Origin of the sequence: Variovorax sp. VRV01 (assembly GCF_014852545.1) — a bacterium.
Lineage (GTDB): Bacteria > Pseudomonadota > Gammaproteobacteria > Burkholderiales > Burkholderiaceae_C > Variovorax > Variovorax beijingensis_A.
On sequence record NZ_JACVBS010000002.1, the window covers coordinates 395,771 to 449,979 of the forward strand.

A 54,209-nucleotide genomic window follows, 5' to 3' on the forward strand; every position below is an offset into this window, starting at 1 on the left:
GGGCTACTGCCGCGGCGGCTTCTTTCCGGCGGCCGATGCAGCGGGCCTCCAGGCCGCGCTCGACGACAACCGCCGCGCCATCGACGAGGCCAGGACGCTCGATGCGCCCTGCCTCGTGCTGGTGGTCGGTGCCCTGCCCGGCGCGCTCGAGGGCAAGGCCGCCTACAAGGACATTGCCCGCGCCCGCGGCGAGGTGCGCGACGGCATTGCCGCATCGCTCGAATACGCGCGCGAAGTCGGCATGCCGCTGGGCATCGAGCCCTTGCACCCCATGCAGGCGGCCGACCGCGCCTGCATCAACACGCTCGAACATGCGCTGGACATCTGCGACGAACTCGACGCGGGCAGGAGCGGCATGCTGGGCGTGGCGCTGGACATCTATCACGTCTGGTGGGATCCGAAACTGCAGCAGCAGATCGCCCGCGCCGGCCGCGAGCGGCTGCTGGCGTATCACGTCTGCGACTGGCTCACGCCCACGCGCGACCTGCTCTCCGACCGCGGGATGATGGGCGACGGCGTGGTCGAACTGAAGAAGATCCGCGGCTGGGTCGAGGACGCGGGCTTCGCGGGGTTCAGCGAAGTCGAGATCTTCTCGAACCTCGACTGGTGGCAGCGGCCTGGCAGCGAAACGCTCGACGCGTGTATTGAACGGCACAAGCAAGCTGTCTAGCGAAGACATTCGGGGTTGTGCTGCAATTCGCCCATGGCCACCCCGACCCTCGACGACCTGCGCCGCTACGCCATAGCGCGCACCCTCTTCAAGCCGACGACGCTGCCGGGCGCGATCCGGCGACTCGGCTTCGTCCAGGCCGACCCGATCCGCGCACCGGCGCGCGCGCAGGACCTGACCTTGCGCCACCGCGTGAAGGACTACCGCGCCGGCGATCTCGAGAGCCGCTACACCCGCCTGGCCATCGAGGAAGACTGCCTCGTCAACTACGGCTTTTTGCCGCGCGAGCACCTGGCGCTGATGCATCCGCGCGAAGCCCGGCGCGCCTGGGATGCCGATACGCAGCGCAAGGCCGCCGACGTGCTGGCCTTCGTGCGCGAGCACGGGCCGGTGCATCCGCGTGAAGTCGAACAGCACTTTGCGCATGGCAGCGTCAAGAACTACTGGGGCGGCTCGAGCAATGCGACGACGCGCCTGCTCGACGGCCTGCACTACCGCGGCATGCTGCGCGTGGTGCGGCGCGACAGCGGCACGCGCGTCTACGAGGCCGTGACGCATGTGCCGGCCGACGACAGCCCCGCCGGCCGCGCACAACGCGCCGCCGCGCTGATCGACCTGGTGGTGCGCAAATACGCGCCGCTTCCGGCCGCGAGCCTCACGTACCTCGTGCGGCTGCTCGGCTACGGCGCGCCGCATCTGTCGGCCCAGACGCAGGCCGCGCTGCGCCTGGCGCGCGACGAACGGCTCGCGAGCTGCCGCATCGATGGCACCACCTGGTACTGGCCCGTCGATGAAAACCCGGCTTCGCGGCGCCATGCGCCCGACGAGGAAGTGCGCCTGCTCGCGCCCTTCGATCCCGTGGTGTGGGACCGCCGCCGCTTCGAGCTGCTGTGGGGCTGGACGTACAAGTTCGAAGCCTACATGCCGGCGCCGAAGCGGCAGTTCGGCTACTACGCGCTGCCGATGCTCTGGCACGAGCGCGTGATCGGCTGGGCCAACGTCACGGCGCCCGAAGGCGGGCTGCAGCCCGCCTTCGGCTACGCCGACCGCAGACCGCGCGATGCACTGTTCCGCGCGGCGCTCGACGACGAGCTGCACCGCATGACGCAATTCCTCGCGAAGCGCTGAGCCGTACCGCGCGTGCAGAGAAAATCCCCGCGCCGCCGAAGGTCTGGCGCACGGGCGACAACCCGGGCGGCCGACCGCTCCTAGAATCGCACCGTCGTCCGGCATGCCGGACGGCAAGCGTTCTCAGGGCGGGGCGAAACTCCCCACCGGCGGTCATGGCGGTTTCTTCGAGAGAAGGGCCGCACGAGCCCGCGAGCGCCCAAGGCCTGCAACAGGCGGCGGGGTCAGCAGATTTCGGTGCGATTCCGAAGCCGACGGTCACAGTCCGGATGAAAGAGAGCGCGAAATGCGGGCCGGCCCGCGCGCCTTGCAATTCCTTTTTGCAACGGCACGTGTGCTGCCCTGCGGTTTCGTGCGCCCTGATTCAGGAAACCTGCTTTCAAGAGGCACACCATGAGTCAGATCAACGACCTTCCCCTTTCCGCCGTCGACGCGACGGCCACGCCGCGCGGCGAGCGCATTGCCTTTGTCGAGGCGCAATGGCATTCCGACATCGTCCACCAGGCGCGCGACGCCTTCCTTGCCGAGATGGAGCGGCTCGGCGTGGCGCGCGAGCTGATCGACATCTTCGACGTGCCCGGCGCCTTCGAGATTCCGCTGCATGCCAAGCGGCTCGCCAACTCGGGCAAGTACGCGGCCATCGTGGGCTGCGCGCTGGTGGTCGACGGCGGCATCTACCGCCACGAGTTCGTGGCCGGCACCGTGGTCAGCACGCTGATGTCGCTGCAGCTCGAGACCGACGTGCCGATCTTCTCGGCCGTGCTCACGCCGCACCACTTCCACGAGCATGTGGAGCACCGCAAGTACTTCCACCGCCACTTCGCCGTCAAGGGCACCGAGGTGGCCGAGGCCTGCGTGAAGACGCTCGAGGGCCTGAAGAAGGTCGACGCCGTGCTGGCCGCGTGACAACCGGCACGCAGCTGAAGTAATCTGGGCGGATGGCTTCTTCATCCGCTTCGAACGACCGCTACACCCTCTACGGCGCGCCCGGCTCGGGCGCCACGCCGGTCCATGCCGCGCTGACGCTGATCGGCGCGCAGGTCGACACCGTCGATGTCTCACCCTGGGAGAACGACTCCGAGCGCGAGCGCATGTCGGGCATCAACCCGATGCAGCAGGTGCCCGCGCTCGTGCTGCCGTCGGGCGAGGTGATGACCGAGAGCGCCGCCATGCTGATCTGGCTTGGCGACCGCTATCCGGAGGCCGGGCTCTGCCCCGCGCCCGGCGATCCGCTGCGTGCGCGCTACCTGCGATGGATGGTCTACCTGCCGGCGGCCATCTACTCGCTGTTCTGGGTGCGCGACGAACCCACGCGCCTCACGCCCGACCCGGCCGCGCAGGCCGTGATGCTCGAACGCACGGCCGAGCGCATCGCGCACTGCTGGCACCTGATGGACACGCAGATCGACGAGCCCGCGCCCTACCTGCTCGGCGAGAAGATCAGCATGCTCGACCTCTACGTGACCGTGCTGTCGCGCTGGACGCCGCGGCGCAGGCGCTTCTACCGCGTGGCGCCGCGCATGGCGCAGGTGGTGCGGCGCGTGGATGCCGATCCGCGCCTGGCCGATTTCTGGGCGGCGCGCTTTCCGTTCTCGATGGACCAGGAAACACAGAAAGACTGACGACGACACCATGGCCGCACGCACCCCGACCACCGATTACCCGATGACCATTTTCCACAAGCCCAACTGCAGCACTTCGCGCAACGTGCTGGGCCTGATCCGCGAGAGCGGCGTGGAACCCGAGATCGTCCTGTACCTGGAAACGCCGCCTTCGAAGAAGAAGCTGCGCGAGCTGGCCAAGGCCATGGGCCTGGGCGCGCGCGACCTGCTGCGCACGAAGGAAGCGCCCTACGAAGCGCTGGGGCTGGCCGATCCGAAGTGGAGCGACGACCAGCTGTTCGACTTCATCATCGCGAACCCGATCCTGCTGCAGCGGCCCATCGTCGTCTCGCCGCGCGGCACGCTGATGTGCCGCCCCTGGGAGCGGGTGCGCGAGATCCTGTCCACGGCTTGAGCCGAAATCCGCGGGAGATCAGGCCGAGGCCGGCATCAGCGCCGTGCGGCGCACCCGCGTCACGTTGAAGGCGCTGGCAATGAGCACCGCCTGCACCAGCGCCAGGCCGGCGATCACGCTGGTGTACTGGCCATGGTCCATCAAGCGGCCGAACACCAGCGGCGCCAGCGCCTGGCCGATGTCCAGGCCCGCATACACCACGCCGTAGACGCGGCCGGTGGCGTTGGGCGGCGTCGAGCGCTTGACCAGCAGGTCGCGCGAGGGCCCCGCGACACCCGACACGAATCCCATGGCACCGAACAGCACCGGCACCATCACCGGCGGAAACTGCGCAAAGGCCAGCACCAGCGCCAGTGCGGCCGCCACCCCGAAGCCGATGCCCACGATGCGTTCGCAGCGCGACGGGTCCGAGGCCAGGAAGCCGCCCGCCACCATGCCGGCCGCGCTCGCCACCATGTAGACCGTGAGGCACACCGCCACCAGCGCCACCGGCACCGCATGCAGGTGGCCTGCCGCAGCCGGCGCGAAGGTCTGCACCACGCTGATCACGACGGCGTAGAAGAAAAAGAAGCCGAAGCACATCCACACGGCCGGAATGCGCAAAAAGTCGAACTCGCCGCCGATGGGCGCCGGTTCGCCGTGCCCGGTGGCCTTGTGCACCGCCTTCACGTCCAGCGCCAGCACGCTGCGGTAGGCCCAGAGCACCAGCAGCACCACGATGGCCAGCGCACCGGCCGAGGCCAGCGCCACGCGCCATGAGAAGGCAATGGCGATCGGCACCACGAAGGCCGGCGCCAGCGCCCAGCCCAGGCTGCCGGTGATGCCGTGCACGCTGTAGGCGTGGCCCAGGCGCGTCGGTGCCACCTTGCGGTTGAAGAGCGTGTAGTCGACCGGGTGGAACACGCCATTGCCGATGCCGCCCACGATGGCGCACAGCAGCAGCATCCAGTAGCTCTGGGCCAGCGCATAGCCGAAGGCCGCCAGGCCCAGCGCGCCCAGCCCGACGAACAGCACCGGCCGCGGCCCCAGCTTGTCGACGATGAAGCCCGAGGCCGCCTGCACGATGCACGAGACCACGAAGAACACCGTCAGCACCGCGCCCAGCTCGGTGTAGCTCACGTTGAACGCGTCCTTGAGCCAGGGAAACAGCGGCGCCAGAATCAGCTGGCTGAAATGGCTGATGGCATGGGCCAGGCCGACCAGGCCGATGAGCTGGGCGTCGCCGCGCAAGCTGGTGGAAGAAGAGGCTGTCGGGGAGGGAGAGGAAGACATGGATTGCTACAAAAAACCGCGCAGGCACCGATGCTATGCCCGCTGGCCGCGGCAGAATGGCGATACAGCGACAACATTTGTCGAAACCATGCCAAGCGCCGTTTCACCCCCTTCCCCGGTCACCAGCGTCGCGTCGCTCACGCCGCATCTCTACGCACCCGACGCGGTCAGGCCGCTGCGCGCCAAGGAACACTTCCTGAGCGCGGACACCTTCGTCGAGCTGCACCAGCACCCCTGGCCGCAGCTCACTTTCTCGACCCGCGGCGTGATCCGGCTCAGCACGCAGGACGGCAGTTACATCGTGCCGCCCTCGCGCGCGGTCTGGGTGCCGGCCAACATGCCGCACAGCATCATGCTGATCGAGGACGCCGAGCTGCGCACCGTGTACCTGCATGCCTGGCTCGGCCCGCCCTGGGAAAAATGCGAGGTGCTCGAGATCAGCCCGCTGCTGCGCGCGCTGATGCTCGCGCTCGACACCACGCCCGACGGCTTGCCGCCGGCCGACCCGCACGCGCCGCAGCGCGAACGCATGATCGCCCCGCTGCTGGTGGACGAGCTCGAACGCGCCACGCAGATCCGCATCGACGTGCCGCTGCCGTCGGACAAGCGGCTGCGCCAGCTGTGCGAAACGCTGCTGCGCAACCCGGCCGACCGCGCGACGCTGGCCGAACGCGCCGCCGCCATCGGCGCCAGCGAGCGCACCGTGGCGCGGCTCTTCCGGGACCAGCTCGGCATGAGCTGGCAGCAGTGGCGCCAGCAAGCCGTGATGGCGCATGCACTGCCGCTGCTGGCGCGCGGCATGGCCGTGAGCCAGGTGGCGGCGGCCAGCGGCTACGCCACCGACAGCGCGTTCTGCGCCATGTTCAAGGCCGCCACCGGACGTTCGCCCACGTCCTTCCAGCACAAGAAGCGATCCGCCGCGCTGGCCTGAATGGCGCCATGCCGTCACGGCGCTCTGGCAAGATCGGCCGGCCGACAAAACCACGGACCACCCGACCTCCTGCCCATGGCGCCCCTTCCGCGAACGCACAGCCCCCAGACCTGGACCGCAGACATCGGCGCGCGCATTCGCCGCCTCTTCTGGCTCAAGGCGATCGGCACCACGGTCTTCACCTGGCTGTTCTTCATCGGCTACTTCCACATGCTGCGCAACCCGGCCTACCCGGTCGTGGTGATGCCGCTCACGGCGCTGGACCATCTGATTCCGTTCCAGCCCTACACGCTGGGCGCCTACCTCTCGCTGTGGGTCTACGTGGGCGTCGCGCCCGGCCTGCAGCCCAACTTTCGCGAGCTGGTGGTCTACGGCCTGTGGATCGGCGCGCTGTGCCTGACGGGCCTGGGCCTCTTCTACTTCTGGCCGACGCAGATACCGCCGCTGGCCATCGACGTGTCGGGCTATCCCGGCTTCGCGATGCTGCAGGGCGTGGATGCCGCGGGCAACGCCTGCCCCTCGATGCACGTGGCGGTGGCCATCTTCACGGCCATCCGGCTGGACCACGTGCTGCGCGAGGCGCGCACGCCGGTCTTGCTGCGCCTTGCCAACTGGCTGTGGTTTGCCGCCATCGCGTATTCGACATTGGCCGTCAAGCAGCACGTGGTGCTCGACGCGCTGGCCGGCGCGCTGCTGGGAATGGCCTTCGCACTTCCTTCGCTGCGCTGGCGGCCGAAGGGCGCAAGCCGAAGCAATACCCTGGTGGGAGCGGATATCATTGGCCATCACTGACCCACAAGCCGAGCGAGGAAGGGGTCGATCCCACGCAGCGCCCCCAGGGCGGCGATCGATCAGCGGCTGGCACACGACAACAGGCATCGCACGATGAGTTCGCTGAAGGAATTGCAGGACCTGATCCACGAGAAGTACGGTATCGAACCGTCCAAGCTCGACCCCAACGCATCGATGCGCGAAACCGGCGGGCTCGACTCGCTGGCATTGGCCGAGTTCCTGTTTGCCATCGAGGACCACTTCGGCATCACCATGCCCGATGAAGACGCCAACATCGACACCCTGAACGAACTCGCGGTGCTGGTCGACAAGGTCAGGGCCGCGAAGACAGCGTGAAGCACGAGGTCTGCGTCACCGGACTGGGCGTCGTGGCGCCGCACGGCGACGAGCCCGGCGCGCTGTTCCAGGCCCTGCTCGACGGCCAGTCGGCCATCCAGCCGATCTTCCCCGAACTGCCCAAGCCCGCCGCCGCGGCCACGGTGGCCTTCGACGAAACACGCTGGTTCACCAAGCTGCAGCTCGCCGGGGTCGACCGCGTAAGCCAGCTCGCGGTGGCCGCCGCCGACCTCGCGCTGCGCGATGCCGGCCTTGCACCGAACAACGACGCCGATCCCGAACGCGTCGGCATCTATGCCGGCTGCGGCATGGGCGGCGCCGCGGCACTCGAGGCCGCCTACCGCGGCAACGGGCGGGTGTCTCCGCTCACCATTCCGGCCTTCATGCCCAACGCGCCCGCGGCCCACGTGGCCATGCGCCAGGGCGTGCAGGGACCGGTGCTGACCTATTCGGTCGCCTGCGCCTCGTCGTCGGTGGCGATTGCCGAAGCGGCCAAGGCCATCGAACGCGGCGAAGTCGACATGGCCATTGCCGGCGGCAGCGAAGCGCTGATCGTGCCGGGTGTGGTGCTGGCCTGGCAGGCGATGCAGACCTTGGCCAGCTTCCAGCCCGGCGAAGCGGCCGGCGCGGTACGGCCCTTCGCGAGCGACCGCAGCGGCTTCGCACTGGGCGAAGGCGCGGCCTTCCTGGTGCTCGAATCGGCCGAACGCGCGCGCGGCCGCGGCGCCCGCAGCTATGCCACGCTGGCCGGCTGGGGCCTCGGCAGCGACGCCACCCATCTCACCAAGCCCGACGCGCCCGGCCAGGCGCGCGCGCTGCGCCAGGCGCTGCGCCAGGCCGGCCTCCAGCCGCGCGACGTGGGCTACTGCAATGCGCACGGCACGGCCACGCGCATCGGCGACGTGGTCGAGCGCAACGCGCTGGCCGATGTGTGGGGCGATGACCTGGGCAACCTGCGCGTCAGCTCCACCAAGGCGCTGCACGGCCACATGCTCGGCGCCGCGGGCGCCATCGAGGCGCTCGTCACGGTGCTGGCGCTGCACCGCCGCCAGTTGCCGCCGAATGCGAACTGCAGCGAGGTCGATCCGGCCTGCAGCCTGAACCTCGTCACGCCGCACGACACCAGCGCGCCCAACATCGAGGCGGCCATGAGCAACTCCTTCGCATTCGGCGGCACGAATTCCGTGCTGCTCTTCCGCCGCCCGTGAAACCGGGGTTCCGTCGGGGGTATGCTGACGATGGAATCTTCAATCAATCGATCACCTCGACAAACGGGAGTTCATCATCATGCGTTTTCGCACCGCAATGATTTCCATCGCGCTGGTTGCGGCCAGTGTTTCAGCCTCGGCCCAGTCGGACCTGCTCGGCAGGCTCAAGGACCAGATGGGCTCCTCGGGCGGCGGCGCTGCCCTCGGCGAGAACCTCGGCTTCAAGATGCCCGCGATCGGCTCCAGCACCATGGGCAATGCGGCCGGCGTGCTGCAGTACTGCGTCAAGAACAACTACCTGGGCGGCGATGCGGCCTCGGTGAAGGACAAGCTGCTGGCCAGGATCACCGGTCAGAAGCAGCAGGAAACCGGCTTCGCGAGCGGCGCCAAGGGGCTGCTCAAGGGCGGCGACGGCAAGACGCTGAACTTCAAGATGCTCTCGTCGAAGGTGAAGGAAAAAGCCTGCGACTACGTGCTCAAGAACGCGAGCTCGCTGGTCTAGCCACTCTCCCACGCGCGCGGCCCGAGCGGCCGCCCCAGTTTCCGCCTGCGGTGGCGCAGGACAATCGCCAGCAAGCCACCCACCATCCATGAATCCGGCAGCCACCCCCTCCTCCGCTTCTTCCTCCCTGCGCCAGCGCATCGCGCGCTGGGCTCCCTGCCTGGCCTGGCCCCGTCCTTCCGCGGCGCTGCTGCGCAACGAGGCCATGGCGGGCATCACGGTGGCGCTGATGGTGCTTCCCCAGGGCGTGGCCTATGCCGCGCTGGCGGGCATGCCGCTGGTCACCGGCGTGTATGCGGCGCTGTTCCCGGCGCTCATCGCGGTGATCTTCAGTTCGTCGCAGCGGCTGTCGGTCGGGCCCACGGCGCTCACCAGCCTGCTGGTGGGCGCATCGCTCGCGCCGCTGGCGGTACCCGGCAGCGCCGAATGGGTGGAAATGGCGGTGTGGCTCACGCTGATGTCGGGCGCGATCCAGATCGTGCTGGGCATCGGGCGCTTCGGCTGGCTGCTGCGGCTGGTCAACTCGCCGGTGCTGATCGGCTTCACGCAGGGCGCGGCGGTGCTGATCGCCATTTCGCAGCTGCCGGCGTTGCTCGGATTCACCGGGCGCACCCTTCCCCAGGTGCTGCAGGGCGGGCCGCCGCCCGACCTGGTCGCCATTGCCTTCGGGCTCGGCAGCATCGCCGTGCTGTGGCTCGGCAAGCGGCTTGCGCCGCGCTTCCCGACCACCATGGCGTTGGTGGCGGGCGCCGCGGCCATCAGCTGGAGCATCGGCTACGCACTGCGGGGCGGCGCCGTGGTGGGCAGCCTGCCTTCGGGCCTGCCTTCCTTCTACTGGCCGGGCCTGCTGCCGCTGAACACGCTCAGCGCGCTGGTGCTGCCTGCGTTGATGATCACGCTCGTGAGCTTTCTCGAAACCGCGTCGAGCGCCAAGGTCGACAACGCGCGCGCCGGCACGCTCTGGAACGAGAACCAGGACCTGATCGGCCAGGGCCTGGCCAAGCTGGCCTCTGGCTTCACGGGCGCCTTTCCCACCAGTTCGTCGTTCTCGCGCTCGGCCATCACGCTGTATGCAGGCGCCCAGACCGGCTGGGCCACGCTGTTCAGCGTGGTGGTGGTGGCCGGTGCGCTGCTGTGGCTGATGCCGCTGCTCTATCACGTACCGCAGGCGGTGCTGGCGGCGGTGGTGGTCACGGCCATCCTGGGGCTGGTCAAGCCGGCGAGCTTCGTCGCGCTCTGGCGCGTGTCGCGCATCGAGGCGGGCATTTCGTTCGGCACCTTCGTGCTGACCATCGCCACGGCGCCGAGCATCTACTGGGGCGTGCTGGGCGGCCTGCTCGCGAGCCTGGCGCACTACATGTACCGCCACCTGCACCCGCGCATCATCGAGGTGGGCCTGCATCCCGACGGCAGCCTGCGCGACCGCAAGCTCTGGAAACTGCCGCCGCTGGCGCCGCAGCTCTATGCGCTGCGCATGGATGCCGAGCTCGACTTCGCCTCGGCCTCCACGCTCGAGCGCGCACTCACGACCGCGCTGGCCGAGCGCCCCGAACTCACCGACGTGTGCCTCTTTGCGCAGCCCATCAACCGCATCGACATCACCGGCGCCGAAGTGTTCGGTTCGATCCGCCGGATGATGGAGGCCAAGGGCGTGCGCCTGCACCTGAGCGGCCTGAAGCTGCCGGCCATGCAGGTGCTGGAGCGCGCCGGCCTGCTCGCGCCGGGGCCGATGCTGTTCAGCTACCGCACCGACGGCGAGGCGCTGGCGGCGCTGACCCAGCAGCGGGCCGACGTTCCGCCGCTGCCGGTGCCGGAGGACGACGACGGCCGCTGAACGAAGGGCCCGGCGGCCGCGCCATGAAGACCACGTCAGCGCGCCGCGACGAAAGGCTCCACCGAGGCCGACTTGATCTCGTAGCCGCTCACGCCCATGTCCACGGAGGAATAGCGCGCCGCCTTCAGCAGGCCGCTCACGCGCACCGTGTCCATGGCATGCAGGCCCTTCACGGTGTCGGCCGCGACCACGTGCACGATCTGGTTGGCCGGCGGCGGCGGCGTGTGGATGCAGGCACCGAAGTACGGCACCAGCAGGAACTCGCGGATGCCGGCCTGCGTGTTGTCCAGCGGGACGACGAAGCCCGACAGCCGCGCCGCCGTGCCGTCGAGCGCCACGTTGACCGGCGCGTTGTCCCAGACGGCGCGCATCTCGTCGAGCATCTGAATCGCGCGCGGGTCGTTGTCGCGCAGCGACTCCAGGCTGAGGTTGCGGTAGCGCTTGGTCGGGTCCCAGTTCTTGGGAACGAGCTCTTCCCATTTGAGTTCCTGCGCGGCAGCCGCCGGCACCGCGCCGGTGCCGGCGGCCGGCCCGCAGCCCGCCAGGGCAGCGGCGCCCAGCGCCAGCAGGAAGGCCGGCAAAGTGCGGCGGAAGAAGGCTCTCATGGCGCCTATTGTGCTTGCGGCCCGTGTCCGCCAGCTTAGCGGGGGCTTAACGGTGAGGACAAATTGCCCGCGCCCGGCCAGAATCGCGCCACCACGACTCCGAGGAGATCCGCATGGCTGCAACAGGATGGCTGGGACTCACGTCCCTTGGCATTGTTCACACCGCGATCAGCCTGATCGCCGTGATCGCGGGGCTGGTCGCCCTGTTCCGCTACAGGGAAATCACGCTGCGCACCGGCTGGGGCCGGGTCTTCGTGTGGACCACCGTGCTGACCTGCCTGACCGGCTTCGGCATCTTCCAGCACGGCGGCTTCGGCAAGCCGCATGCGCTGGGGATCCTGACGCTCGCGGCACTGGCCGTGGGTGCAGCCGCCGGCCGCGGCGCCCTCTTCGGCCAGGCCTCGCGCTACGTCGAAGCCGCGGCCTTCTCGGCCAGCTTCCTGTTCCACTGGATTCCGGCCTTCACCGAAACCCTGACCCGCCTGCCGCTGGGCGCGCCGCTGCTGCCCAATGCCGATGCGCCCGAACTCAAGGCGATCACCGCGGGGCTCGGCGTGCTGTACCTGGTCGGCGTGACGCTGCAGATCAAGCGGCTGCGCGGCGGCAAGCCGGTCAGTCCCGCACCGGTCCGCGCAGGTTCTTGATCTGCGAGCGCTGGCTCTTGCCTTCGAGCCGCCGCTGCTTCGAACCGTAGGTAGGCTTGGTGGCGCGCCGCACGCGCGGCGGCGTGGCCACGCTGTCGACCACCTCCTGCAGGCGCACGAGCGCGTCGGCGCGGTTCATTTCCTGCGTGCGGTGCTGCTGTGCCTTGAGAACGAAAACGCCTTCCTGCGTGATGCGGCTGTCGCGCAGGGCGAGCATCCGCTCCTTCACGTCGGCAGGCAGCGAGCTCGCGTGGATGTCGTAGCGCAGGTGCACCGCGCTCGACACCTTGTTGACGTTCTGGCCACCCGCGCCCTGCGCGCGGATGGCGCTGAACTCGACCTCGTCGGGGTCGATCAGGATGGGTGGGCGGAGCATGTCCGCAAGTGTGCCTTCAAACGCGTTCGAACACGGCCGCAATGCCCTGCCCGCCGCCGATGCACATCGTGACCAGCGCATAGCGCCCGCCGGTGCGGTGCAGCTCTGCGATCGCCTTCGTCGTGATGATCGCGCCGGTCGCGCCTACCGGATGGCCGAGCGAAATGCCCGAACCGTTCGGGTTCACCTTGGCCGGATCGAAGCCCAGCTCCTTGATCACCGCGCAGGCCTGCGCCGCGAAGGCTTCGTTCGATTCGATCACGTCGAAGTCGGCGACCTTCAGGCCCGTGCGCTCCAGCACCTTGCGCGTGGCCGGCACCGGGCCGATGCCCATGTACGCGGGCTCCACGCCGGCATGCGCATAGCCGACCAGGCGCGCCAGCGGCTTCAGGCCCAGCGCCTTGGCGCGCCCGCCCTCGGCCAGCACCACGGCGGCCGCGCCGTCGTTGATGCCCGAGGCATTGCCGGCGGTCACGAGGCCGTCCTTCTTGAACGCGGGTTTCATCTTCGAGAGCGTCTCCGCGGTGGTGTCGGCACGCACATGCTCGTCGGTGTCGAACAGCACGACGCCCTTGCGCGTCTTCACCTCGACCGGAACGATCTGTTCCTTGAAGCGCCCGGCAGCGATGGCCGCCGCCGCACGCTGCTGGCTGGCCACGGCCAGTTCGTCCATCTGCTCGCGCGTGATGCCGTAGCGCGCCGCCACGTTCTCGGCCGTGATGCCCATGTGGATCTTCTCCCACGGGTCGTGCAGGATGCCAAGCATATAGTCGACCAGCACCGCATCGCCCATGCGTGCGCCGTAGCGCGCCGAGGTGTCGAAGTAAGGCCCGCGGCTCATCGATTCCGAGCCGCCGCCGATGGCGATGTCGCAGTCGCCCAGCGCAATGGCCTGGGCCGCCGACACGATCGCCTGCAGGCCCGAACCGCAGAGGCGGTTGACGTTGAAGGCCGGCGTCTCGATCGGGCAGCCCGCGTCGATGGCGGCCACGCGGCTCAGGTACGCGTCCTTCACGTCGGTGGGAATCACGTTGCCCATGACCACGTGGCCGATGGCATCGGCGGCCACGCCGCTGCGCTCGATGGCGGCCTTGACGGCGGTGGTGGCCAGTTGCGTGTTGGGCACGTCCTTCAGCGCGCCGCCGAAGGTGCCGATGGCGGTGCGGGCGGTGCCGACCACGAAGATGTCGCGCGTTGTCATGGTGTGGTTCTCCTGGATTGAAAAATGGATTCGATGGCCGCTCATCTGGCCTTCGCCGCCGCGGGCTTGCGGCGCGCCGCGGCGGGGCGATGCAGCACGCCATTCAACAGCAGATCGATGCCCTGGTCGGCAATCTGGTCGGGCGTGAGCTCGCCATCGGGGCGGTACCAGCGGCCGATCCAGCTCAGCGCGCCGGCCAGCATGAAGGCGGCCATCTTGGGATCGCAGGGCGCGATCGAGCCTTCGGCGACGCCGTTTTCGATGAGCCGGCGAAACTGCCCGTCAATGCCGGCCTTGAGGCGACGCAGTTCCTTCTTGAGCGGAGCGGGCAGTGGGTCTTCGCCAATGCGGATCACGCACATGCCGAAGTCCTGCGTGACCACGCCCGAATAGATGCGCATGCAGGCCTTGAGCTGGTCGATGGCGCTGCCCCCCGCGGCACGCACCTCGCCGATGCCGGCCTGCATCAGGTCGAGCGCGGTCTTCACGCACTCCAGCAGGATCTGGTCCTTGCTCTCGACGTAGTAGTAGAGCGTGGGCTTGCTGACGTTGAGCCGCTCGGCGATGTCGTCGAGCGACGTGGCATGGAAGCCGCGCTCGTTGAAAAGCTGGGCCGCCGTCTGCAGCACGGCGTTGCGCTTGACCTCGCGCTGCTGCGCGCGCTTGCCGGCGGGCGCCCAGGGAGAAAGCGCTGCGGGGGACGCGGAGGGAGAGGATGCGACGAGGGCAGGACGGGCCATGGGGTTTGTGCGGGCGGGGAAAGTCCTGATGCCGCGGCCTGCGGCGAACCGTGACATTACCCACCAGTAGTAATTTTACGGGCCAGTAGCTTTTTTGGTCCTGGACACAAACCCTGACGCTAGCGCCTCCTCCTTAGCCATGCCTGACGAGCCCCACCGGGACGACTTCTGCGCCCCTGCCGCATCCGTGCTCCAGGTCGACGCGCTGACGCTCGCGTTCGGTGGCGTCAAGGCGCTGACGAACGTGGGTTTCGGCGTGGCGCCCGGCTCGATCACCGCGGTGATCGGCCCCAATGGTGCGGGCAAGACATCACTGTTCAACACGATCTCGGGCTTCTACAAGCCCGCGCAGGGCCGCGTGCTGTTCGAGGGCGAGGACATCACGCGCCTGCCCGCGCCGAAGCGCGCCGCGCTGGGCCTGGCGCGCAGCTTCCAGAACATCGCGCTGTTCCGCGGCATGACGGTGCTCGACAACATCAAGCTCGGCCGCCACACGCATCTGAAGACCAATGTGTTCGACGCGCTGTTCTACCTGGGCCGTGCGCGCCGCGAAGAAGCCGAGCTGCGGCGCGACGTGGAAGAACGCATCATCGATTTCCTCGAGATCGACCACATCCGCCACGCCTCGGTGGCCGCCCTGCCCTACGGCCTGCAGAAGCGCGTGGAAATGGCGCGCGCGCTGGCCATGCAGCCCAAGGTGCTGATGCTCGACGAACCCGTGGCCGGCATGAACCGCGAGGAGACCGAGGACATGGCGCGTTTCATTCTCGATGTGCGGCGCGAATGGGGCATCACGGTGCTGATGGTGGAGCACGACATGGGCATGGTGATGGAGCTGTCGGACCACGTCGTGGTGCTCAACTTCGGCCAGGTGATCGCGCAGGGCACGCCGGCGCAGGTGCAGGCCGACCCCGAGGTAGTCCGCGCCTACCTCGGCGCGGGCGACGTCGGCGAGCTGCGGCGGCGGCTGCGCGGCGAACCCATGGCAGGAGCAGCCTGATGGATTGGGCCTACCTGTTCGAGATTGCGCTCACCGGCATTGCCGGCGGCGGGATCTATGCATTGGCCGCGCTGGCATTCGTGCTGGTCTACAAGGCCACGCGCGTGGTCAACATCGCCATCGGCGAGATGCTGATGGCCGGTGCCTACCTGTTCTTCACCTTTGCTGCGAGCTTTTCGCTGCCGATCTGGCTTGCGGCGCTGGGCTCGGTGATCGGCACCGGCCTGCTGGGCGCGGTGATCGAGCGCACGATGATCCGGCCATTGCTGGGCGAGCCGCCGATCTCGGTGTTCATGGTGACGGTCGGCCTTGCATCGATCCTCGTCGGGCTGGTCGAGATCATCTGGACCGCAGACCAGCGCCGGCTGCCCGAATTCCTGCCGAACGCGCCGGTGATGATCGGCGACGCATTCCTCGCGCCGAAGATCGCCTACGGCGCGTCGATTGCGGTCGTGCTGATCGGCATGGTGCTGCTGCTGTTCCGATTTTGGCGTGGCGGCGTGGCGCTGCGGGCCACCGCCTCCGACCAGGCGGCGGCCTATTCGATGGGCATCAACGTGCCGCGCGTGTTCTCGCTCGCGTGGGTGGCCTCGGCCATGATCGCGGCGGTGGCCGGCGTCATCGTCGGCGCCATCGGCGGCATCTCGTCGTCGATGGGGGTATTCGGGCTGTCGGTGCTGGTGGTGGTGATCGTCGGCGGGCTCGACAGCGTTCTGGGTGCGCTGGTCGGCGGCCTCTTCATCGGGCTGGTCGAGGCCCTCGCGGGGGCCTATCTCGGCGGCGAGTACAAGCTGCTTGCGACCTTCATCGTGCTGGTGCTCGTGCTGATGGTGCGGCCATACGGCCTCTTCGGCACACACGAAATCGAGAGGCTCTAGCCATGCGCATCGGCACCCTCAAGCAAAGCTACACAGCCGACGCAGCGCTGTTCGACTCGCGCACCCAGAAGGTGTGGCTTGTGGTCGGCGCCGCGCTGCTCGTGCTGTTCCCATTCATCGCCAGCGACTACTGGCTCTACCTGGCGTGCCTGGTCGCCATCAACGTGGCGAGCGCGACGGGCCTCAACATCCTTACCGGCTACACGGGTCTGGTGAGCCTGGGGCAGGCAGCGTTCATGGGACTGGGCGCATACACCGTCGCGATCATGCAGACGCGGCTCGGCACGCCCTTCCTGCTCAACATCGCCGCGGGCGGCATCGTCGCCATGCTCGGCGGACTGGTCGTCGGCATCCCCTCGCTGCGCGTGAAGGGCCTGTACCTCGCCATCGCCACCATCGCCGCGTCGTTCATCGCGCACTTCCTGTTCGCCAACCTCAAGCTCACGGGCGGCACTTCGGGCCTCTCGCTGCCGCCGGCGCAGTTCTTCGGACTGCCGCTGGATACCTCGTTCCGGCTCTACTGGGTGATCGTGCCCGTGATGCTGCTGATGGTGCTCGGCGCGGCCAACCTGTTCCGAACGCGTGTGGGCCGGGCCTTCATCGCGATCCGCGACCGCGACATCTCGGCCGAGGTGCTGGGCATTCCGCTGCTGCGCTACAAGCTGCTGTCGTTCGGGCTCTCGTCGTTCTATGCGGGCGTGGCGGGTGGCCTCTGGGCCTACTTCTTCCGCGTGGTCACGCCGGAGAGCTTTCCGCTCCTGATGTCGATCTTCTTCCTGGCCGCGATCATCGTCGGCGGCATGGGCACGATCCTCGGCGGCATCTTCGGCGCGGTGTTCATGACCATGGTGCCCGAGCTGCTCAAGCTGGTGGTCGACCTGCTGCCAGGCGGCGTCGAGATGACCGTATTCCTGTCGCCCGTGCGCACCGTCGTGTTCGGGCTGCTGATCGTCGGATTTCTGGTGTTCGAGCCGCACGGGCTCGCAGAAGTGTGGCGGCGCATCCGCCGCTTCTTCCATCTATGGCCGTTTCGCAACTAGAACCAGGAGACAAGCATGCCCAAGACACCGAAGCTTTCCCACCATCGCCGCGCTTTGCTGATCGCGGCCGGCCTTGCAGTCACTGCCGTGCCGCTCGCGAACGCACAGGGCAACGAGGACATCGTCATCGGCGGCTCGATCCCGATGACCGGCGTGTTCGCCTTCGCAGGCGTCGGCATCAACGCCGGCATCGCCGACTACGTGAAGATCGTCAACGACGCGGGCGGCATCAAGGGGCGCAAGCTGCGCTATGTGCCGGAAGACACGGGCTACAAGGTCGATGTGTCGGTGGCTGCCTTCAAGAAGATCACGAGCCAGAACAAGGTCAACCTCTACTACGGCGACTCGACCGGCTTCTCCAAGACCATCAACCCCGAGCTCGAACGCAACGGCCAGATCCTCATGGCCGGCGCTTCGTTTGCCACCGAACTCAACGACTCGGCCAAGTACCCGAACCAGTTCCTGGTCGGTCCCGACTACACCGAGCAGATCGGCATCCTGCTGCGCCACATCGCCAAGGAAAAGCCGGGTGCAAAGGTGGCCTTCGTGTATTCCGATTCCGAATTCGGCCGCGATCCGATCGAAGCCAGCGAAGCCGCCGCCAAGAAGCTGGGCCTCACCGTGCCGGTCAAGCTCATGACGCCGCCGGGCAGCGTGGACGTGTCGACCGAAGTCATCAAGCTGCGCCGCGCTGCGCCCGACTACACCATCTTCCACGGCTACATCCTCGCGCCCATTCCGGAGTTCGTGCAGCAGGGCAAGCAGATGGGCATGACCAGCAAGTGGATGGGCACCTTCTGGACCATGGACAGCTCCACCGTCATGAAGATGGGCGAAGGCGCCGACGGCTTCATGGGCGTGATGCCCTACCGCTACTACTACGACACCTCGGCCAAGGCGCCGATGCTCGACAAGATCCGTGCGCTGCGTCCCGAGTACCAGAGCACGGCCTACACGCAGGGCTTTCTCACCGCGATGCTGTTCACCGAAGCGGTCAGGCGCACGCTGGATGCGGGCAAGCCGCTGGACGGCAAGAACCTGAAGGCCTCGCTCAACACCATCAAGGATTTCGACACGGGCGGGCTCATTGGCATGCCGATCACGGTCAAGGGCAACTCGATTCCGGTGGGCCGCGTCTACAAGGCCGACATGAAGGCGCAGAAGATGGTGCCGGCATCGGACTGGATCTCGCTGAACTGATGGACGCGCGCACGGCACCCGACCTCGTGCTCGAGGTCAACAACCTCGAGGTGGTCTACAACAAGGTCGTGCAGGTGCTGCGCGGCCTGTCGCTGGCCGTGCCGCGCGGGCAGATCGTGGCGCTGCTCGGCAGCAACGGGGCGGGCAAGTCGACCACGCTGAAGGCAGTGTCGGGCCTGCTCGCGCTGGAAGACGGCGAGGTGGAGGCGGGCCGCATCGTGTTCGACGGCGCGCCGACCGCTCAGCTGGCGCCGCAGCAACTCGTGCGGCGCGGCCTGAGCCATGTGATGGAAGGCCGGCGCGTGTTCGAGGACCTGACGGTCGAGGAGAATCTGATCGCCGCGACCTACGCGCTCACTGGGCGCGACGGCCCCGCGCCGCCGCGCAACTTCGACGACGTCTACGCGTACTTCCCGCGCCTGCACGAACGCCGCAAGGGCCTCGCGGGCTATCTCTCGGGCGGCGAGCAGCAGATGCTGGCCATCGGCCGCGCGCTGGTCGCGCAGCCCAAGCTCATCCTGCTCGACGAACCCTCCCTGGGCCTCTCGCCCAGGCTGGTGGAAGACATCTTCACGATCATCGCGCGCATCAACGCCGAGCGCGGGACCTCGATGCTGCTGGTGGAGCAGAACGCGAGCGTGGCACTGGCCATTGCCCATACCGGCTACATCATGGAAAGCGGCAAGGTCGTGATCGACGGCAGCGCCGAGCGGCTCGCGGCCGACCCCGACGTGCGCGAGTTCTACCTGGGCGTGGGCGGCAGCGGCGAGTCGCGCAGCTTTCGCGCGCTCAAGCACTACAAGCGCCGCAAGCGCTGGCTCTCATGACCGATGCTGCGCTTCCCTCGCTGACATTGCCGCAGATGCTGCGCGAGCAGGCGCGCTTGCGGCCCCAACGCATCGCGATCCGCCAGAAGGACTTCGGCATCTGGCATCCGCTGGACTGGGCCGGCTACCTGCGCCGCGCATCCCGCTTCGGCCTCGGCCTGCGTGCGATGGGCCTGGCGCCGGGCGGGCATCTCGGCGTGGTCTCCGAGAACCGCGTCGAGTGGTTGCTCGCGCAGATGGGCGCCGGCCTGATCGGCGCCGTGACCGTCGGCGTCTACCCGACCAGCCCGAGCAACGAAGTGGCCTACGTGGTCGGCCATGCAGACATCGAGGTGATCGTCTGCGAAGACCAGGAGCAGACCGACAAGGTGCTCGAGGCCATCGGCCAGCTGCCGCGCCTGCGCAAGATCGTCGTGATCGAGACCAAGGGCCTGGCGAGCTATCCGCCCGAAGTGCGCGGACTCATCGCAACCTTTGCCGAAGTGGAACAGGCCGGCGCCGAGGTGCACGCACGCGAGGGCGACGCGCTGATCGAAGCCGCCCTGCAACGCCAGACGCTCGCCGACATCGGCCTGATGATCTACACCTCGGGTTCCACCGGCAAGCCCAAGGGCGCGATGATCTCGTACCGCAACATCCGCGGCGTGGTGCCCGGCATCGTCGAGCGGCTGTCGCTCGACGGCGACACCACGCATCTTTCGTACCTGCCGCTGTGCCACGTGGCCGAGCAGATGCTCACGGCCTTCGTGCCGGTCTACCTGGGCTCGCAGGTGAACTTCGGCGAATCGATCCGCACCGTGCAGGAAGACCTGCGCGAAGTGGCGCCCACCATGTTCCTTGGCGTGCCGCGCATCTGGGAGAAGCTGCATGCGGGCATCAGCATCAAGATGCAGGAGGCGGGCCGGCTGCAGCGCGCGCTGTTCCACCGCGCGCTCGCGGCTTGCGCGCCGCTGGCCGAGAAGCCGCGCAGCGCCTGGACACTGGCCGAGCGCGGCCGTTTCTCCCTGTACTACTGGACGGTGCTGCGCGCGCTGCAGAACTTCATCGGCCTGCGGCGCGCGCGCGTCGCACTCACCGGCGCGGCGCCGATTCCGGCCGACGTGGTGCGCTTCTTCCGCACGCTGGGCGTGCCGCTGGTGGAGGTGTACGGCCTCACCGAATCGACCGGCATGATCGCCGGCCACCGCAGCGATGCCGTGAGGATCGGCACGGTCGGCCCGCCGACGCTGGGCACCGAGCACCGCATCGGCGAAGCGGGCGAACTGCTGGTGCGCGGCGAGATGGTGTTCGAGGGGTACTACAAGAACCCCGAGGCCACGGCCGCGTCGATCCGCGAAGGCTGGCTCTACACCGGCGACGTGGTGCGCGAAGAGGATGGCCAGCTGCGCATCATCGACCGCCTGAAGGACATCATGATCACGGCCGGCGGCAAGAACCTCACGCCCTCGGAGATCGAGAACACCATGAAGGGCAGTCCCTTCATCAAGGAATGCATCGTGGTGGCGGACGGACGCAAGTTCGTCGGCGCGCTGCTGCAGATCGACTACGAAACGGTGGGCAAGTGGGCTGAGGCCGAGCGCATTCCGTTCACGCACTTCCGCTCTCTGGTGGAAGAGCCGCGGGTGCGCGCGCTGATCGAATCGGAAATTTCACGCGGCAACGACAGGCTCGCGCAGGTGTCGCAGATCCGGCGTTTTCACCTGCTCACAAAAGAGTTGGACCACGACGACGGCGAAGTCACCGCAACCATGAAGGTGCGGCGCTCCAGCATCTACAAGGCTTACGCCGAAGAGATCGAGGCGCTGTACCGCGCCTGACCCGCAGCGCGTTTTACTCGCCGCGCGCAGGCCGGGCCCGCACGTCGGTCACGTCGCCTGCGGTGCGCAGCGACAGCGGGCTGCGCACCGACTCGCCGCGCGCACGCGCATTGGCCACATCGGCGGCGCTCGGCCCGGCCGGCTGTGCCGCATTGCGAAAACGCTCGAAGCCCGAACGCGGGTTGAAGCGCCCGCCCATCGAGGCCATCCAGGGCGTCACGGGCTTGCCCGTGATCCGCCCCCAGGCGTAGCGAACGCCCCACACGGCCGCCAGCAACATGACCGCCACCGCCAGGCTGGCCGCGAAGACCAGCCCCAGGAGCAGAAGAATGACGCGAAAAATGAAGTTCATCATCCGACTTTAGGCCGCAACGGCCTCCGATGGTTCCCCGGCCCTGGTGAACGAGAACTGGCCGGGGGTCCGGATCGGGTCGGTATTCACCTCGATGGTGTCCTTCGGCCCGAAGCTGCCGTCGAGCAGCAGCTTCGAGAGCGGATTCTCGATGCGCTGCTGGATCGCGCGCTTGAGCGGCCGCGCGCCGAACACCGGGTCGAAGCCGACCTTGGCAATCTCGGCCAGCGCCGCGGGCGACACTTCCAGGCCCAGGTCCATCTTCGCGAGCCGCGCCTGCAGCACCTTGAGCTGGATCGCGGCGATCGATTCGATGTTCTTCGCGTCGAGCGCATGGAACACCACGGTCTCGTCGATGCGGTTCAGGAACTCGGGGCGGAAGTAGTTCTTGAGCTCGTCCCACACCGCTTCCTTGATCTCCTCGGCGGGCCGGCCCACCATCGACTGGATGATCGGCGAGCCGATGTTGCTGGTCATCACGATCACGGTGTTCTTGAAGTCCACGGTGCGGCCCTGGCCGTCCGTGAGGCGGCCATCGTCGAGCACCTGCAGCAGCACGTTGAACACGTCGTGGTGGGCCTTCTCGACCTCGTCGAGCAGCACCACGCTGTAGGGCTTGCGGCGCACGGCTTCGGTCAGGTAGCCGCCCTCCTCGTAGCCCACGTAGCCCGGCGGCGCGCCGATCAGGCGGGCGACCGAGTGCTTCTCCATGAACTCGCTCATGTCGATGCGGATCAGGTGGTCTTCGCTGTCGAACAGGAAGCCCGCGAGCGCCTTGCACAGCTCGGTCTTGCCCACGCCCGTCGGGCCGAGGAACAGGAACGAGCCGGTCGGGCGGTTCGGATCACTCAGGCCCGAGCGCGAGCGGCGGATCGCATTGGCGACCGCACCGATGGCCTCGTCCTGGCCCACGACGCGCTCGTGCAGCTTGTCTTCCATCACCAGCAGCTTGTCGCGCTCGCCCTGCATCAGCTTGGCGACCGGAATGCCGGTGGCGCGCGCCACGACCTCGGCAATTTCCTCGGAGCCCACTTGCGTGCGCAGCAGCGTGGGCGCGCTGGACTTGCCCTTGCTCGCCTCGCTTTCCTCGGCCTCGCGCAGGCGCTTCTCCAGCGCCGGCAGCTGGCCGTACTGCAGCTCGGCGAGCTTGTTGAAGTCGCCCTTGCGCTTCCATTCCTCGATCTCGAACTTGATCTTGTCGATGTCCTCGCGGATCTTCGCGCTGCCCTGCGCCTGCGCCTTCTCGGCCTGCCAGATTTCGTCGTAGTCGGCGATCTCCTTCTGCAGGCGCCCGATCTCGTCCTCGATCAGGCCGAAGCGCTTCTGCGAGGCTTCGTCCTTTTCGCGGCGCACGGCTTCGCGCTCGATCTGCAGCTGGATCAGGCGGCGGTCGAGCCGGTCCATGACCTCGGGCTTGGAGTCCATCTCGATCTTGATCTTGGCCGCGGCCTCGTCGATCAGGTCGATGGCCTTGTCGGGCAGGAAGCGGTCGGTGATGTAGCGGTCGCTCAGTTCGGCCGCGGCCACGATGGCCGGGTCGGTGATCTGCACGCCGTGGTGCACCTCGTACTTCTCCTGCAGGCCGCGCAGGATGGCGATGGTGGCCTCCACGCTGGGCTCGCCCACGAGGATCTTCTGGAAGCGGCGCTCCAGCGCGGCGTCCTTCTCGATGTACTTGCGGTATTCGTCGAGCGTGGTGGCGCCCACGCAGTGCAGCTCGCCGCGCGCGAGCGCGGGCTTGAGCATGTTGCCCGCGTCCATGGCGCCCTCGGCCTTGCCGGCGCCCACCATGGTGTGAAGCTCGTCGATGAAGACGATGGTCTGGCCTTCGTCCTTGGCCAGTTCGTTCAGCACGGTCTTCAGGCGCTCTTCGAACTCGCCGCGGTACTTGGCGCCCGCCAGCAGCGCGGCCATGTCGAGCGACAGCACCCGCTTGCCCTTGAGCGAGTCGGGCACTTCGCCCGCGACGATGCGCTGCGCCAGGCCCTCGACGATGGCGGTCTTGCCCACGCCGGGTTCGCCGATGAGCACCGGGTTGTTCTTGGTGCGGCGCTGCAGCACCTGGATGGCGCGGCGGATTTCCTCGTCGCGGCCGATGACGGGGTCGAGCTTGCCGAGGCGGGCCCGCTCGGTGAGGTCGATGCAGTATTTCTTGAGGGCTTCGCGCTGGCCCTCGGCGTCGGCGCTGTTCACGCCCTGACCGCCGCGCACGGCGTCGATGGCAGCTTCGAGCGACTTGCGGCCGAGGCCGTTTTCCTTGGCGATCCTGCCGATGTCCGACTTGCTGTCGGCCACGGCCAGCAGGAAGAGTTCGCCCGCAATGAACTGGTCGTTGCGCTTGATGGCTTCTTTTTCCGTGGCCTGCAGCAGCTTGCCGAGTTCGGGGCCGACCTGGACGATGTCGTGCCCCTGTACCTGCGGCAGCTTCTTGATGGCCGCCTCGGCCGCCTTCGCGAGGCCCGGCACGTTGACGCCGGCGCGCTCCAGCAGGGCGCGCGGGCCGTCCTCCTGGCGCAGCATCGCGGCCAGCAGGTGGGCCGGCTCGATGTAGGCGTTGTCGTTGCCGAGCGCGAGCGTCTGGGCGTCGCTCAGTGCTTCCTGGAACTTGGTGGTGAGTTTGTCTTGTCGCATGGTGGTATTCCTGCACTCAAAATAGGACTGTTCGGGCGCGATTCAAGGCGTCCGGCGCTTCGGGCACGGCTATTGCACCGTGCCCGCTCATTTTTCGAATGGAGTCGATCATGGTTTTTTCAATGCAGCGCGCCCATCCGGTTCGCCGGGCGCTCGGCGTCGGTCTCTTTTTAGCGGCCATGGGCCTCTCGGGTCTTGCGCAGGCGCAAGGCACGCCCATCCGCCTGCTGGTCGGTTTTCCGGCCGGTGCCGGCACGGACGCCATTGCACGCACATTGGGCGAAAAACTCAAGGACGTGCTGGGCGTGCCGGTGGTGGTGGAAAACCGCGCCGGCGCCGGCGGACAGATCGCGGCGCAGGCGCTCAAGGCGGCCCCGGCCGACGGCCATACGCTGTTCATCTCCCATGACCATTCGATCTCCATCCTGCCGCAGGTGGTGAAGAACCCGGGCTTCAACCCCGCGACCGACTTCGTGCCCGTGGCCGGATTCGCCACCTTTGCCAACGTGCTGGCGGTCTCGGGCGGCACGCCGGCCAAGAGCATCGACGAATACGTGAAGTGGGTTCGCACCCAGCGCGGCGGCAAGGAAACCATCGGCATTCCAGCGCCCGCCTCTATCCCTGAGTTCCTGGTGAAGATGATCTCGGAAAAATACAAGATCGACGTGCAGCCCGCGCCCTACCGCGGCAGCGCGCCGATGACGGCGGACATGCTGGGCAACCAGATCACGGCCGGCATCGCCTCGGTGCCCGACTTCATCGAGAACCACAAGGCCGGCAAGGTGCGCATCGTCGCCTCCATCGGCGCCAAGCGCCAGGCCGTGCTGCCGAACGTGCCCACCTTCACCGAGCTGGGCTTCTCGAACCTGGAAGACCTGCCCTACTACGGCATCTTCGCGCCCGTGGGCACACCGCAGCCGATCATCGACAAGTACGGCGAGGCGCTGCAAAAGGTGCTGGCCATGCCCGACGTGAAGCAGAAGCTCACGACCATGGGACTGACGGTCGGCTACGAGCCGCAGGGCCAGTTCGCAGGCCGCGTGCGCAGCTATACGCAGACCTGGGAACGCATCATCCAGTCGAGCGGCTTCAAGCCCCTCTGATCAGGCGTTGGGGGCGGTGATGCCCCAGCGCGCCAGTGCGGCGTCGTCGCTGACGCGCGCATCCACCCAGCGGGCGCCTTCGGGCGTCTGTTCCTTTTTCCAGAATGGCGCCTGGGTCTTGAGGTAGTCCATCAGGAACTCACAGGCCTCGAAGCTCTGGCCGCGGTGGGCAGAGACCACCGCCACCATCATGATCTGGTCGAGCGGCTGCAGCAGGCCCACGCGGTGGATCACGCGCGCACCCAGGATGTCGAAGCGCTTGTGCGCCTCGTCGATCATGGCCTCGATGGCCTTCTCGGTCATGCCGGGGTAGTGCTCGAGCTCCATCGAGGCGATGGTGCTGCCGTCGTTGCGATCCCTCACGGTGCCGACGAAGCTGCAGACTGCGCCCACGCGCTTGTCGCCGGCACGCAACGCGGCGACCTCCTGTCCCAGGTCGAAATCGGCTGTCTGGATCGAAACGCGTGAACCACTCATGCCGGGATTGTGGCATCGCGCTAGACTTCGGCAATGCCCCGCCCCGCCATGCTCTTCACAGTGCCCTCGCACACCGAAGGCACCCGTGCGCGCCAGGGCAGCAAAGCCAAAAAACCAAAGCTCGTCTGACCGGAGCTGCGGTTCCGTCGTCGGATGAGCGACGGAACCTGCCAAGGCCTTGGCCCCCACTGGGTTGCGCGCGCATCGGACGATGGTTCTTTTCCATCGGTCGATTCCCGCAAGGAAGCCTGCGTGCCGCAACCATCCATCCCCTCCTCTTCCAGCCCTGATTTCTCGGGCCTCTGGATTCCCCTTGTCACGCCGTTCCGGGGCGGCGCGGTCGACCATGCCGCACTCTCGGCGCTGACCCGCCGGCTCGCCGGCGACGGCGTGGCCGGCTTCGTGGTCTGCGGCTCGACCGGCGAGGCCGCCGCGCTCGACGAAACCGAACAGCTCGCCGCGTTCGATACGGTTCAGGCCACCGCCGAAGGGCGGCCGATCGTCATGGGCCTGTCCGGTTACCACCTGGGCAAGACCACGGCCTGGGTGCGCCGGCTCGCCGAACGGCCGCTGGCGGGGCTGCTGGTGCCCGCGCCGCACTACATCCGGCCCTCGCAGGCCGGCTTGCTCGAATGGTTCCGCGCCATTGCCGACGCCAGCGCCGCACCGGTGCTGGTCTACGACATTCCCTACCGCACCGGCGCAACGCTCACGCGCGAAACGCTGCTGGCGCTGGCCGAACACCCGCGCATCCGCGGCATCAAGGACTGCGGCGGCGACATGACCAAGACGCGCGCCGTGATTGCCGACGGCCGGCTCCAGGTGCTCTCGGGCGAAGACCACCAGATCTTCGGCACGGTGGCCGAGGGCGGCGTGGGCGCCATCGCGGCGAGCGGGCATGTGCAGACGCGGCGCTTCGTGCAGGTGCTGCGCCTCCTGGCCGAGAACCGGCTGGCACAGGCGCGCGCCGAATGGCAGCCGCTGCAGCCGCTGATCGAAATGCTGTTTGCCGAACCGAACCCCGGGCCGCTCAAGGCGCTGCTGGCGCACGATGGATCGATGCGCGACGAGTTGCGCTCGCCGATGACCCGCGCGTCCGACGCCTTGCGCGAGCGCCTGGTGGCGCTGGACGCGCGGCTCAGCCGCCCGTAACGGGGGGGAAGAAGGCGACCTCGCAGCCTTCGCGCAGCGCGGCCGCCTCGTCGCTCATGGCCTGGTCGAGCGCCATGCGCACGGCCTTGCCGCGCGCCAGCGCCGTGGCATATGCACCGCCGCGTGCGATGAGTTCGTCGCGCAGCGCGGCCAGCGTGGCGGCACCGGTGTCGACGGTTTCGCCGCCGGTGTCGAGTGCCTCGCGCACGGAGGCGAAGTAACGGATCTGGACCTTCATGGGCAGCTTCGGTCAGGCCAGCAGCGAGGCCAGAGGGATGAAATTCACCATATCGCCGGCCTGGATGATCTGGCTGGGCGGGTTGTCGACGACGCCGTCGCCCCAGACCATCGAGGTCAGCACCCCCGAGCTCTGGTTGGCGAACAGGTCGAGCCCGCCGGCGGCGTTGCGGCGCGCGCGCAGGAACTCGCGGCGGCGGTCGGCGCGCGGCCAGTCGAAATCGGCGCGCATCTGCACGGGCTCGGGCGCCACGCGCGTGGCACCCTGCAGCGTCAGCAGGAACGGTCGCACGAGCAACAGAAAGGTCAGAAAGCTGGACACGGGGTTGCCGGGCAGTCCCGTGATGTGGCAGCGCCCTTGCGCTTCGCCTCCGGACCTTGGGATCGACCCGTAGGCAAAGGGCTTGCCGGGCTTCATCGAGAGCGACCACAGCTGCAGCTCGCCGAGCGCCTGCACCGCGGCCTTGATGTGGTCTTCCTCGCCCACCGACACGCCGCCGGTGGTGATGATCAGGTCGCTGGTCTCGGCCGCACCGCGCAGCGCCTCGATGGTGGCTTCGCGCCTGTCGGGCACGATGCCCAGGTCGTTCACCTCGCAGCCGAGCCGGTGCAGCAAGGCGCGCATGAAGAAGCGGTTGGAGTTGTAGATCGCGCCGGGCTTCATGGCTTCGGGCGCAACCTCGCCGGGCATCACCAGTTCGTCGCCGGTGGACAGCAGTGCGACGCGCGGCCGCCGGGCCACCTGGAGCCGGTCGAAACCCACGCTGGCGGCGAGCCCGAGCGCGGCGGGCGTCAGGCGCTCGCCCTGGCGCAGCACCACGTCGCCGGCGGCCACGTCTTCTCCGGCCCGGCGAATCCATTGGCCGGCCGCGGGAACGATGCCGATGCGCACCGCGCCGAGCGTGCCCTCCTGCGGCACGGCCTGGGTGTCTTCCTGCATCACGATGGCGTCGGCGCCCTCGGGAATCTGGGCGCCGGTGAAGATGCGCGCCGCGGTGCCGGCCGCCAGCGGCGTGCCCACGGTGCCCGCGGGAATGCGCTGCGCGACCTGCAGCACGGCGCCCGGCGCGGCGCAGTCGGCCACGCGCACCGCATAGCCGTCCATCGAGCTGTTGTCGCGCGGCGGCACGGTGAGCGCGGAGACGATGTCCTGCGCGAGCACGCGGCCGTCCGCATCGAAGGTCGCAATGCTTTCGGCGGGCAGCTTCGGCAGCGCCTTGGCGAGCAGGCTCGCAAGGGCTTCGTCGAGCGCCATCAGCGGCGGGCGCGAGGAGGGCACGGAATCAGCCATGGTGTTCGGGGTTGTATTCGAAGCGGCTTGCGCTGTCGATCAACCACTGCGCGATGCCCTCGATGTCGTCGAGGTCGAACAGCGGCAGGCTGGTGGGCACCGGCAGGCTCGCGGGCGCGTCGGTGGCAATGGCGGTCACGAAGGCGTCCTCGATGTACTGCGAGGGCCGGGGCGGCTTGCCGTCCTCGGGGGCGCGCCAGACCTCGATCTTGAGCAGGTCGCTGTGCTTGAAGCCCTCGACCAGCACCCAGTCGACGCCGTCATGTAGCTCGGCGATGAGGTCGTGCACCGACAGCTGTGCGGGCTGCTCGAATTCGCGGATCAGTGCGAGCCGCTTGTCCGACGCCACCACCACCTCGAAGGCCCCCGCTTCGCGATGGCGGTAGGTGTCCTTGCCCGGATGGTCGATGTCGAACTTGTGGTGCGCATGCTTGACCACCGACACGCGCTGGCCATGGAGCTTGAGCACGGGAATCAGGCGCTCGACCAGCGTGGTCTTGCCCGAACCCGAATACCCGGAAAAGCCGATCACCTTCATGTCGAGTTCCTGTGGCGCCCGTCTATGCGGCCGCCGAATGCATGTGCGGGGCAGCCGCTGCAGGGCGCGGCATGCGGCAAGGGTCGTCAGTCACAGTTCTGCGCGATGTAGGCCTTCACGGCCTCGGCATCGGCCGGCAGCTTGACGACCCGCTTGGGCAGCGCCTCGATGCCTTCGAACCTGGCCGGGCGCGCGGGCTCGTGGCCCAGCGCTTCCACCAGCGTGGCGGCAAACTTGATCGGCAGCGCGGTCTCGAGCACCACCATCGGCACGCCGGGCGCGAGGTGTTCGCGCGCGGCCTTGAGGCCGTCGGCCGTGTGCGGATCGACCAGCGTGGCAAAGCGCTTGTCGGTGTCGCGGATGGTGGCCAGGCGGTCGGCGTGCGTGCTGCGGCTGCTCTTGAAGCCGAAGCGCTCCGCGGCCTGCCGGAACGCGGGATCGGCGCTCAGGTCGAAACGGCCGTGGCGCCCCAGTTCGTCCACGAACAGCGAGCGCAGCTTGCCGGCATCGCGACCCACCAGGTCGAACACGAAGCGCTCGAAGTTGCTGGCCTTGCTGATGTCCATCGAGGGGCTCGAGGTCTCGTGCGTATCGGCCGCCGCGCGCACGCGGTAGATGCCGGTGCGAAAGAACTCGTCGAGCACGTCGTTCTCGTTGGTGGCGACCACCAGCGTCTGGATCGGCAGGCCCATCATGCGCGCCACATGGCCCGCGCAGACGTTGCCGAAGTTGCCCGACGGGACGGTGAAGCTCACGGGCTTGTCGTTGCTGGCCGTGGCCTGGAAGTAGCCGGCGAAGTAGTAGACGACTTGCGCGAGCAGCCGCGCCCAGTTGATCGAGTTGACCGTGCCGATGCGGTACTTGCGCTTGAAGCCCAGGTCGTTCGACACCGCCTTGACGATGTCCTGGCAGTCGTCGAACACGCCGCTGATGGCGATGTTGTGGATGTTCTGGTCCTGCAGGCTGAACATCTGCGCCTGCTGGAAAGGGCTCATGCGGCCATCGGGCGAGGTCATGAAGACGCGCACGCCCTTCTTGCCGCGCATGGCGTACTCGGCCGCGCTGCCGGTGTCGCCGCTGGTGGCGCCCAGGATGTTGAGCTCGGCGCCGCGGCGGGCCAGTTCGTACTCGAACAGGTTGCCCAGCAGCTGCATCGCCATGTCCTTGAAGGCCAGCGTGGGCCCGTTGGACAGGGCCTCGAGGTACACGCCGTCTTCCAGCTCGCGCAGCGGCACGATCTCGTCGCTGCCGAACACTTCGGCCGTGTAGGTCTTGGCGCAGATCGCCTTCAGGTCGGCCGGCGGAATGTCGTCGATGTAGAGCGAGAGGATCTCGAACGCCAGTTCCGCATACGGCAGCTCGCGCCATCTGGCGAGCGTGGCGGTGTCGATCTGCGGATAGTGCTCGGGCAGGTACAGGCCACCATCGGGCGCGAGGCCTTCAAGCAGGATTTCGCAGAAACGCTTGCGGTCGGGGTGGCCGCGGGTGCTCAGGTAGTTCACGTTGTGTCTCTTGCGCCGTCTCAGGACAGCTCTTCCTTGCGGATGCGCACGATCGGCTGCAGCACCGTGGGCAGTGCCTGCAGTTCGGCGAGCACGTCATTCACCGTGCCCTCGCGAGCATCGTGCGTGAGGATGATCAGGTCGGTCTGGGTCGAGCCTTCCCCGCCCACTTCGTCGGCTTCGCGCTGCAGCACGGCGTCGATGCTGATGCCCGCGGTGGCCAGCAGGCCTGTGACCTTGGCGAGCACGCCGGCCTGGTCGGCCACGCGCAGGCGCAGGTAGTAGCTGGTGACCACCTCGGCCATCGGCAGCACCTTCAGGTCGCTCATGGCATCAGGGTGGAAGGCCAGGTGCGGCACGCGGTGCGCAGCGTCGGCCGTGTGCAGGCGCGTGATGTCGACGAGGTCGGCAATCACCGCGCTGGCGGTCGGCTCGCTGCCCGCGCCCTTGCCGTAGTACAGCGTGGTGCCCACGGCATCGCCATGCACCACGACGGCGTTCATGGCGCCTTCGACGTTCGCAAGCAGCCGCTTCGACGGCACGAGCGAGGGGTGCACGCGCAGCTCGATGCCCTGCGCAGTGCGCTTGGTGATGCCGAGCAGCTTGATGCGGTAGCCGAGCTGTTCGGCGTACTTGATGTCCTGCGCCGCCAGCTTGGTGATGCCCTCGATGTGCGCCTTGTCGAACTGCACCGGAATGCCGAAGGCAATGGCGCTCATCAGCGTGACCTTGTGACCGGCATCGACGCCCTCGATGTCGAAGGTGGGGTCGGCCTCGGCATAGCCCAGGCGCTGGGCCTCCTTGAGCACGGTGGCGAAGTCGAGCCCCTTGTCGCGCATCTCGGACAGGATGAAATTGGTGGTGCCGTTGATGATGCCGGCCAGCCACTGGATGCTGTTGGCCGTGAGGCCCTCGCGCAGCGCCTTGATGATCGGGATGCCGCCGGCCACCGCGGCCTCGAAAGCCACCATCACGCCCTTGGCATGTGCAGCCGCGAAGATCTCGGTGCCATGCACCGCAAGCAGCGCCTTGTTGGCCGTGACCACGTGCTTGCCGGCCGCAATGGCCTCGAGCACCAGCTGCCTCGCAACGCCGTAGCCGCCGATGAGCTCGATGACGATGTCGATGTCCGGGTTGGCGATGACTTCGCGTGCGTCGGCAACCACCTTCACGCCTTCTCCGGCCACTTCGCGCGCACGCGCCGCGTCTAGGTCGGCCACCATCGTGATCTCGATGCCCCGGCCTGCGCGGCGCTTGATTTCTTCCTGATTGCGCAGCAGCACCTTGAAGGTGCCGCTGCCGACCGTGCCTGCGCCGAGCAGGCCTACTTGGATGGGTTTCATTGGGAGAGTCGCGTTCATGGTTTGGATGGGGTGGCGGACGGCTCGGAAAGCTCCACGCGGGTGACATAGCGCGGCAGGCTCCAGGCACCGCCTGCGAAGCCGCGGCACATGCCGTCGCCCGCGGCGGCGGTGCGCACGAAGTCCCTGCCGTCGAAGCGCCAGGTCTCGCTCGACCAGCAGTCGCCGATGCCCCTGCCTTTCATGGAGGAAGTGACGCTGCCGTCCTTCTCGTCGAAGTCGCCGTTGGCCCCGATGGCAACGGGCGCATAGGGCGGCTTGTCGTTCGCGATCCAGAGCAGGCTGGAGTAGTTGTAGGCGCCCATTCCGCAACCGAAGGACAGCAGCACCTTGCGGTCGGTCAGGCGCGAGACGGCCAGCGACTTGGCGTTGAAGTCGTCGTGGTTGTTGCAAGCGTCCTTGGCGCCGTCCTGCTTCAGCGACGGGAAGATGCGCACGGCCAGAGCGTCGTCGCCGGGGCGGGCCTTCGGCGGCACGACCACTTTCACGACGGGAGCCGGCGCAGGCGGCAGCACCGAGGATTCAGGCTTGCCGCCGCGGCGCACCAGTGCGCCCGGGGTGCCGACACGGCCCTGCACCTCGTCCATCTTCAGCAGCACAGCATTGAGACCGGCGAGCGAGAGGACCCACTTCTGTCCGCTGCGGTCCGTGAGCGTGGCATCGTCGCTCTTGAGCAGTTCGGGAAGCACGGTGCGGACCTGGCCCTGGTCGAGGCTAACGGAGCCGTCCTTGAGTCCGGACAAGGTGGCCTTGCCGACCTTGAACCGCACCGGCCCCTTGGCGGCCGTCTCGCCGCCGGTCTGCAGGTCGATTTCGATCGGGGTGCCCGGACCCGCTTTGCGGGTGATGAGCATCGACACCGGGTCCGAGCCCTCGCCGCCTTCCACCTGGTAGCCGGCGGCGCGACAGGTGCGGGTGTTGTCGCAGGCCAGTTCCCAGTCGTTGTGCGAGAACGAGGCGCCCTCCTGGCCGGCAGCACCGGCCGCACCTGCGGAAAACGCGGCGAACAACAGCGCCGCGGCGGCAGCGATGCGGGCAGGGTTCATGAGTGCGACTTGCTGCGCAGGCGGTACAGCTCCAGGAACCTGGCGATGCGGTTGATCGCTTCGCGCAGGTCGTCCTCGTGGGGCAGGAACACGATGCGAAAGTGATCCGGCGTGGCCCAGTTGAAGCCCGTGCCCTGCACCAGCATCACCTTGGTTTCCCTCAGAAGCTCGAGGAAGAACTGGCGGTCGTCCTCGATGGGATAGACCTTGGGATCGAGCTTGGGGAACATGTAGAGCGCGGCGCTCGGCTTGACGCAGCTCACGCCCGGAATGGCCGTGATGAGCTCGTAGGCCAGGTCGCGCTGGCGCCGCAGGCGGCCGCCGTCGCCGACCAGGTCGTTGATGCTCTGGTAGCCGCCGAGCGCGGTCTGGATGGCCCACTGTCCGGGCACGTTGGCGCACAGGCGCATGTTCGAGAGCATGTTCAGGCCCTCGATGTAGTCCTGCGCCCGCGCCTTGTCGCCCGAAACCACCAGCCAGCCCGCGCGGTAGCCGCACGAGCGGTAGCTCTTGGACAGCGAGTTGAAGGTCAGCGTGAGCACGTCGGTCGACAGGCTCGCGATCGCGGTGTGCCTGACGCCGTCGTACAGCACCTTGTCGTAGACCTCGTCGGCGAAGATCACCAGGTGGTGCTCGCGCGCAATGGCAACGATGCTCTTGAGCAGTTCGTCGGAATAGAGCGCACCGGTCGGGTTGTTGGGGTTGATGACCACGATGCCCTTGGTGCGGGGCGTGATCTTGGCGCGGATGTCGTCCAGGTCGGGCATCCAGCCGTTGGCTTCGTCGCAGAGGTAGTGCACCGGCTTGCCGCCCGAGAGGCTCGAGGCGGCCGTCCACAGCGGATAGTCGGGGGCCGGCAGCAGCATTTCGTCGCCGTCGTTCAGCAGCGCGTTGGTGGCCATGGCGATCAGTTCGCTCGCGCCGTTGCCCAGGTAGATGTCCTCGAGCGTGACCCCTGCAACACCCTGCTTCTGGGTCTCGTGCATCACCGCCTTGCGGGCCGCGAAGATGCCCTTGCTGTCCGAATAACCCGCCGACCCCGGCAGGTTGCGGATCATGTCCTGCTGGACTTCTTCCGGCGCGTCGAAGCCGAACACGGCCAGGTTGCCGATGTTGAGCCTGATGATCTTCTGGCCCTCTTCCTCCATCTGCTTCGCGGCGTCCATGATCGGGCCGCGGATGTCGTAGAGCACGTTGGCCAGCTTGGCCGATTTCTTGAACTGCTTCAAAGGGCCCTCCCGGGCGCGGGTTACTACTCGAGGTCGAAAGGCCCTGGAAGGCCTCGTGTCACTGGGAAAACCTATAATTTGACCACAGTTCCCAGTGCCCCGATGAAGCTCCAGCCCGACAAATCCGACGCCCAGTCCCTTACCGCGCACGGCCCCGGGTGGGTCGCAATCAACAATGAAAAGGTCGAGGGCAGCGTGGTGGTGGGCTCCCGCGGCGAGCGCTTCGAATGGAACTGCACCCGTTTCGACCAGCTCGGGCCCGAGCATTTCGCCCAGCTTGCGTCGCTTGGCGCGGAATTGGTCATTTTTGGAAGCGGATCACGCATCCGGTTCCCGCAGCCCGCCTGGCTCCAGCCCCTGATGGCCAGGCGCACCGGCGTGGAGACCATGGACACCCCCGCCGCCTGCCGCACCTACAACATCCTGGCCGGCGAAGGCCGCCACGTGATAGCCGCCCTCCTCGTGGAACCGCCCGAGCGGTGAGAGAAGGCTTTTCGGGGTAAAATACCGGGTTGCGAACAGGCCTGCTGCTCCAGTTAGCAACGACCAATCCTCCATTCGTCGAGTGTGCTGAAAAGCGCCCCGGTCAATGGAAACCAACGGAGAAAACAAGTTTCATGGCGATCGTTGTCAACAAACCCATTCCTGAATTCGACGCCAACGCCACGGGCGGACTGAAAGTCTCGAATACCTCTCACCTCGGCCACGTGCTGGTCATGTATTTTTACCCGAAAGATAACACTCCGGGTTGCACGACCGAAGCCATGCAGTTTCGCGACCGTTACAAGGACTTCGAAAAGGCTGGCGCCACCGTGTTCGGCGTGTCCCGCGACAACATGAAGTCGCACGACGAGTTCAAGGCCAAGCTCGAACTCCCGTTCGAACTCATCGCCGATACCGAAGAAAAGATGTGCCACATGTTCGGCGTGGTCAAGAACAAGATCATGTACGGCAAGAAGGTCAAGGGCATCGAGCGCAGCACCTTCCTGATCGGTGCCGACGGCATCCTCAAGGCCGAATGGCGCGGCCTCAAGGTCCCGGGCCACGTCGACGACGTGCTCAAGGCCGTCAAGGCCCTCAAGAAGGCCGCCTGAGCGTTACAAGAAGCGCCGTCTGTGCGCTTTTGCATCCCGCCGTGGGAAATGTCCAACGGACTTTGCAAAGAGCGCGAGACGCGTCACCGCCGGTGTGCATAATGGCCTCATGCCGTTGAGCTCCACGACCGCATCCCCCGAACAAAGCCGCCTTGGTCTACAGGCGGCTTTTTCGTTTTCTGGTTTCCACTTCCTGCGAGCGACCTGACACATGCCATTGCCTCCCGCCCCCACGAAACGCGCCGCATTGCTCTCGCCGGATGCGCACGATGCACCCGCCCGCTCCTCGCACAGGGGATCGCGCCGCTCGGGCGAATCGCGTACCGATTCGGCATCGTCGAGCGGCTCCTCCCAGCCGCTGGAATTGTTCGACCGCCATGCCGCCGATGCGGTAGGCGGCGGCGTCGAGGCGCAGCCGATCCGCGCGAAAGCCAAACCCGCACCTTCCCGCGGACAGCGGCAGCAGCCCGCCGCACGCCGGGAGTCCGAGGCGCCGGCACCCGCCATCCATGCGCCTGCACCGCAGCAGCAGCAAGTTGCAGCGCCGCAGGCTCCGGCGCGGCCCAAGCGCAGCAAATCCAACGGCCCGGCCAAGCTCTTCGTGCTCGACACCAATGTGCTGCTGCACGATCCGATGTGCCTGTTCCGCTTCGAGGAGCACGACATCTTCCTGCCGATGATCGTGCTCGAGGAACTGGACGGCCACAAGAAGGGCACCACGGAAGTGGCCCGCAACGGCCGCCAGACCAGCCGCACGCTCGATGCGCTGGCCGCCGCCCAGGACGCCGACATCGCCAAGGGCCTGAAGCTCGACACCACCGGCCATCGCGAGGCCGGCGGCAAGCTGTTCTTCCAGACCGCGCCGCTCGACTATGCGCTGCCGATCAGCCTGCCCCAGGGCAAGGCCGACAACCAGATCCTCGGCGTGGTGCAGGCCTTGCGCGACCTCTACGCCAATGACCAGCCCGGCCGCCCGAAGCAGGAAGTGGTGCTGGTGTCCAAGGACATCAACATGCGCGTCAAGGCGCGCGCCCTGGGCCTGGCCGCCGACGACTACCAGAACGACAAGACGCTGGAAGACGGCGACCTGCTCTATGCGGGCTCGCTCGCGCTGCCGGCCGACTTCTGGACGCGCCAGAGCAAGACGGTCGAGAGCTGGCAAAGCGGCAGCAACACTTTCTACCGGGTCAGCGGTCCGCTGGTGCCCAACCTCTACATCAACCAGTTCGTCTATTTCGAAGCGCCGGGCGAGCCGAGCATGTACGCGCGCGTCACCGAGATCCGCGACAAGACCGCGGTGTTCAAGACCCTCAAGGACTACAGCTCGGGCAAGAATGCGGTCTGGGGCGTGAACACCCGCAACCGCGAGCAGAACTTCGCGATGAACCTGCTCATGGACCCGGAAGTCGACTTCGTCACGCTCACCGGCACCGCAGGCACCGGCAAGACGCTGATGGCGCTCGCCTCGGGCCTCACGCAGGTGCTCGACGACCGGCGCTACACCGAGATCATCATGACTCGCGCCACGGTGAGCGTGGGCGAGGACATCGGCTTCCTGCCCGGCACCGAGGAAGAGAAGATGGGCCCGTGGATGGGCGCGCTCGACGACAACCTCGAGTTCCTCGCCAAGGGCGACGGCGGCGGCGCCGGCGAATGGGGCCGCGCGGCCACCAACGAGCTGATCCGAAGCCGCATCAAGGTCAAAAGCATGAACTTCATGCGCGGCCGCACCTTCCTGAACAAGTACGTGATCATCGACGAGGCGCAGAACCTGACGCCCAAGCAGATGAAGACGCTGATCACCCGGGCCGGTCCGGGCACCAAGATCATCTGCATGGGCAACCTGGCGCAGATCGATACGCCGTACCTGACGGAAGGCTCCTCGGGGCTCACCTTCGCGGTCGACAAGTTCAAGGGCTGGCCGCACGGCGGACACATCACGCTGGCGCGCGGCGAGCGCTCGCGGCTGGCCGATTTCGCGAGCGACGTGCTCTAGAAGCCACCGGCTCACGGCTGGCCAAAGGCCCGCGCATGCTCTCTCGAGCCGCGCGGGCTTTTTTTCGCCCGCGGTGACAGGCTCCTGACAAGACGTTGTCAGGAGGCGGGCCGCACCATCGAGGCTCCTCTTCAACACAACGAAAGCGAGTCCTTCATGCAAAACGCCATCAGCTGGTTCGAGATTCCGGTCACCGACATCGACCGCGCCCAGGCCTTCTACGAAACCGTGCTCGGCCGCAAGCTGCGTCGCGAAGACTTCGGCGGGCAGACGCTGGCCGTGTTCCCGTACGACAAACCTGGCGTCGGCGGCGCCCTGCAGGCCGGCGCGAACGCCAGCGCACGCGCAGGCAGCGGCATCCGCATCTATCTTGACTGCATGCCGAGCATCGACGCCGTGCTGGCGCGCATCGAAAAGGCCGGCGGCCAGATCGTCGCGCCCAAGTCCGCGCTGCCGCCAGGCATGGGCTTCATCGCCCATCTGCGCGACACCGAAGGCAACGAAGTCGGCCTTCACGCGCTCGACTGAACCGCACCATGGCACCACGCAACTGGATTGCCGTGGCCAGCGCCGAGCACGCCCGGCGCGGGCGCGACCACAAACCGCTCGGCTTCATGCAGGTCGGCCACGGCAAGCTCGGCCCGCTCAAGCGGGTTGCAGCGGGCGACCGCGTCGCCTACTATGCGCCGGCCGCGGTCTTCGGCGGCACCGACAAGCTGCAGAGCTTCGTCTCGATCGGCATCGTGCAGCCGGGCGTGCCTTACGAAGCGGACATGGGCAACGGCTTTGTTCCATGCCGGCTCGACGTGGCCTACGCTGCCTCCCGCGAAACGCCGATCGCGCCCCTGCTGGAACAGCTGGCATTCATCGAGAACCCGAAGCAGTGGGGCTACAAGTTCCGCTTCGGGCTGTTCGATGTCTCCGACGCCGACATGATGCTGATCGCACGTGCCATGGAAGCCGACCTGAAGGCGCTCGCGCTCTGAGCGCCACAATCCTCACATCATCCATGCAGAAGACAACCCCGATGGAACCCGTGCGCCGGCACCACGACGCCTTCCAGGTCGCGGGCCTCACGGTCCGCACCACCAACCGCGAAGAGAACGATCCCGCGACCGCCCGCATCGGCGCCCTGTGGGATCTCTTCTTCAGCGAAGAGACATACCGTACGACACCCGGCCGCACCGGCGATGCCCGCCTGTTCGGCGTCTACTCCGGCTACGAATCCGATGCGCACGGGGCCTTCGACCTGACCGTGGGCGTGGCCGTCTCGGGCGCGGCGGACGGCGTGGCCCTCGAGGCCGGCAACTACCTCGTCTTTTCGGGCCAGGGAGAAATGCCGCAGATGCTGATCGCCACCTGGCAGCGCATCTGGCAGTATTTCGAGGCACACCCGGAAATCGTGCGCCGCTACCGCAGCGATTTCGAAGCCTACGAGGGGCCGGACAAGGTGGCGATCCACATCGGAGTTTCATGAGCACACGCCAGGGCCGGCCCGACGGCTTCGCCCGAACATCCCAGGGAGCGCGCTGATGCGCCGCGCCGACCGCCTGTTCCAGCTCGTGCAGATCATCCGCGGGCGCCGGCTCACCACGGCCGCGTTCCTGGCGCAGCGCCTCGAGGTGTCGGAGCGGACCGTCTACCGCGACGTGGCCGACCTGCAGCACCAGGGCGTACCCATCGAGGGCGAGGCCGGCGTGGGCTACAGGCTCGGTGCGGGCTTCGAGCTGCCGCCGCTGATGTTCACGCAGGACGAGGCTTCGGCGCTCGTGGCCGCGGCCCGCCTGGCGCAGAGCTGGGTCGATCCGGCACTCGCGCGCGACATCGAAACCGGGCTCGGCAAGATCCTTTCGGTGCTGCCGCCGGCGGCCCGCGTCTCGGCCGAGGCGCTGGCACTCTACGCCCCCGCGCTGGGGCTGGGCGATGCCCTGCGCACGCGGCTGCAGACCCTGCGCGAAGCCGTGCAGGCGCGCCAGAAACTGCGCCTTCACTATCGCGACGTTTCGGGTGATGCCAGCGAACGCACCGTGCGTCCGCTCGGCTGCTTCTACTGGGGCAAGGTCTGGACGCTTTCGACCTGGTGCGAACTGCGCAACGACTTCCGCGGTTTTCGCATCGATCGCATGGATGCCGTCGACGTGCTGCCCGAACGCTTTCGCGACGAAGCAGGCAAGACGCTGGCCGACATGCTGCGCCAGGTGAAGGCGCGAACGGCCGAAGCGAAGCTGCTGGAGCAGCAGAAATGAAGTCGCGACGACGTCAGTAGTCGTCGCTGCTGCCGTAGCTGGCCAGGTTCTCGAACTTGGTGAGCGGCTTGAGGAAGGTCAGCTTGACGGTGCCCGTGGGTCCGTTGCGGTGCTTGCTGATGATCACCTCGGCCACGCCCGGCTCCTTGCTGTTCTTGTCGTAGTAGTCGTCGCGGTAGATGAACATGATGATGTCCGCGTCCTGCTCGATGGCGCCGGATTCGCGCAGGTCGCTCATCATGGGACGCTTGTCGGTGCGGCTTTCGACACCGCGGCTCAACTGCGACAGCGCGATCACCGGGCACTTGAGCTCCTTGGCGAGCATCTTCAGGCCACGCGAGATTTCGCCCACGGCCGTGGCGCGGTTCTCGTCGTTCATGCTGGTCGACACGCTCATGAGCTGAAGGTAGTCGACCACGATCAGGCCGAGCCGCCCGTACTGGCGCGCCAGGCGGCGCGCGTTGGCACGCAGCTCGCTGGTGGTCAGGCCAGGGGTCTCGTCGATGTGCAGCGACACGTTGCGCAGCTTCTCGATCGCCTCCGTGAGCCGCGGCCACTCTTCATCGCTGAGCTTGCCGGTGCGCAGATGTCCCTGGTCGATGCGCCCGATCGAGCCGACAATACGCACCGCCAGCTGCGACGCACCCATTTCCATCGAGAAGACCGCCACCGGCAGCCCTTCGTTGAGCGCCACGTGCTCGGCGATATTGATGGCCAGCGAGGTCTTGCCCATGGAGGGACGCGCGGCCAGCACGATCATGTCGCCCGGCTGCAGGCCCGAGGTCATCTTGTCGAACTCGTAGAAGCCGGTGCGCACGCCGGTGATGTCGTTCGGGTTCTCCGCCATCTCGGTCACGCGGTCGAGCAGTTCGACGACCAGGGCATCCATGCTCTGGAAGCCCTGCTTCATCCGCGTGCCTTCTTCGCCGATGTTGAAGATCTTCTGCTCGGCCTCGTCCAGGATCTTGTCGACCGACTTGCCCTGCGTGTTGAAGGCGTTGGTCGCGATCTCGTCGCTTGCGGAGACGAGTTTTCGCAGGATCGAGCGTTCGCGCACGATCTCCGCGTAGCGGCGGATGTTGCTCGCGCTCGGCACATACTGCGCGAGCGAATTGAGGTAGACCAGGCCGCCGATTTCATCGGCCTTGCCCAAGCTCTGGAGCTGCTCGTAGACCGTGATGACGTCGGCCGGCTTGCTGGCGTTGATCAATCCGCCGATCGCGGCATAGATCAGCTTGTGCTCGTGGCGGTAGAAGTCGCCATCCACCAGCAGGTCGCCCATGCGGTCCCAGGCACCGTTGTCGAGCAGCAGGCCACCGAGCACGCTCGACTCGGCCTCGATCGAATGAGGCGGAATGCGAAGCTGGGCAACTTGGCGATCGGCCGACGGGTCATTGTCGGCATAGGAAAAAACGGCGGACATGGACTTCCCTTGCAACCCTGCATGCTAAGCCGCGCACGCGCTGGCGTGTGTGGACAAGGTTGTGAATAAACAGTGATCTTTCGGTGCATCGCGCTGGAAAACCGGTGCGCAGAAAGACAAAAGCCGCCCGGAGGCGGCTTTTGCAACAGCGCACGGGCGCTGTGGACGATCAGGCGGTTTCGCCGTAGACCGTCACGGTGATGTCGACCACCACGTCGGTGTGCAGCGCAACGCTCACGGTGCTGTCGCCGACGACCTTGATCGGGCCGTTGGGCAGGCGCACTTGCGACTTTGCAACCTTGTAGCCTTGCTTGCCCAGTTCTTCGGCGATGTCGCCGTTGGTGACCGAGCCGAACAGGCGGCCGTCGACGCCGGCCTTCTGGGTCAGCTTGACGGTCGTGCCGCCGAGCTTCTCGCCCTGGGCTTGCGATTCGGCCAGCTTGGCGGCCGCAGCCTTTTCGAGTTCGGCGCGCTTGGCTTCGAATTCGGCCTTGTTGGCAGCGGTGGCGCGGCGGGCGCGGCCCGTCGGGATCAGGAAGTTGCGTGCATAGCCGTCCTTGACCTTGACGATGTCGCCGAGGCCGCCGACGTTCAGGACCTTGTCCAGAAGAATGATTTGCATGGTGTGTGCTCCTTCTTAGACGCGGTGCTGGTCGCTGTACGGCACCATGGCCAGGAAGCGCGCGCGCTTGATGGCGGTGTTCAGCTGGCGCTGGTAGATCGCGCGCGTGCCGGTCAGGCGTGCGGGGATGATCTTGCCGTTTTCGCTGATGAAATCACGCAGCGTGTCGATGTCCTTGTAGTCGATTTCCTCGACGCCCGCGACGGTGAAGCGGCAGAAGCGCTTGCGCTTGAACAGCAGCGACTGGGTGTTGCGCTTCGGGCGCTTGTCTTTGTTGAATTTCTTGAACGTGGCCATTTGGGGACCTCTTGTCGAAAATTAATCTTGCTGAAAATCCTGGATGTGCAGGACCGGATGCTTGCCATTGCCCGGTGTCGCGAGGAAGCCCTGAAAACGCCAGAGACTTCCCATCGACTGCATTGCGAGCCGTTCGGCGATGGCGCCGAAGGCAACGGCCCTGAGGGCCGCTTTCACCTGCCTGGCTTTTCCTGCCTCCTGGAGCGTCGACTCGTGTTCGAGCTTCAGATCGATGGCGGGAAGGCCGGCGGGCGTGTATCGCAAGGCTCCGAGTTCGGCAACCGAGGCGGTCAGCACCAGCTGATTGACACCGGTTGCCGCAGCAGCGGCAGCGGTCACGCCATCAGCTGTTGTTGGCGGCGTATTCGGCCTGCTGAGCCTTGCGGGCTTCTTCGCGCTCGACCGTCTTCATCATCGACGAAGGACCGGTTTCGGCCTTCTTCTTCTGAACGGTGAGGTGGCGCAGCACGGCATCGTTGAACTTGAACGCGTGTTCCAGTTCGCCCATCACGGTTTGCTCGGCTTCGATGTTGACGCACAGGTAGTGCGCCTTGCTGAGCTTGTTGATCTGGTAGGCCAGCTGGCGGCGGCCCCAGTCTTCAACGCGGTGGACCTTGCCGCCGCCGGCCGTGATGAGGCCCTTGTAACGCTCCAGCATGGCCGGAACTTGTTCGCTCTGATCCGGGTGGATCAGCAAAATGATTTCGTAGTGACGCATGGCACTCCTTGTGGATTCTTCCGTGGAAGAGGAAAAGCCACCTGCAGCGTCGGGCGCAGTGTGGCAAGGCAAAGCCGGCTATTGTAGCACTGCTTGCACCACGCGTGTCCAGCGTCAGTCTTTCAGGGCCCTGTCCAGTGCCGCGGCCTTCTCCGCGCCCACTGCGGCGCGTATCTTGGGCGCCAGGGCGACCAGGTCTTCGTAGCTCGTCGTGCCTTCGACCTGCAGGTTGAGCCTGAAGCCCATCAGGCCCAGTGCGCCAGTCAATTGGGTGGCGATGGGATAGGCATCCTTGTAGCGCTGCTGCCTGCTGCGCCCGGAAGGCGGCGCGGGTTCGGCCGGCTTGGGTGCTGCCGGCGCCTTGCTTGCAGCTGCCGGCGCAGGCGCTTCGGGTACGGACGCCCTGGCTGGTGCCGGCGCAGCCGGCTTGCTCCCCGCCACGGGGCCGAGCAGCCCCAGTTCGACCATCTGGTCAATTTCTTCTCGCCCGATGCCCGTTCCGGAGGCAAGCACCTCGTCGACCGAGCGCTTGCCGTCGAACAGGATGAACGCGGTGCGCTGGCGCGGCGAAAGCGGCACCGAGCGATCCTTGAGAACCTGCTGTCCAGCTTCTGTCTTGACAAGAATCATGATGGTTTCTTCCGCGAAAAACCGGCGGGTGCGGCGACGAGCGGCTTCGCCATGCAATCCGCAAGCAACCCGCCAGCTTGCGAATGTCGCAAGTCTGACATAAGTAACACATTCTGATTCAATTAGGCAGCGCGCCGAAGCGGGAATTCCCGGTGAGGGACTCCCCGCGAGGGCCATCGCGCGGCGAGGGTGCCTCGCCTCTCTTCAGTTGTCAGCGCTTGGCGAGCTGCTGCCAGGTGTCGATGACGCTGTCAGGATTGAGGGAGATCGACTCGATTCCCTGCTCCGCCAGCCAGAGCGCAAAGTCCGGGTGGTCGCTGGGGCCCTGGCCGCAGATACCGACGTACTTGCCCTCGGCCTTGCAGGCCTTGATGACGCGGCTCAGCAGCGCCTTGACGGCCGGATCGCGCTCGTCGAAATCGGCGGCCAGCAGTTCGAGCCCCGAGTCGCGGTCCAGGCCGAGCGTCAGCTGGGTCAGGTCGTTCGAGCCGATCGAGAAGCCGTCGAAGTACTTCAGGAACTCTTCGGGCAGCACGGCATTGCTCGGCACCTCGCACATCATGATCAGCTTGAGCTCGTTCTCGCCGCGCTTCAGGCCATGTTCGCCGAGCAGCGTGGTCACGCGTTCGGCCTGGCCCAGCGTGCGCACGAAGGGCACCATGATCTGCACGTTGGTCAGGCCCATGTCGTTGCGCACGCGCTTGAGCGCCTCGCATTCCATGGCAAAGGCCTCGCCGAAATCCTTGCTCAGGTAGCGCGCGGCGCCGCGGAAGCCGAGCATCGGGTTTTCTTCTTCCGGCTCGTAGCGGCTGCCGCCGATCAGCTTGCGGTACTCGTTCGACTTGAAGTCCGAGAGGCGAACGATCACCTTCTTGGGCCAGAAGGCGGCAGCGATGGTCGCGATGCCTTCGGCCACCTTGTCGACATAGAAGGCGCGCGGCGAGGCATGGCCGCGGGCCACGGATTCAACGGCCTTCTTCAGGTCGTTGTCGACGTTCGGATAGTCGAGGATCGCCTTCGGATGCACGCCGATGTTGTTGTTGATGATGAACTCGAGGCGGGCCAGGCCCACGCCGTGGTTCGGCAGCTGCGCGAAGTCGAAGGCCAACTGCGGATTGCCGACGTTCATCATCAGCTGGATGTCGATTTCGGGCATCACGCCGCGCTGCACTTCGGTCACTTCGGTTTCGAGCAGCCCGTCGTAGATGAAGCCGGTGTCACCCTCGGCGCAGCTCACGGTCACCAGCGTGCCGTCCTTCAGCAGGTCGGTGGCGTCGCCGCAGCCGACCACGGCCGGAATGCCGAGCTCGCGCGCAATGATGGCCGCGTGGCAGGTGCGCCCGCCGCGGTTGGTGACGATGGCGGCGGCGCGCTTCATCACCGGCTCCCAGTTGGGGTCGGTCATGTCGGTGACCAGCACGTCGCCGGCCTGGACCTTGTCCATTTCGCTGATGTTGTGCACGAGCCGCACGGGGCCGGTGCCGATCTTCTGGCCGATGGCACGGCCTTCGGCGAGCACGGCGCCCTTGCCCAGCAGCTTGTAGCGCTGCTCGGCCTTGCCCTGCTGCTGGCTCTTCACGGTTTCAGGGCGCGCCTGCAGGATGTAGAGCTGGCCGTCGGTGCCGTCCTTGCCCCACTCGATGTCCATCGGGCGGCCATAGTGTTCTTCGATGACGAGCGCGTACCTGGCAAGCTGCTCGACGTCCGCGTCGCTCAGCGAATAGCGATTGCGCTGCTCGGTCTTGACGTCGGTGGTCTTCACCAGCTTGCCGGTGGCCTTTTTCTCCTCGGGCGACGCGAACTCCATCTGGATCAGCTTGGAGCCCAGGTTGCGGCGGATCACGGCCTTCTTGCCGGCACGCAGCGTGGGCTTGTGGACGTAGAACTCGTCGGGGTTCACGGCGCCCTGCACCACCGTTTCGCCGAGGCCGTAGCTGGAGGTGATGAACACCACGTCCTGGAAGCCCGACTCGGTGTCGATGGTGAACATCACGCCGGCCGCGCCGAGGTCCGAGCGGACCATGCGCTGCACGCCCGCCGAGAGCGCCACCACGTCGTGCGCGAAGCCCTTGTGCACGCGGTAGCTGATGGCGCGGTCGTTGTAGAGGGAAGCAAAGACTTCCTTCATCTTGTGCAGCACGTCGTCGATGCCAACCACGTTCAGGAAGGTTTCCTGCTGGCCCGCGAACGAGGCGTCGGGCAGGTCTTCGGCCGTGGCCGAGGAACGCACGGCAAACGAGGCGGCGGGGTTGCCTTCGCTCAGCTTCGCGAACGCCTCGGTGATGGCTTTCTGCAGGTCGGCCGGAAAGGGCTGGGCCTCGACCATGGCGCGGATCTCGGCGCCGGCCGCGGCCAGCGCCCGCACGTCTTCGGTGTCCAGTGCGGCGAGCCGCTTGCTGATCTTGTCGGCCAGGCCGTCGTGGGCCAGGAACTGGCGGAACGCGTGCGCCGTGGTCGCGAAACCCGTGGGCACCCGCACGCCCTGCGGCAATTGCGAGATCATTTCGCCGAGGCTGGCGTTCTTGCCGCCGACCGACTCGACGTCGGTCATCCTCAGGTTTTCAAACGGTACGACCAGGGCGGTCGCGTCGAAAAGTGCAGACATGGGAAAGCTCCAGAAGTTGAAACCGGTGCTGCATGCAGACGGCGCAGCACGATCGTTGTCGTTGCTTGGGGTGCTGGCGCGGTGTGCATGGAAAGAATTGGGAGTGGGAAGCAGATTCCCGATAATGGCCCGGATTGTAGGCGTGACGAGATTGCACGCGCCGCAGGACAAGGCCGCAACACATGACCACACGCACCGTCTTCTTCATTTCCGATGGCACCGGCATCACCGCCGAAACATTTGGTAACGCGGTGCTGGCCCAGTTCGAAATGAAGCCGCGCCATGTGCGGCTGCCGTTCACCGACACGGTCGACAAGGCGCACCAGGCGGTGCGGCAGATCAACCACACGGCCGAACTGGAAGGCGTGCGCCCCATCGTTTTCACGACGCTCGCGAACATGGAGGTGCTGGAGGTGATCGAAACCGGCTGCAAGGGCATGCTGCTCGACATGTTCGGCACCTTCGTGCGGCCGCTGGAGATCGAGCTGGCGGTGAAGTCGAACCACCGCATCGGCCGCTTCAGCGACGTCAGCAAGAGCAAGGAATACGACGCCCGCATCGCGGCCATCGACTTCAGCCTGGCCCACGACGACGGCCAGAGCAACCGGGACCTCGAAGGCGCCGACGTGATCCTGGTGGGCGTGAGCCGCAGCGGCAAGACGCCGACCTCTCTTTATCTGGCGATGCAGCACGGCCTGAAGGCGGCCAACTATCCGCTGATCCCGGAAGATTTCGAGCGCCGCCAGCTGCCGCCGGCCCTGATGCCGCACCGCAAGAAGATCTTCGGGCTCACGATCCAGCCCGAGCGCCTGAGCCAGATCCGCAACGAGCGCCGGCCAGATTCGCGCTACGCCAGCCTCGAGAACTGCCGCAACGAGGTGAGCGAAGCCGAGGCCATGATGCGCCGCGCCGGCATCCGGTGGCTTTCGACGACGACCAAGTCGATCGAGGAGATTGCCACCACCATCCTGCAGGAACTGAAGCCCGAGCGGCTGGTTTACTGAGCCAGCCGCTCGGCCAGGCTGCCGCAGGCGCCGTTTTTAGGCAGCCGCCTGCTCGGCCGGGGCCGAGGTCCGGATCAGGTGGTCGAAAGCGCCGAGCGCCGCCTTCGCGCCGTCCCCGGCCGCGATGATGATCTGCTTGAACGGCACGGTCGTCACGTCGCCCGCGGCAAACACGCCCGGCACCGAGGTCTGCCCCCTGGCGTCGACCACGATCTCGCCGTGCTTGGTCAGTTCGACCACGCCCTTGAGCCAGTCGGTGTTGGGCACCAGGCCGATCTGGATGAACACGCCTTCGAGTTCGACCTTCTTCAGCTCGCCGGTCGCGCGGTCCTTGTAGACCAGGCCGTTGACCTTCTGGTCGCCGGTGATCTCGGTGGTCTGCGCATTGGTGAACACGTCCACGTTCTTCAGGCTCTTGAGCTTGCGCTGCAGCACGGCGTCGGCGCGCAGGGCCGTGTCGAATTCGATCAGCGTGACATGGCCGACGATGCCGGCCAGGTCGATGGCCGCCTCGACGCCCGAATTGCCGCCGCCGATCACCGCCACGCGCTTGCCCTTGAACAGCGGGCCGTCGCAGTGCGGGCAGTAGGCCACGCCCTTGTTCTTGAACTCGTGCTCGCCGGGCACGTTGATGTTGCGCCAGCGCGCGCCTGTCGAGATGATGATCGACTTGCTCTTGAGCGAGGCGCCGCTTTCGAGCTGCACCTCGATCAGGTCCTTGCCCGGAACCAGCGCCTTGGCACGCTGCAGGTTCATGATGTCGACGTCGTAGTCGCGCACATGCTCTTCGAGGGCGTGGGCGAACTTCGGTCCTTCGGTTTCCTTGATCGAGATGAAGTTCTCGATGCCCAGCGTGTCGAGCACTTGGCCGCCGAAGCGCTCCGAAGCCACGCCGGTGCGGATGCCCTTGCGCGCCGCATACACGGCCGCCGCGGCGCCGGCCGGGCCGCCGCCGACGATCAGCACGTCGAACGGGTCCTTGGCGGCGATCTTCCTGGCCTCGCGCTCGACGCCGCTGGTGTCGATCTTCGCGAGGATTTCTTCGAGACTCATGCGGCCCTGGCCGAACTCGGTGCCGTTCAGGAACACGGTGGGCACCGCCATCACCTGGCGTTCCTTGACCTCTTCCTGGAAGGTGCCGCCCTCAATCATCGTGGTGCGGATGCGCGGGTTCTGGATGGCCATCAGGTTCAGCGCCTGGACCACGTCGGGGCAGTTGTGGCAGGTGAGCGAGACATAGATCTCGAACTCGAAGTCGCCGTCAAGTGCGCGGATCTGGTCGAGCACCGCCTGCTCGACCTTCGGGGGATAGCCGCCGATCTGCAGCAGCGCAAGGATCAGCGACGTGAATTCATGGCCCATCGGCAGGCCGGCAAAACGCGGGCCGTGATTCTCGCTCGGACGATTGACCGAGAAAGAAGGCTTGCGATGGTTGTCGTCGCGGCTTTCGGTCAGCTTGACCAGCGGCGACGCTTCGGCGACGTCCTTCAGCAGCGACAGCATTTCGCCCGAGGCCTTGCTGTCGTCGAGCGAGGCGACGATCTCGATCGGCTGCGTGGCGCGCTCGAGGTAACTCTTCAATTGGGCTTTGGTGCTGGCGTCGAGCATGACGGACTCTCTTTCGATAACTGAAAACTATCAACTGGGGACAAAAAAGCCCGGGGCCTCGTGAGCGCCCGGGCTTTCGCGCGGGACGCTCAGATCTTGCCGACGAGGTCGAACGAGGGCTTCAGCGTTTCAGCGCCTTCGGTCCACTTGGCGGGGCAGACTTCACCGGGGTGGGCAGCCACGTACTGGGCAGCCTTCACGCGGCGCAGCAGTTCGGCGGCGTCGCGGCCGATGCCGTTGTCGTGCACTTCGATGGTCTTGATCTTGCCTTCGGGATCGATCACGAAGGTGCCGCGGTAGGCGAGGCCGGCGTCTTCGCCTTCTTCGATCAGCACCTGGAAGGCGCGGGCCAGTTGCTGGCTCGGGTCGCCAATCAGCGGGTACTTGACCTTGCCGATGGTGTCCGAGGTGTCGTGCCATGCCTTGTGGGTGAAGTGGGTGTCGGTCGACACGCCATACACCTCGACGCCGAGTTTCTGGAATTCGGCGTAGTGGTCGGCGAGGTCGCCGAGTTCGGTGGGACACACGAACGTAAAGTCAGCCGGGTAGAACACCACGACCGACCATTTGCCCTTGAAGTTGTCGTTGCTGACCGGCACGAACTTGCCGTTGTGGTACGCGGTGGCCTTGAAGGGAATGATTTCGGTGTTGATCAGGGACATTGCTGTTTCCTTGGTGGTGGCTAATGAAAAGAACGAGACATGAGTATAGCTACCAATCTCATGATTTCAATAGTTATCAGCTATTAAAAGTATTGCAGCTTGCTATGTTTGCGATGGGCGCTGCCACGATCGAATACGAACGTGTATCACCATCAAACGCATGCAGACCGGCACAGCATGGGATTGCTTGCAAGGGCTCGCCCACCCCTCTCACAATCGGTGCTTTCAGAACAAGGAAAAAGAACATGAAGGGCGACCCCAAGGTCATCGAACATCTGCAGGCGCAGCTCAAGAACGAGCTCACTGCCATCAACCAGTACTTCCTGCACTACCGCATGCTCAAGCACTGGGGTCTGGACAAGCTGGCCAAGAAGGAATACGAGGAATCGATCGGCGAAATGAAGCACGCCGACAAGCTGATGGACCGCATCTTCATGCTCGACGGCCTGCCGAACCTGCAGGATCTGGGCAAGCTGAATATCGGCGAGGACGTGCCCGAACTGCTGAGTTGCGACCTCGGCGCCGAAACCGGCGCGCAAGCCACCATCAAGGACGGCATCGCCTACTGCGAGACGGTGCGCGACTACGTTTCGCGCGACCTGCTGCAGGAGATCCTGGACGACACGGAGGAGCACATCGACTTCCTCGAAACCCAGATCGACCTGATCGACAAGGTCGGCGTGCAGAACTATCTGCAGTCGCAGATGGGTGAAGTCAGCTGATCCTCCAAGGCCGGAGCGACGTTCTCAGTCGACATCGCCCGGCTCCTGCGGGCGCTTGTACCCGCTGAGCATGGCGGCAACCAGGTTTTCCCGGTGCCGCCAACTTGTGAAGGCGACACCGGCCAGGTGCAGGGCGATCAGCGCCACCAGTGTCCAGGCCAGGCTGCGGTGGAGCCATTCCACCCACGCCAATCCCCAGAACATGTCGAGCGAGTACATCCAGCCCGTGACGCCCGCCGCCGTCACCGTGGCAAGCAGCGCGACGACCATCCAGCCGCCCAGCGGGTTGTGGCCCAGATAGCGCTTTTCGCGTCGGGCCAGCACTTCGCACATGTAGTGCTGCACCTGCGCGGGAGACCGGACGAACTGCCGGAATCTCGCGTAGCGCCCTCCCCACCAGCCGCCGATGCAGCGCCCGGCAATCAGGGCCAGCGTGGCGTAGCCCGCGAGTTGGTGCTGCCGCAACAACGCCTCGCCACTGAACCATGCCACGGCAATGGCCGCGACCAGCGCCCAGTGCGTGGCGCGCAGCCAAAGTGCCCAGACCTGCACCGGCGGACGCCCGGGAGCCGCACGCACCGCGCGGCTCCTCAGGACGGCTGCTTCACCTGTCCGACTTTCTCGAAGGTCTTGGGATCGAAGAACGCCTCGGTGCGCTGGCCCTTCTCGTCGAAGCCGTAGACCTCGTAGCAGCCATTGAAGTCCTTGATCTGGCGTACCTTCCAGCCTTCGCCGGTCAGCTTGCGCTGCAGCTCCATCTGCGGGCGCATCTCTGCCTTGGGAACCGGCGCGCACTTGACCGCGTCGTGCTCGACGAACTGGGCGGAGACCGACGCAGACCAAAGGACGGCGGTTGCGGCGGCAGCACTGAAAAGAAGCGACTTGTTCATGAATGGTCTCCCGGCGGTGCAGGCGCCACGCAACGGCTCAGACGTCGAGCCACATGCGCAGCAGGTTGTGGTAAGTGCTCGTGAGGCCGATCACTCCGGAATCGGTCTCGCCATATTGGCTGCGGAGATGGCGCAAATGGTTGTCCATCTCGAACAGCAGCCGGCGCTGCTCGTCGCTGCGCACCATGCTCTGGATCCAGAAATAGCTCGCGGTCCGGTAGCCACGCGTCACCGGCAGCACCCGGTGGACGCTCGTGCCCGGATAGAGCACCATATCGCCGGCCGGCAGCTTGACGCGCTGCACACCGAAGGTGTCCTCGATCACGAGTTCGCCGCCGTCGTATTCGTCGGGCTCGGCCAGGAACAGGGTGCACGAGATGTCGGTGCGCACCCGGCCCGAGCCGTCGCGCAGGAAGCGGACGGCACTGTCCACATGGTTGCCGAAGCTGTTGGACGCACCGCCGTAGCGGTTGAACAGCGGCGGCGAAATCTGCTTGGGCAGCGCGGCCGAGAAGAAAAGCTGGTGCCGCTCCAGGCCGCGCAGCAGCAGTTGCTGCAGCGCGCGGGTTTCTTCGCAGTCTTCCCTCAATTGCTCGTTGTTCTTCGCCTGCGCCGACTGGCTGCCGGCGGTGATCCGGCCGTCGCCCCAGGGTGCATCGGCGAGGATCCCGCGGGCCTCGCGCAGCTCCTCGGAAGTGAGCACCTGTTTGATGTGCAGCAGCATGGCCCCGAGGATAGTCCGATCAGAAGCGCACGCCGACCGTGCCGAGCACCTGCCGCTTGGCGCCCAGGATGGCAAAGCCCGGATACAGCTGATCGCCGTAGGCCTTGTTGCTGAGGTTGTTGATGTTGATCTGCGCGTACACGTCCGGCGTGAACTTGTATTCGAGCATTGCATCGGCTACCACATAGCCCGGGACGCGGGCGGTCGCCGAGGCGGCACCGGTGGTGCCTGTCAACGGCCGGTTCTCGGTCGCGCCATGTGCGCCCAGTGCGACGCGCAGCTTCGGCGTTGCCTGGTAGCTGACCCAGACCGCACCCGACTGCTTGGGCGTGAGACCCACGCGCTGGCCGACCGAGGCCTGCGCTGCAGCTGCGCTGCCGGCCTGGTCGATCTTGGCGACCGGCATCCAGGTATACGAAGCGTAGATCTCCCACTGCCGGCCCAGGCGGCCGACGACGTCGAGTTCGACACCCGCGGTGTGCCGCTTGCCCGAGAGCGTGTAGGCCGAGCCGGCAAAATCGGCATCGGTAGTGCGCTCGTTGTACTTCTCGGTGCGGAAAATCGCGCCGCGCGTGGAGAGCGCGCCGTTCAGCCAGTCGAGCTTGGCACCCACCTCGAGGTTGCGGCTCTTCTCGGGCGGCGTGTTGGCGTTCTGCGGCGTGACGTACTGGTAGGTGTCGGCCGAGGTGTTGAACGAGGTGCCGTACGACACGTAGTACGACTGGGAATCGGAAGGCTGGTACATCACGCCGCCGCGATAGCTCCACGGCGAGTTCGACAGATGCGTGCTGGTGACGCTCAGCGGCGTGCTGCTCACTGCCCCGGCGCGATAGTTCAGTTGCTCGAAGTCGCCCTTGAAGCTGTCGTAGCGAATGCCGCCAAGCACCTTCCAGTGCGGCGCAACCTGGATCAGGTCCTGTACATAAAGGCCATACGCTTTCGCATCGTAGTTGCTCGAATTGCGCCATTGCGGCGACAGGCCGGTGCCGACCAGGCCAGCCCCATCGTCTGGCGTGCCGACGCGCGTGGGCGGGCGGATACCGAGCGTGCTGCCATTGTTCTGGAAGCGAATGGCCTCTTCCTTCGAGGCATCGATGCCGGCCAGCAGCTCATGCTTCATGCCGAGCGCATCGAACGCCAGGCTGTAGTCGCTCTGCGCATAGGTTCCCTTGTAGCGGTCCTTGCGCGGCGTGAGACCGCTGCGCGTGAGGAAGGTCGACGGGTCGAGCGAGGTGACCGCCCGGGTACCGGCCGGACAGGTTCCTGCCGCCGTGGGGAGTGCGCCACAGGCACCCACCGCCGTGCTCCATTGCGCCCGCTCGAACACGCCGCTGCGCACCTGCGTACGCAACTCGCCGCCATTGGCGAACCTGTGCTTCCACGCGCCGTGCACGTAATTCGCCTCGCCATCGACGAAGTCCGCCGAGGTGCCATAGAAGTCTCCGGGCTTGACCGGCGCCAGGCTGCCGTTGACGTAGCGCACGGCCGACATCGGCACGTTGTTGTTCTTGAGGTGGAACAGGCCGACGGTGAATTCGTCCGCTGTGCCGAGGCCCCAGCTGTACGAGGGTGCGATGCCGTACTTGTCGATCTTCGCGCCGCCGTTGTCGGCCTTGTTGTACATCGCGTTGATGCGCAGCGCCGAGTTCTCGCCGGTGCGTACGTTGAAATCGGCGGTGGTGCGAAAGTAGCCGCCGCTGCCCAGGGTGCCCACGACGTCGGTCTGGTCGGCCAGCAAAGGCTTCTTGCTCACCTGGTTCACGACGCCGCCCGTGGAGCCGCGGCCGAAGAGCATTGAGGCCGAGCCGCGCATCACTTCGACGCGGTCGAGGTTGAAGGTGTCGCGGTCGTACTGCGAGGGGTCGCGCATGCCGTCGATCATCAGGTCGCCGGTGCTGGCGATCGGGAAGCCGCGCAGCCGGATGTCCTGGTCGGTGCCGTTCTCGGTCGCGGCGAAAGTGATGCCCGCCGAATAGTGCAAGGCATCCTTCAACGTGTCGAGCTTGACGTCATCGATCAGCTTTTCGGTGATGACGTTGATCGACTGCGGAATATCGCGAATCTCCTGCGTTCCCTTGCCGATATTGGTTTTCTTGGTCTGGACCTGATCCTTGCCTTGCGCTTCGGCCTGCTCCGTCACCGTAATGGTTCCAAGGGTGCCGCCCTGCACCGTGGTCGCCGGCGTCTGCGCCCAGCTACTGACCGAGGCGGCCAGCATGAGTGCGCCAAACGGCAGCATCGCCGCTTCGCGCGGCGCGCCAGGCGCTGCAGTACGCGCCGCAGGAGCCGAGGAGGACAGGGGACGCGACGCACGAGCGCGCCGGCGGGCAGTATTGGACAAGAGAACCTCCAGGAAAGCCAAACGGCTGGTTTGAATGGCTGGCTGGGACCGGTGCTTCACCGGTGGTGGCTTGCCGAAATTTGGCTGGAGTGTAGTGCGAACGTAGTCTGAATCATTCGCACTTAGATTCTCCTGTTGCTAAAATGCTACCTTTTCCCATCCGAGTACCAAAGACCGCTTTCCGGGATAGTTATTGAAAATGCGAGGGATTCGTATTTATAATCGCCTCGAACCCAACCAGCCAGCCAACTGCCGCTTTCACCACCATGATCGTTTGCGTCTGCCGCCGAGTCTCCGACCGTGAAATCGCACGTCATGTGCGGGCCGGCATGACTTTCGACGAAGTCCAGTTCGAGCTTGGCGTGGCCACCCAATGTGGCCAGTGTGAAGGCTGTGCGCGCGATATCGTTGCGCAGTGCAGCGCCTCTCACCCGGTCGCCGCGTTGAACCGCGAATCGGGAACGAGTGCGATCCAGCTTGCCACCTCCATCTCGGAAAGCAAGGCATGGAACTCTTCTCGGCACTCGGCGGCAGCCTGATACTCGTTGCAGGCTCGGTCTGGTGGATCTTTCGTAAGTAAACAGTAGTCGTAGCGGTTTTGCTGCAATCGAGGCACCCTCCATGGGTGCCCGCATTCGAATTGGTTGATCGTGTCTGACCGCTTTGCCCCTCCCCCCTCCGTACTGGGCCT

At 66.5% G+C, this 54,209-nt stretch carries 59 protein-coding genes and 1 riboswitch (2 of these 60 running past the window's edge); of the genes, 31 read left to right on the plus strand and 28 right to left on the minus strand.

The genetic code is table 11. From position 1 onward, the window contains the following. The 5 genes from IB278_RS05570 to arsC all read left to right on the plus strand — a co-directional run. Window positions 1–670 carry the 3' portion of a sugar phosphate isomerase/epimerase family protein gene (locus IB278_RS05570; RefSeq protein ID WP_192322911.1) on the plus strand. Its footprint begins 209 nt before the window's first position, so only the last 670 of its 879 coding nucleotides appear in the window; its start codon lies off the left edge, out of view; the stop codon is at window positions 668–670. 33 nt (window positions 671–703) lie between these two features. Then, a complete protein-coding gene (locus IB278_RS05575; RefSeq protein ID WP_192322912.1) occupies window positions 704–1,798 on the plus strand; it encodes a DNA glycosylase AlkZ-like family protein in 1,095 nt (364 codons plus the stop codon). Window positions 1,799–1,913: 115 nt separating this feature from the next. Continuing rightward, window positions 1,914–2,083: riboswitch (FMN riboswitch) on the plus strand. A gap of 108 nt (window positions 2,084–2,191) precedes the next feature. Next, entirely contained in the window at window positions 2,192–2,704 is a 513-nt protein-coding gene (locus tag IB278_RS05580) for a 6,7-dimethyl-8-ribityllumazine synthase (RefSeq protein WP_192322913.1), read from the plus strand. 32 nt (window positions 2,705–2,736) lie between these two features. Then, window positions 2,737–3,420 carry a glutathione S-transferase family protein gene (locus IB278_RS05585; RefSeq protein WP_145745880.1) on the plus strand — a complete coding sequence of 228 codons (684 nt, stop codon included), beginning with the start codon at window positions 2,737–2,739 and terminating at the stop codon, window positions 3,418–3,420. Between the two features lie 10 nt (window positions 3,421–3,430). Further along, window positions 3,431–3,814, plus strand: coding sequence for an arsenate reductase (glutaredoxin) (gene arsC, locus IB278_RS05590; protein WP_192322914.1), 384 nt, complete (start codon window positions 3,431–3,433; stop codon window positions 3,812–3,814). A gap of 18 nt (window positions 3,815–3,832) precedes the next feature. On the opposite strand, the gene IB278_RS05595 is transcribed toward arsC, so the two are convergent. After that, the gene (locus IB278_RS05595) at window positions 3,833–5,086 is read right to left on the minus strand and encodes an MFS transporter (protein WP_192322915.1); all 1,254 of its coding nucleotides are present in this window, start codon (window positions 5,084–5,086) and stop codon (window positions 3,833–3,835) included. A gap of 88 nt (window positions 5,087–5,174) precedes the next feature. Between IB278_RS05595 and IB278_RS05600 the strand changes: the two genes are divergently transcribed. The 6 genes from IB278_RS05600 (at window position 5,175) to IB278_RS05625 (ending at window position 10,689) form a co-directional block, all read left to right on the plus strand. Then, window positions 5,175–6,017, plus strand: a complete 843-nt coding sequence (locus IB278_RS05600) for an AraC family transcriptional regulator (protein ID WP_145745883.1) — start codon at window positions 5,175–5,177, stop codon at window positions 6,015–6,017. A gap of 75 nt (window positions 6,018–6,092) precedes the next feature. Next, window positions 6,093–6,809 carry a phosphatase PAP2 family protein gene (locus IB278_RS05605; RefSeq protein ID WP_192322916.1) on the plus strand — a complete coding sequence of 239 codons (717 nt, stop codon included), beginning with the start codon at window positions 6,093–6,095 and terminating at the stop codon, window positions 6,807–6,809. A 93-nt stretch (window positions 6,810–6,902) separates the two neighbouring features. Next, window positions 6,903–7,145, plus strand: a complete 243-nt coding sequence (locus IB278_RS05610) for an acyl carrier protein (protein ID WP_012746984.1) — start codon at window positions 6,903–6,905, stop codon at window positions 7,143–7,145. After that, window positions 7,142–8,353: a beta-ketoacyl-[acyl-carrier-protein] synthase family protein gene (locus IB278_RS34195; protein ID WP_192322917.1), complete on the plus strand. Its 1,212-nt coding sequence runs from the start codon at window positions 7,142–7,144 to the stop codon at window positions 8,351–8,353. The genes IB278_RS05610 and IB278_RS34195 overlap by 4 nt, the downstream gene beginning before the upstream one ends. A 79-nt stretch (window positions 8,354–8,432) precedes the next feature. Continuing rightward, complete coding sequence (locus IB278_RS05620; protein ID WP_192322918.1) at window positions 8,433–8,855, plus strand: DUF2501 domain-containing protein; 423 nt, start codon at window positions 8,433–8,435, stop codon at window positions 8,853–8,855. An 88-nt stretch (window positions 8,856–8,943) separates the two neighbouring features. Beyond that, window positions 8,944–10,689 (plus strand): SulP family inorganic anion transporter, encoded by a 1,746-nt coding sequence (locus tag IB278_RS05625; protein ID WP_192322919.1) that lies wholly within the window; start codon window positions 8,944–8,946, stop codon window positions 10,687–10,689. Between the two features lie 35 nt (window positions 10,690–10,724). Here the strand turns inward: IB278_RS05625 and IB278_RS05630 are convergent, their stop codons facing one another. Continuing rightward, window positions 10,725–11,294 carry a DUF3299 domain-containing protein gene (locus tag IB278_RS05630; protein WP_186454229.1) on the minus strand — a complete coding sequence of 190 codons (570 nt, stop codon included), beginning with the start codon at window positions 11,292–11,294 and terminating at the stop codon, window positions 10,725–10,727. 113 nt (window positions 11,295–11,407) lie between these two features. Between IB278_RS05630 and IB278_RS05635 the strand changes: the two genes are divergently transcribed. After that, on the plus strand, window positions 11,408–11,938 hold the full coding sequence (locus tag IB278_RS05635) for a hypothetical protein (protein WP_192322920.1): 531 nt from the start codon (window positions 11,408–11,410) through the stop codon (window positions 11,936–11,938). On the opposite strand, the gene arfB is transcribed toward IB278_RS05635, so the two are convergent. Genes arfB through IB278_RS05650 form a run of 3 tightly spaced genes read right to left on the minus strand, consistent with a single transcriptional unit; the run spans window position 11,907 to window position 14,255 of the window. Next, the gene (gene arfB, locus IB278_RS05640; protein WP_145745889.1) at window positions 11,907–12,314 is read right to left on the minus strand and encodes an alternative ribosome rescue aminoacyl-tRNA hydrolase ArfB; all 408 of its coding nucleotides are present in this window, start codon (window positions 12,312–12,314) and stop codon (window positions 11,907–11,909) included. The two genes, IB278_RS05635 and arfB, sit on opposite strands and share 32 nt — an antisense overlap. A 16-nt stretch (window positions 12,315–12,330) precedes the next feature. After that, a complete protein-coding gene (locus tag IB278_RS05645) occupies window positions 12,331–13,515 on the minus strand; it encodes an acetyl-CoA C-acyltransferase family protein (protein WP_145745890.1) in 1,185 nt (394 codons plus the stop codon). 41 nt (window positions 13,516–13,556) lie between these two features. Beyond that, entirely contained in the window at window positions 13,557–14,255 is a 699-nt protein-coding gene (locus tag IB278_RS05650) for a TetR/AcrR family transcriptional regulator (RefSeq protein WP_225612738.1), read from the minus strand. A 139-nt stretch (window positions 14,256–14,394) separates the two neighbouring features. On the opposite strand from IB278_RS05650, the gene IB278_RS05655 reads away from it, so the two are divergent. The 6 genes from IB278_RS05655 to IB278_RS05680 are packed head-to-tail and all read left to right on the plus strand — an operon-like array spanning window position 14,395 to window position 21,017. Continuing rightward, the gene (locus tag IB278_RS05655) at window positions 14,395–15,255 is read left to right on the plus strand and encodes an ABC transporter ATP-binding protein (protein ID WP_192322921.1); all 861 of its coding nucleotides are present in this window, start codon (window positions 14,395–14,397) and stop codon (window positions 15,253–15,255) included. Further along, entirely contained in the window at window positions 15,255–16,133 is an 879-nt protein-coding gene (locus tag IB278_RS05660) for a branched-chain amino acid ABC transporter permease (RefSeq protein ID WP_145745893.1), read from the plus strand. Before IB278_RS05655 ends, IB278_RS05660 begins: the two co-directional genes overlap by 1 nt. 2 nt (window positions 16,134–16,135) lie before the next feature. Beyond that, entirely contained in the window at window positions 16,136–17,173 is a 1,038-nt protein-coding gene (locus IB278_RS05665) for a branched-chain amino acid ABC transporter permease (protein ID WP_145745894.1), read from the plus strand. Between the two features lie 15 nt (window positions 17,174–17,188). Next, entirely contained in the window at window positions 17,189–18,373 is a 1,185-nt protein-coding gene (locus tag IB278_RS05670; protein ID WP_192322922.1) for an ABC transporter substrate-binding protein, read from the plus strand. Next, entirely contained in the window at window positions 18,373–19,200 is an 828-nt protein-coding gene (locus IB278_RS05675) for an ABC transporter ATP-binding protein (protein WP_192322923.1), read from the plus strand. Before IB278_RS05670 ends, IB278_RS05675 begins: the two co-directional genes overlap by 1 nt. After that, entirely contained in the window at window positions 19,197–21,017 is a 1,821-nt protein-coding gene (locus IB278_RS05680) for an AMP-dependent synthetase/ligase (RefSeq protein ID WP_192322924.1), read from the plus strand. Before IB278_RS05675 ends, IB278_RS05680 begins: the two co-directional genes overlap by 4 nt. Window positions 21,018–21,030: 13 nt before the next feature. Here the strand turns inward: IB278_RS05680 and IB278_RS05685 are convergent, their stop codons facing one another. Both IB278_RS05685 and clpB read right to left on the minus strand, forming a co-directional pair. Then, window positions 21,031–21,369 carry a hypothetical protein gene (locus tag IB278_RS05685; RefSeq protein WP_225612739.1) on the minus strand — a complete coding sequence of 113 codons (339 nt, stop codon included), beginning with the start codon at window positions 21,367–21,369 and terminating at the stop codon, window positions 21,031–21,033. Window positions 21,370–21,378: 9 nt separating this feature from the next. After that, window positions 21,379–24,000, minus strand: a complete 2,622-nt coding sequence (clpB, locus tag IB278_RS05690) for an ATP-dependent chaperone ClpB (RefSeq protein ID WP_192322926.1) — start codon at window positions 23,998–24,000, stop codon at window positions 21,379–21,381. 110 nt (window positions 24,001–24,110) lie between these two features. On the opposite strand from clpB, the gene IB278_RS05695 reads away from it, so the two are divergent. Further along, window positions 24,111–25,103: a Bug family tripartite tricarboxylate transporter substrate binding protein gene (locus IB278_RS05695; RefSeq protein WP_192322927.1), complete on the plus strand. Its 993-nt coding sequence runs from the start codon at window positions 24,111–24,113 to the stop codon at window positions 25,101–25,103. Here the strand turns inward: IB278_RS05695 and IB278_RS05700 are convergent, their stop codons facing one another. After that, the gene (locus IB278_RS05700) at window positions 25,104–25,580 is read right to left on the minus strand and encodes a molybdenum cofactor biosynthesis protein MoaE (RefSeq protein WP_145745901.1); all 477 of its coding nucleotides are present in this window, start codon (window positions 25,578–25,580) and stop codon (window positions 25,104–25,106) included. A 153-nt stretch (window positions 25,581–25,733) separates the two neighbouring features. On the opposite strand from IB278_RS05700, the gene dapA reads away from it, so the two are divergent. Further along, window positions 25,734–26,732: a 4-hydroxy-tetrahydrodipicolinate synthase gene (gene dapA, locus IB278_RS05705; protein WP_225612740.1), complete on the plus strand. Its 999-nt coding sequence runs from the start codon at window positions 25,734–25,736 to the stop codon at window positions 26,730–26,732. Here the strand turns inward: dapA and moaD are convergent. From moaD to IB278_RS05740, 7 genes are all read right to left on the minus strand, one after another. Then, window positions 26,719–26,970: a molybdopterin converting factor subunit 1 gene (gene moaD / locus IB278_RS05710; RefSeq protein ID WP_025569348.1), complete on the minus strand. Its 252-nt coding sequence runs from the start codon at window positions 26,968–26,970 to the stop codon at window positions 26,719–26,721. The genes dapA and moaD overlap by 14 nt on opposite strands. Window positions 26,971–26,982: 12 nt before the next feature. Further along, on the minus strand, window positions 26,983–28,260 hold the full coding sequence (glp, locus tag IB278_RS05715; protein WP_192322929.1) for a gephyrin-like molybdotransferase Glp: 1,278 nt from the start codon (window positions 28,258–28,260) through the stop codon (window positions 26,983–26,985). Continuing rightward, on the minus strand, window positions 28,253–28,798 hold the full coding sequence (gene mobB / locus IB278_RS05720) for a molybdopterin-guanine dinucleotide biosynthesis protein B (RefSeq protein ID WP_124959291.1): 546 nt from the start codon (window positions 28,796–28,798) through the stop codon (window positions 28,253–28,255). The genes glp and mobB overlap by 8 nt, the downstream gene beginning before the upstream one ends. A gap of 86 nt (window positions 28,799–28,884) precedes the next feature. Then, window positions 28,885–30,300 (minus strand): threonine synthase, encoded by a 1,416-nt coding sequence (thrC, locus tag IB278_RS05725; RefSeq protein WP_145745905.1) that lies wholly within the window; start codon window positions 30,298–30,300, stop codon window positions 28,885–28,887. A 20-nt stretch (window positions 30,301–30,320) separates the two neighbouring features. Next, on the minus strand, window positions 30,321–31,643 hold the full coding sequence (locus IB278_RS05730; protein ID WP_145745906.1) for a homoserine dehydrogenase: 1,323 nt from the start codon (window positions 31,641–31,643) through the stop codon (window positions 30,321–30,323). Window positions 31,644–31,657: 14 nt separating this feature from the next. Continuing rightward, a complete protein-coding gene (locus IB278_RS05735; protein ID WP_192322930.1) occupies window positions 31,658–32,707 on the minus strand; it encodes a DUF1176 domain-containing protein in 1,050 nt (349 codons plus the stop codon). Then, window positions 32,704–33,936: a pyridoxal phosphate-dependent aminotransferase gene (locus IB278_RS05740; RefSeq protein WP_145745908.1), complete on the minus strand. Its 1,233-nt coding sequence runs from the start codon at window positions 33,934–33,936 to the stop codon at window positions 32,704–32,706. The genes IB278_RS05735 and IB278_RS05740 overlap by 4 nt, the downstream gene beginning before the upstream one ends. A gap of 102 nt (window positions 33,937–34,038) precedes the next feature. On the opposite strand from IB278_RS05740, the gene IB278_RS05745 reads away from it, so the two are divergent. The 7 genes from IB278_RS05745 to IB278_RS05775 all read left to right on the plus strand — a co-directional run bounded on the left by IB278_RS05745 (window position 34,039) and on the right by IB278_RS05775 (window position 39,272). After that, on the plus strand, window positions 34,039–34,419 hold the full coding sequence (locus tag IB278_RS05745; protein ID WP_025569340.1) for an Mth938-like domain-containing protein: 381 nt from the start codon (window positions 34,039–34,041) through the stop codon (window positions 34,417–34,419). Between the two features lie 134 nt (window positions 34,420–34,553). Continuing rightward, complete coding sequence (locus IB278_RS05750) at window positions 34,554–35,030, plus strand: peroxiredoxin (RefSeq protein WP_007830801.1); 477 nt, start codon at window positions 34,554–34,556, stop codon at window positions 35,028–35,030. Between the two features lie 211 nt (window positions 35,031–35,241). Further along, window positions 35,242–37,026, plus strand: coding sequence for a PhoH family protein (locus IB278_RS05755; RefSeq protein ID WP_192322931.1), 1,785 nt, complete (start codon window positions 35,242–35,244; stop codon window positions 37,024–37,026). Between the two features lie 156 nt (window positions 37,027–37,182). Continuing rightward, window positions 37,183–37,554, plus strand: a complete 372-nt coding sequence (locus tag IB278_RS05760; RefSeq protein ID WP_145745910.1) for a VOC family protein — start codon at window positions 37,183–37,185, stop codon at window positions 37,552–37,554. Between the two features lie 8 nt (window positions 37,555–37,562). Further along, window positions 37,563–38,012 (plus strand): EVE domain-containing protein, encoded by a 450-nt coding sequence (locus IB278_RS05765; protein WP_192322932.1) that lies wholly within the window; start codon window positions 37,563–37,565, stop codon window positions 38,010–38,012. 23 nt (window positions 38,013–38,035) lie between these two features. After that, window positions 38,036–38,503 carry a GyrI-like domain-containing protein gene (locus IB278_RS05770; protein ID WP_192322933.1) on the plus strand — a complete coding sequence of 156 codons (468 nt, stop codon included), beginning with the start codon at window positions 38,036–38,038 and terminating at the stop codon, window positions 38,501–38,503. A 55-nt stretch (window positions 38,504–38,558) separates the two neighbouring features. Continuing rightward, window positions 38,559–39,272 (plus strand): helix-turn-helix transcriptional regulator, encoded by a 714-nt coding sequence (locus IB278_RS05775; RefSeq protein ID WP_025569335.1) that lies wholly within the window; start codon window positions 38,559–38,561, stop codon window positions 39,270–39,272. 13 nt (window positions 39,273–39,285) lie between these two features. On the opposite strand, the gene dnaB is transcribed toward IB278_RS05775, so the two are convergent. The 7 genes from dnaB to ppsA form a co-directional block, all read right to left on the minus strand. Beyond that, window positions 39,286–40,695 carry a replicative DNA helicase gene (gene dnaB / locus IB278_RS05780; protein ID WP_025569334.1) on the minus strand — a complete coding sequence of 470 codons (1,410 nt, stop codon included), beginning with the start codon at window positions 40,693–40,695 and terminating at the stop codon, window positions 39,286–39,288. 169 nt (window positions 40,696–40,864) lie between these two features. Then, window positions 40,865–41,317, minus strand: coding sequence for a 50S ribosomal protein L9 (gene rplI, locus IB278_RS05785; RefSeq protein WP_145745913.1), 453 nt, complete (start codon window positions 41,315–41,317; stop codon window positions 40,865–40,867). Between the two features lie 15 nt (window positions 41,318–41,332). Continuing rightward, on the minus strand, window positions 41,333–41,614 hold the full coding sequence (gene rpsR / locus IB278_RS05790) for a 30S ribosomal protein S18 (protein WP_007830781.1): 282 nt from the start codon (window positions 41,612–41,614) through the stop codon (window positions 41,333–41,335). A gap of 21 nt (window positions 41,615–41,635) precedes the next feature. Beyond that, window positions 41,636–41,953 (minus strand): primosomal replication protein N, encoded by a 318-nt coding sequence (gene priB, locus IB278_RS05795; protein WP_261380366.1) that lies wholly within the window; start codon window positions 41,951–41,953, stop codon window positions 41,636–41,638. Window positions 41,954–41,957: 4 nt separating this feature from the next. Then, entirely contained in the window at window positions 41,958–42,332 is a 375-nt protein-coding gene (gene rpsF / locus IB278_RS05800) for a 30S ribosomal protein S6 (protein ID WP_012746958.1), read from the minus strand. A gap of 114 nt (window positions 42,333–42,446) precedes the next feature. Then, complete coding sequence (locus IB278_RS05805) at window positions 42,447–42,962, minus strand: hypothetical protein (RefSeq protein WP_192322934.1); 516 nt, start codon at window positions 42,960–42,962, stop codon at window positions 42,447–42,449. Window positions 42,963–43,173: 211 nt separating this feature from the next. Beyond that, window positions 43,174–45,567, minus strand: a complete 2,394-nt coding sequence (gene ppsA, locus IB278_RS05810) for a phosphoenolpyruvate synthase (RefSeq protein WP_145745915.1) — start codon at window positions 45,565–45,567, stop codon at window positions 43,174–43,176. Between the two features lie 182 nt (window positions 45,568–45,749). On the opposite strand from ppsA, the gene IB278_RS05815 reads away from it, so the two are divergent. Beyond that, complete coding sequence (locus IB278_RS05815) at window positions 45,750–46,571, plus strand: pyruvate, water dikinase regulatory protein (RefSeq protein ID WP_025569329.1); 822 nt, start codon at window positions 45,750–45,752, stop codon at window positions 46,569–46,571. 36 nt (window positions 46,572–46,607) lie between these two features. On the opposite strand, the gene ahpF is transcribed toward IB278_RS05815, so the two are convergent. Both ahpF and ahpC read right to left on the minus strand, forming a co-directional pair. Then, window positions 46,608–48,179: an alkyl hydroperoxide reductase subunit F gene (gene ahpF / locus IB278_RS05820; protein WP_192322935.1), complete on the minus strand. Its 1,572-nt coding sequence runs from the start codon at window positions 48,177–48,179 to the stop codon at window positions 46,608–46,610. 89 nt (window positions 48,180–48,268) lie between these two features. Further along, a complete protein-coding gene (gene ahpC / locus IB278_RS05825; RefSeq protein ID WP_025569327.1) occupies window positions 48,269–48,841 on the minus strand; it encodes an alkyl hydroperoxide reductase subunit C in 573 nt (190 codons plus the stop codon). Window positions 48,842–49,086: 245 nt separating this feature from the next. On the opposite strand from ahpC, the gene bfr reads away from it, so the two are divergent. After that, window positions 49,087–49,563, plus strand: coding sequence for a bacterioferritin (bfr, locus tag IB278_RS05830; protein ID WP_025569326.1), 477 nt, complete (start codon window positions 49,087–49,089; stop codon window positions 49,561–49,563). A gap of 24 nt (window positions 49,564–49,587) precedes the next feature. Here bfr and IB278_RS05835 read toward each other — a convergent pair whose 3' ends face one another. From IB278_RS05835 to IB278_RS05850, 4 genes are read right to left on the minus strand one after another with little or no spacing between them, the layout of a single operon-like run. After that, the gene (locus IB278_RS05835; RefSeq protein ID WP_192322936.1) at window positions 49,588–50,142 is read right to left on the minus strand and encodes a cytochrome b/b6 domain-containing protein; all 555 of its coding nucleotides are present in this window, start codon (window positions 50,140–50,142) and stop codon (window positions 49,588–49,590) included. Window positions 50,143–50,153: 11 nt separating this feature from the next. Further along, entirely contained in the window at window positions 50,154–50,453 is a 300-nt protein-coding gene (locus tag IB278_RS05840; protein ID WP_025569324.1) for a PepSY domain-containing protein, read from the minus strand. A 37-nt stretch (window positions 50,454–50,490) separates the two neighbouring features. Continuing rightward, complete coding sequence (locus tag IB278_RS05845; RefSeq protein WP_025569323.1) at window positions 50,491–51,177, minus strand: Fe2+-dependent dioxygenase; 687 nt, start codon at window positions 51,175–51,177, stop codon at window positions 50,491–50,493. 19 nt (window positions 51,178–51,196) lie between these two features. Then, complete coding sequence (locus IB278_RS05850; RefSeq protein ID WP_145745918.1) at window positions 51,197–53,416, minus strand: TonB-dependent receptor; 2,220 nt, start codon at window positions 53,414–53,416, stop codon at window positions 51,197–51,199. Between the two features lie 368 nt (window positions 53,417–53,784). Here IB278_RS05850 and IB278_RS05855 point away from each other — a divergent pair, with 368 nt between their 5' ends. Then, window positions 53,785–54,057, plus strand: coding sequence for a bacterioferritin-associated ferredoxin (locus IB278_RS05855; RefSeq protein ID WP_018903007.1), 273 nt, complete (start codon window positions 53,785–53,787; stop codon window positions 54,055–54,057). A gap of 108 nt (window positions 54,058–54,165) precedes the next feature. Continuing rightward, window positions 54,166–54,209 carry the 5' end (the start) of an energy transducer TonB gene (locus IB278_RS05860; RefSeq protein WP_412556318.1) on the plus strand. The gene runs 658 nt beyond the window's last position, so 44 of the gene's 702 nt are visible here — the first part of the coding sequence; the start codon lies at window positions 54,166–54,168; the stop codon falls past the right edge of the window.

Excerpts from the sequence above, each read along its gene's own strand:
- IB278_RS05700 (WP_145745901.1), bottom strand. The coding sequence starts at position 25,580 with ATGAGTGGTTCACGCGTTTCGATCCAGACAGCCGATTTCGACCTGGGA.
- dapA (WP_225612740.1), top strand. The coding sequence starts at position 25,734 with ATGAGCGACGGAACCTGCCAAGGCCTTGGCCCCCACTGGGTTGCGCGC.
- clpB (WP_192322926.1), bottom strand. The coding sequence starts at position 24,000 with ATGCGACAAGACAAACTCACCACCAAGTTCCAGGAAGCACTGAGCGAC.
- IB278_RS05620 (WP_192322918.1), top strand. The coding sequence starts at position 8,433 with ATGCGTTTTCGCACCGCAATGATTTCCATCGCGCTGGTTGCGGCCAGT.
- IB278_RS05850 (WP_145745918.1), bottom strand. The coding sequence starts at position 53,416 with ATGCTGCCGTTTGGCGCACTCATGCTGGCCGCCTCGGTCAGTAGCTGG.
- dnaB (WP_025569334.1), bottom strand. The coding sequence starts at position 40,695 with ATGTCCGCCGTTTTTTCCTATGCCGACAATGACCCGTCGGCCGATCGC.
- IB278_RS05675 (WP_192322923.1), top strand. The coding sequence starts at position 18,373 with ATGGACGCGCGCACGGCACCCGACCTCGTGCTCGAGGTCAACAACCTC.
- IB278_RS05750 (WP_007830801.1), top strand. The coding sequence starts at position 34,554 with ATGGCGATCGTTGTCAACAAACCCATTCCTGAATTCGACGCCAACGCC.
- arfB (WP_145745889.1), bottom strand. The coding sequence starts at position 12,314 with ATGCTCCGCCCACCCATCCTGATCGACCCCGACGAGGTCGAGTTCAGC.
- IB278_RS05775 (WP_025569335.1), top strand. The coding sequence starts at position 38,559 with ATGCGCCGCGCCGACCGCCTGTTCCAGCTCGTGCAGATCATCCGCGGG.
- IB278_RS05745 (WP_025569340.1), top strand. The coding sequence starts at position 34,039 with ATGAAGCTCCAGCCCGACAAATCCGACGCCCAGTCCCTTACCGCGCAC.
- IB278_RS05630 (WP_186454229.1), bottom strand. The coding sequence starts at position 11,294 with ATGAGAGCCTTCTTCCGCCGCACTTTGCCGGCCTTCCTGCTGGCGCTG.
- IB278_RS05680 (WP_192322924.1), top strand. The coding sequence starts at position 19,197 with ATGACCGATGCTGCGCTTCCCTCGCTGACATTGCCGCAGATGCTGCGC.
- moaD (WP_025569348.1), bottom strand. The coding sequence starts at position 26,970 with ATGAAGGTCCAGATCCGTTACTTCGCCTCCGTGCGCGAGGCACTCGAC.
- IB278_RS05665 (WP_145745894.1), top strand. The coding sequence starts at position 16,136 with ATGCGCATCGGCACCCTCAAGCAAAGCTACACAGCCGACGCAGCGCTG.
- IB278_RS05650 (WP_225612738.1), bottom strand. The coding sequence starts at position 14,255 with ATGGCCCGTCCTGCCCTCGTCGCATCCTCTCCCTCCGCGTCCCCCGCA.
- IB278_RS05600 (WP_145745883.1), top strand. The coding sequence starts at position 5,175 with ATGCCAAGCGCCGTTTCACCCCCTTCCCCGGTCACCAGCGTCGCGTCG.
- IB278_RS05595 (WP_192322915.1), bottom strand. The coding sequence starts at position 5,086 with ATGTCTTCCTCTCCCTCCCCGACAGCCTCTTCTTCCACCAGCTTGCGC.
- mobB (WP_124959291.1), bottom strand. The coding sequence starts at position 28,798 with ATGAAGGTGATCGGCTTTTCCGGGTATTCGGGTTCGGGCAAGACCACG.
- ahpC (WP_025569327.1), bottom strand. The coding sequence starts at position 48,841 with ATGTCCCTGATCAACACCGAAATCATTCCCTTCAAGGCCACCGCGTAC.
- rplI (WP_145745913.1), bottom strand. The coding sequence starts at position 41,317 with ATGCAAATCATTCTTCTGGACAAGGTCCTGAACGTCGGCGGCCTCGGC.
- arsC (WP_192322914.1), top strand. The coding sequence starts at position 3,431 with ATGGCCGCACGCACCCCGACCACCGATTACCCGATGACCATTTTCCAC.
- IB278_RS05730 (WP_145745906.1), bottom strand. The coding sequence starts at position 31,643 with ATGAAACCCATCCAAGTAGGCCTGCTCGGCGCAGGCACGGTCGGCAGC.
- bfr (WP_025569326.1), top strand. The coding sequence starts at position 49,087 with ATGAAGGGCGACCCCAAGGTCATCGAACATCTGCAGGCGCAGCTCAAG.
- IB278_RS05735 (WP_192322930.1), bottom strand. The coding sequence starts at position 32,707 with ATGAACCCTGCCCGCATCGCTGCCGCCGCGGCGCTGTTGTTCGCCGCG.
- IB278_RS05660 (WP_145745893.1), top strand. The coding sequence starts at position 15,255 with ATGGATTGGGCCTACCTGTTCGAGATTGCGCTCACCGGCATTGCCGGC.
- IB278_RS05685 (WP_225612739.1), bottom strand. The coding sequence starts at position 21,369 with ATGAACTTCATTTTTCGCGTCATTCTTCTGCTCCTGGGGCTGGTCTTC.
- IB278_RS05610 (WP_012746984.1), top strand. The coding sequence starts at position 6,903 with ATGAGTTCGCTGAAGGAATTGCAGGACCTGATCCACGAGAAGTACGGT.
- IB278_RS05585 (WP_145745880.1), top strand. The coding sequence starts at position 2,737 with ATGGCTTCTTCATCCGCTTCGAACGACCGCTACACCCTCTACGGCGCG.
- IB278_RS05645 (WP_145745890.1), bottom strand. The coding sequence starts at position 13,515 with ATGACAACGCGCGACATCTTCGTGGTCGGCACCGCCCGCACCGCCATC.
- IB278_RS05845 (WP_025569323.1), bottom strand. The coding sequence starts at position 51,177 with ATGCTGCTGCACATCAAACAGGTGCTCACTTCCGAGGAGCTGCGCGAG.
- IB278_RS05765 (WP_192322932.1), top strand. The coding sequence starts at position 37,563 with ATGGCACCACGCAACTGGATTGCCGTGGCCAGCGCCGAGCACGCCCGG.
- IB278_RS05840 (WP_025569324.1), bottom strand. The coding sequence starts at position 50,453 with ATGAACAAGTCGCTTCTTTTCAGTGCTGCCGCCGCAACCGCCGTCCTT.
- IB278_RS05670 (WP_192322922.1), top strand. The coding sequence starts at position 17,189 with ATGCCCAAGACACCGAAGCTTTCCCACCATCGCCGCGCTTTGCTGATC.
- IB278_RS05855 (WP_018903007.1), top strand. The coding sequence starts at position 53,785 with ATGATCGTTTGCGTCTGCCGCCGAGTCTCCGACCGTGAAATCGCACGT.
- rpsF (WP_012746958.1), bottom strand. The coding sequence starts at position 42,332 with ATGCGTCACTACGAAATCATTTTGCTGATCCACCCGGATCAGAGCGAA.
- IB278_RS05770 (WP_192322933.1), top strand. The coding sequence starts at position 38,036 with ATGCAGAAGACAACCCCGATGGAACCCGTGCGCCGGCACCACGACGCC.
- IB278_RS05635 (WP_192322920.1), top strand. The coding sequence starts at position 11,408 with ATGGCTGCAACAGGATGGCTGGGACTCACGTCCCTTGGCATTGTTCAC.
- ahpF (WP_192322935.1), bottom strand. The coding sequence starts at position 48,179 with ATGCTCGACGCCAGCACCAAAGCCCAATTGAAGAGTTACCTCGAGCGC.
- ppsA (WP_145745915.1), bottom strand. The coding sequence starts at position 45,567 with ATGTCTGCACTTTTCGACGCGACCGCCCTGGTCGTACCGTTTGAAAAC.
- rpsR (WP_007830781.1), bottom strand. The coding sequence starts at position 41,614 with ATGGCCACGTTCAAGAAATTCAACAAAGACAAGCGCCCGAAGCGCAAC.
- IB278_RS05755 (WP_192322931.1), top strand. The coding sequence starts at position 35,242 with ATGCCATTGCCTCCCGCCCCCACGAAACGCGCCGCATTGCTCTCGCCG.
- IB278_RS05605 (WP_192322916.1), top strand. The coding sequence starts at position 6,093 with ATGGCGCCCCTTCCGCGAACGCACAGCCCCCAGACCTGGACCGCAGAC.
- IB278_RS05575 (WP_192322912.1), top strand. The coding sequence starts at position 704 with ATGGCCACCCCGACCCTCGACGACCTGCGCCGCTACGCCATAGCGCGC.
- IB278_RS05695 (WP_192322927.1), top strand. The coding sequence starts at position 24,111 with ATGGTTTTTTCAATGCAGCGCGCCCATCCGGTTCGCCGGGCGCTCGGC.
- IB278_RS05625 (WP_192322919.1), top strand. The coding sequence starts at position 8,944 with ATGAATCCGGCAGCCACCCCCTCCTCCGCTTCTTCCTCCCTGCGCCAG.
- IB278_RS05805 (WP_192322934.1), bottom strand. The coding sequence starts at position 42,962 with ATGATTCTTGTCAAGACAGAAGCTGGACAGCAGGTTCTCAAGGATCGC.
- glp (WP_192322929.1), bottom strand. The coding sequence starts at position 28,260 with ATGGCTGATTCCGTGCCCTCCTCGCGCCCGCCGCTGATGGCGCTCGAC.
- IB278_RS05815 (WP_025569329.1), top strand. The coding sequence starts at position 45,750 with ATGACCACACGCACCGTCTTCTTCATTTCCGATGGCACCGGCATCACC.
- IB278_RS05655 (WP_192322921.1), top strand. The coding sequence starts at position 14,395 with ATGCCTGACGAGCCCCACCGGGACGACTTCTGCGCCCCTGCCGCATCC.
- IB278_RS05760 (WP_145745910.1), top strand. The coding sequence starts at position 37,183 with ATGCAAAACGCCATCAGCTGGTTCGAGATTCCGGTCACCGACATCGAC.
- IB278_RS05580 (WP_192322913.1), top strand. The coding sequence starts at position 2,192 with ATGAGTCAGATCAACGACCTTCCCCTTTCCGCCGTCGACGCGACGGCC.